This is a genomic window from Sphingomonas aerophila, assembly GCF_014199305.1.
GTDB lineage: Bacteria > Pseudomonadota > Alphaproteobacteria > Sphingomonadales > Sphingomonadaceae > Sphingomonas > Sphingomonas aerophila.
Genome location: NZ_JACIJK010000006.1, coordinates 276,674 through 318,562 on the forward strand (window position 1 = coordinate 276,674; position 41,889 = coordinate 318,562).

Genomic DNA, 41,889 nt, shown 5'->3' on the forward strand with positions numbered 1-41,889 from the left:
CAGCGTTTCCGGATCGAGTTCGCCGTGGACGACGGCTACATGTTCACAGTCCGCCAGACGGTGCTGAACGCGGGCGCAGCCCCCGTGCCGGTGGCACCTTATGGCCTGGTCAGCCGCGTCGGTGAGTTCAAGGATCCGTCGACCTGGACGATCCACACGGGCCCGATGTCAGTACACAACGGCAAGTCCGATTACGCGGTCAAGTTCAAGGACGTCGACGCTGGTACACAGCGCTTCACCACCACCGGCGGCTGGCTCGGCTTCAGCGACAAATACTGGCTGACGGCGCTGATCCCCGATCAGGCGCGCGCCTTTGACGGCCAGTTCCGCGCGGGCGGCAACAAGGCTTACCAGGCCGACTATGCCCCGCCCCCGACCCTGCTGCCCCCCGGCCGCGCGCTGACCAGCACCACACGCTTCTTTGCGGGTGCGAAGGAAGTGAACCTGCTGCAATCCTATGAGAAGCAGGGTGTGCCGCAATTCGACAATGCGGTCGATTGGGGCTGGTTCTGGTTCTTCGAAAAGCCGATCTTCGCTTATCTCGACTGGCTGTTCAAACTGGTCGGCAATTTCGGCGTGGCGATCATTTTGCTGACGCTGACGATCAAGGCACTGACCTTCCCCATCGCCCAGCGGCAGTTCGCGTCGATGGCGGCGATGCGCGCGATCCAGCCGAAGATGAAGGCGCTGCAAGAGCGCTTCAAGGACGACAAGGCGCGCCAGCAGCAGGAGATCATGGCCCTGTACAAGCAGGAAAAGGTCAATCCGGTCGCGGGCTGCCTGCCGACGCTGATCCAGATCCCGATCTTTTATGCGCTCTACAAGGTGCTGCTGGTTACCATCGAAATGCGCCATCAGCCGCTGGCGCTGTGGATCAAGGACCTCTCCGCGCCCGACCCCCTAACGCCGGTGAACCTGTTCGGCCTGCTCGCCTTTACCCCGCCCCATTGGTTGGCGATCGGCGTTGTGCCGATCCTGCTCGGCGTATCCATGTACTTTCAGTTCAAGCTGAACCCGCAGCCGATGGATGACGCGCAAAAGCAGGTCTTCGCCCTGATGCCATGGGTGATGATGGTGATCATGGCGCCATTCGCGGTCGGTTTGCAGATCTACTGGATCACCAACAACTGCCTGACGATCCTGCAGCAGAAGATCCTGTATTCACGGCACCCACAATTGAAGACGGCGCCCGCGAAATGAGCTTTGAGCCAGAAGCGATCGAGGCAGCGCGCAAGCTGTTCGCGGGGCCAGTGGACTTCCTGAAGTCCGCACCCGAGCTGCGCTTCCTGCCCGACCCGGTCGTGCCGGAAGTGGCCTTTGCCGGCCGGTCGAACGTCGGCAAGTCCACCTTGCTCAATGCGTTGACGGGCCGAAACTCGCTGGCGCGGACGTCGAACACGCCCGGGCGGACGCAGGAGCTGAACTTCTTCGACGTCGGCCGTCCGCTCGCCTTTCGTCTGGTGGACATGCCGGGCTACGGCTTTGCCAAGGCGCCCAAAGACATGGTGCGCCAGTGGCGATACCTGGTGAACGACTTCCTGCGCGGGCGCCAGGCGCTGAAGCGCGCACTGGTGCTGATCGACTCGCGCCATGGCATCAAGGACGTGGATCGCGAGATCCTGGAGATGCTCGACAAGGCGGCCGTCAGCTATCGCGTCGTGCTGACCAAGGCAGACAAAGTAAAGGCTACCGAGCTGGCCGAGGTGACCGAGCGTACGGCAACCGAAGTGCGCAAACGCCCTGCCGCGCATCCTGATATCCTGGCAACCTCTTCGGAAGGCGGCATGGGCATCCCGGAACTGCGCGCCGCAGTGGTCGAAGCGATCAGCTGAACGCCATCAAGAGGCGCTGACGGCCCTGGTGACGGGCCGGCCTCGTGGTCGTTCGCCATAGGCGATCCAGCGTAGCACCTGCTCGGCCGGCCCCATGGCATACCGGCCGAACCACCATCGGCAGAACAACGCCGTCACGATCCAGATGCCCACCGCTACCAGCCAGAGCTGGGGCAGCGACAACTGGCCAACCAGCCCGACCGCATAGAACAAAAACGACCCGATGGCCGACTGGAGGCAATAGACGGTCAGCGCCATGCGGCCGAGCGCCTGCAACGTGGGCGCGGCGCCGAGCGCACCGGACCGGAACAGCATCAGCACCAGCCCGACATGGCCCAGCGTCACCAACAGGCGCGCGGGCTCAAACATCGCCTGGCTTAGCGTCCAGGCGAGCGGGTCGATGCCGGGCGCTCCCATATCAAGGTTGGATCGCACGTTTAGCCACACCACGAACCCGCGCCAGGCGAGCCCGCCGCCGTAACCGACCAGAACCATGACACGGTAAGTCGCGGCTGGCGCCTCTCCCGTCAGGATGCCGGCCCGGAACAAGGCCATGCCGACCAGCATGAAGGCGACGCTTTCGGCAACGTCGATCCAGCCGGTGAAGGTCAGGTTCTGTTCGGTCCAATAGCCGGCGCTCCAGCGCAACAGAGAGCCGACATGAGTGCGGCGGCTGATCTCGCGTTCAACTACCTGCTCGCTCGGATGTACCGCGGCCAGGTTTGCCCGCTCGGCCGCCAGCGCGGCACGCTGATCAGGCGTTATGGCTTGGCCTAACGCAACGGCTCGCGCCGCGGCGCCCCCTTCGCGCAGTTGCTGTACCTCCTGCCCGGTCCAATGTGCCGCGTTCAGCGAAAGGCCACCGATCAACAACGCGGCCCCCAGCAACAGCGTGCGCGGCCGCGCGGTGCGGAAGGCGAGCAGAAAGAGCCCGCTGACCCCATAGTTCCACAGGATCTCGCCCGGCCAGATCAGCACCGCGAACTGCAGCACGCCGAAGCCCATCAGCGCTATGCTGCGGCGCGCCCAGGCGTCGATCGGGGCGACATGGCCGTCCTCTGCCCGCCGCAGCATCAGCAGCATGCTGGCGCCAAACAGGAGCGTGAACAGCCCTCGCATCGCACCCTGGACGAACAGCGACTGAATACCCCAGCTGACCCATTCGGGGTCTGCGCGCGGCGGAAAGCTGGTCAACGGTTACTCGCGCGCACCCCCCGTCGAATAGATGTTCATCAGCAGGATGCCGCAGATCGCAACACCGCGCAGCACGTCGAGCGCAGCGATGCGCTGGGCGACAGGAACGGTGTTGGCGGCGGCGATCGACATGGATTCTTCTTTCAGTCCCGGCCCGACTACGTTTCCGCCCTTTCCGCCCGGTTACCACGCCATCATTTCGCGCGATCGTTGCCGCCCTGCCCCAACGCCGCTACGTCCGGGCCCATGAAGCTCGTCATCGGCAACAAGGCCTATTCTTCCTGGTCGCTTCGCGGCTGGCTTGCCTGCAAGCAGTCGGGCATCCCGTTCGACGAGGTGGTCGTGCCCTTGTACGACGCCGACTGGGACCGCCGACGCGAAGGTGCGGAGTTCGCGCCCTCGTCGGGCAAGGTGCCGATCCTGTGGGACGGCGACGACACGGTTGTCTGGGATAGCCTGGCCATTATCGAATACCTGGCCGACAAGGTCGGGCGGGATCGGTTCTGGCCGGAAAGCGATTCGGCCCGCGCCATGGCGCGGTCAATGGCGGCGGAAATGCATTCGAGCTTCACCGCGCTTCGCCGCAAGCACCCGATGAACTGCCGCCAGCAGTTCGCGGCGACCATCCCCGACAATGACGTTCTTTCAGAGCTCGCGCGGATCATGGAGCTATGGGCACAGGCCCGCGCACGCTTCGGCGGCGAGGGCGCGTATCTGTTCGGTGATTTCAGCGCGGCTGACATCATGTACGCGCCAGTGGTGACGCGCATCTTCACCTACCAATTGCCGATCGCCCGCTTCGCAGGGCCTTATCTGGACGCGGTGGTGCAGCATCCCTGGATGCAGGAATGGATCGCCGGGGCCCAGGAAGAAGATTGGGTGCTGGAGCAGTTCGAGCAGCCGGCCGCCTGACCGAATCTAAACGCGACGGGCCTCATAGGGTGTCCCATCCTGACGTTCGTAACGGCCGTCAGCCGTAAACCGCATGTCGATGTCCGGATACTCGCCACCCAGCGCTGTGCCGGCGCCGACGACCACGAAAACGCAATCGGCGTCTGAACGGTTTTGAAGATGATGGCCGTTGCCGTCGTTCTTGGGGAACGCTGCGCAATCGCCGGGACGGAGCGGTGTCTCGCTCAGGTCATCGACCAGAACCGCTTCGCCCGCCACGATCACCAAGAACTCGTCTTCGCCGCGATGCCAGTGCCGCTGGGATGACCAGGCGCCCGGCTTTAACGTGACATGGCTGACGCCGAAGTCGGTAAGCCCCGTCGCAGGAGCAAGCCGCCGGTACCAACGCCCGCTGACGGCCGCGTCGTACGGTGCCGGGTAGCCGGTCCGATTGACAGGCTCGATCGCCTGAAGGTCGATCTTGGGCACTTTCTCCGCCTCCCCTTCCCCGCTAGCGCTGGCGCACATGGATGTGGTCGAGCTTACCCGTGCGCTTCTGCGCTGCAATAGTGTCACGCCAGCGCGCGGCGCAGTGTTCGATGTTCTGGAGAGCGCGCTGTCGCCGCTCGGCTTCGCGGTCGATCGCTTCGTGGTCGGTGAGGCGCCGGACGGCCCGGTCGAGAACATACTTGCTGTCCGTGACGGGGGTGGCCGGCACCTTTCCTTTGCCGGTCACGTCGACGTGGTCCCGCCGGGAGAAGGCTGGGCCGCCTCGCCCTGGAGCGGCGAGGAGCGCGGGGGGCTGCTATACGGTCGTGGTGCCGTGGACATGAAAGGCGCGGTGGCGGCCTTCGTCGCCGCCTGCGCCCGGGCGCAAGCGTCCGGCACGCTCAGCTTGCTGATCACCGGCGATGAGGAAGGTCCCGCAACCTATGGCACGCGCGCGCTGATCGATCGCATGGCAGCGACCGGCGTGCACCCTGACCTGTGTCTGGTGGGAGAGCCGACGTCGGTCGACCGGCTAGGCGACACGATCAAGATCGGGCGGCGCGGATCGGTCAACATCTGGGTCGAAGTGCCGGGCGGACAGGGCCATGTCGCCTACCCTCATCTGGCCGACAATCCGATCACACGGCTGGTGGCGATCCTCGCCGAACTGGACGCGATCGAATTGGACCGCGGCAATGACTGGTTTCAGCCGTCAAATCTGGAGGTGACCGACCTTCATGTCGGCAATGGTGCGCACAACGTCATCCCGGGCCAGGCGAGTGCGCGGCTGTCGATCCGCTTCAACGACGAACAACGCGGCGACGCGCTGATCGAGCGGGTACGCGCGGTAGCGCTGGCCCATGCACCCGACGCACATGTGAGGGGCCGAGTATCGGGTGAGGCCTTTCTCACGCAGCCGGGCAGGCTGTCCTCCCTTGTGGCTCAGGCTGTCACCGAGCGAACCGGTCTGGTGCCCGAACTATCCACCACGGGCGGAACGTCGGACGCGCGATTCCTGTCGCGGCTGTGCCCGACGGTGGAGTTGGGGCTGGTAAACGCGACCATGCACCAGGTGGATGAAGCCGTGGCCGTGGAGGATCTCTATGTGCTCACCGACATCTATGCCGGCGTGATCAGCCGCGCGCTCGCCGAAGAATGATGTAAAGAGCGCCCTGCCCGCCATGACGCGGGTGCGCGCCGCGCACGGCAGCAATCCGATCTGCATGGCGCGATGCGCCCAGCCAATCCGCGATCGCCGCCCGGATCGCCCCGCGTGCGTGCGGGCGCTGGCTTTCGGCCCGCGGCGGGCGTCCCGTCACGAGCAGGATGACGCGACATCCTCCCCTGAGCGCGCGGTCGATACCCTGGTCGAGCATTTGATGCGCGGATGCCAAGGTGTGGCCGTGAAGGTCGATGGTCATGTCCGGGATGACCACCCCCCGCGCGAGCCGCTTGTCCCAGCCGCCGTCCAGCGTTTCGCCCGGACCGTTACGCGGCCGCTCCGCCGGCTTGGGCGGAACCGGAGCCGGCGCGGGCTGATCAACCTTCACCTTACGCTGGAACTGAGGTGCCGGGCCGGTGGTGATGGGAGCCACGGCGCGCATCGGTCGCACCGACGCCATCACACGGCCCCAGAGTTGCGCCTCCTCAGGGCTGAGGCGACGCGATGTCATCATTCGGGTCGACATCAGGCGGTGGCAGGGTCGCCCGTGGTACGGCAGGCATTGCCGGCTGCACCGGCACGGCTGGGGGCGAATAGCTGGGTGCCGGGGCCGCGAAGCTGCCCCCGGTCAGCCGCGCCAGGGTGCCGCGCGGCAGCAACAGCCACGCCGTGCCCCGCGCCGCCATGCCGCCCGCGGTCTTGGTCGCCTCAGCGCCAGCACCCCAATAAGTGTCGAACCGGTTGGCGCCCTTAATCGCGCCGCCAGTGTCCTGCGCTATCCAAAGGCCAGTTGCGTCCTGCCGATCGGCGGACAGGTAAATTGGGGCACCCAGCGGCACGAACTTGGGGTCCGCCGCCGCGCTGACACCGCCGCTGACGACATAGCCCATCGCCCCCACCGGCGGGGTGTCGAGTTCCCGGAAGAACACAAAGCTGCGGTTCTCCCGCATGATCGCTTCACCCTCGACCGGGTGGTCGTGGATCCATTGCACGATGCCCTGCATGCTGGTCTGGCCGGGGCCGAGCAGGCCGCGCGCCTTCATCAGGGCTCCGATGCCGGTATAGTCGCGCCCGTTCTGCGTGTCGTATCCGACGCGCATGAAGCTGCCGTCCGGCAGCCGCAGCCGCCCCGATCCCTGAACCTGAAGGAAGAACACCGCCGCCGCATCGGCGCCCCAAGCGAGCACCGGCGCGTTATTCGCGATCGCGCCCGTCTCGATCTGCGTACGGTCGAAATAGGGCACGAAGTTCTTGCCGTCGACTCGGCCACGGATCTTGCGCCCCTTTAGGCTCGTCGAAAACAGCCCAAGGTCTACATCGATGAGATCATTGGGTCGGGCGTAGATCGGAACCTCGTAACCCGAGCGGCGCTCCCGCGAGGCAGCGATCTCGGGCTCGTAATAGCCGGTTGCAAAGGCGCGCCCGTCGCCCACCTGCACCGCTTCGAAATAGCGCTGGAGGAAATCGCGGGCGCCTCCCCGCCCTGCCGAGGCGGCGGCGGAACAGGCAGCCGCCCAGTCTGCGCCTCGCGTCAGGCCACTGGTATCGGTGCGGCGCATCAGCCCGGGGCAGGACTGCCGGAATGCGGCCCGTGCCGCCTCCGCCTGGCGCTCGTCGATCGGCAACCTTGAAAGGTCCGGTCCTGGTGTCAGGCCGGCAGTGACCGCGGTTGTGGCCCCGGCAGTCGGGGCCGCGGGCGCCGCCGCCATCGGGGTGGACCCGACGATCCGGCCATCGAACGACCTGCCGCTGGGCACCGCAAAGCCCGCGGCGGGCTTACCAGCCGAAGGCGTGCGCGCTGGGGTCGGCCGTGAAGGCCCGGGCCGCGTCGCCACGGCCCCGGCGCTTGACGGTGGGACCACGCGTCCGCCGCACGCTGCCAACAACAATCCAGCGGCGACCGCCGCCCAACCCTTCCCCCCGATCACGACGTTCAGGCCTCGTCGGTGTCGGCAAGCTTCCAATTGGGGTCGGCGCTCTTCAGCGTCCGCGCGAAGGTCCAGACATCGTGGGTCTCGACAGCGTCGGTCAGCGACCCTGCGATCACCTGCCCATCAGCGTCACGCGTCACCGCGGCAATGTCTGCATCGAAGCGGACCGCGATCCGCGCCTCTCGCCCGTCCACGCTGGCGTCGATGATGCGGACCCGCTCAATCGACACAAGCCGATTGTCCAGCGTTTCGCCCGCCCCTTCGCGTGCGTCGATCGCGTCCACAAAGGCATCGCGGACGCTTGGCACCGCTAGGTCGTTCAGGACGTTGCGATCACCCTTCCAGAACGCCTCCAGCGTCATACGATAGGCCGACTGCGCACCTTCGACGAAACGCGCGACGTCGAACCCCGGCTCGCCTGCGATAATGGCGCGGATGCCCGCCTCTGCCTTGGGCTCGATCGGACGAGTGGCCTCGTCACGCGGTTCGGGCTTGGCATCCACGACCCGAGGCACCGACAGGGCACCAGCACGCTCCTCGACCGGGCGGGCGATCGGCTGCTCATGCCCCGTCCGCTTTCCCAGGACGCTATACAAACGGAGAGCGAGAAAACCCGCCACCATCGCCAGTAAGACTATATACAACACGACGCCTCCGCTACTGCGCACCAACATAGGCTCAAGCGGTCGACCTTTCAAATGCGGAGCCGTTGAAACCTGGGCGGCCCGCTGCTAGTCGCGCCGTCACTCGACAGCGCCAACGCACAGGTGCGCTGCTTCGCTCCCCTTTCTTGCAAGGACCCGTCATGGCAGACCAGGATTTCAACATGCAGCCGCTGCCGAACGGCGCCGACACTGCGCCAGCGGTCGGGCTGATTTCGCAGTACATCAAGGACCTGTCGTTCGAGAATCCGAACGCACCGGCGATCTACCAGAACCAGAACGCTCCAACGGTGGACGTTCAGTTCAACATCGGTGGAGCCCAGGTCGGCGACGAAGTACACGAGGTCGTGCTGAAGATCGAGGTTCGCGCCGAGAACGAAGGCCAGGTCGCCTTCATCGTGGACCTCAGCTACGCCGGCCTGTTCGGTTTCCGCAACGTCCCCGCCGACCAGATCCAGCCTTACCTGCTGGGTGAAGGGCCGCGCTTGATCTTCCCGTTCGCTCGCCGTGTGCTGGCGGATGCGGTGCGCGACGGCGGCTTCCCGCCGCTGCTGCTGGAGCCGATCGACTTCAACACCCTGTACCTCCAGTCGCAGGAGTCACAGGGTCAGCAGGGCGTGGCGGGTCAGGCCTAAGCCCGTCGTCGCGGAACGGCGTTCGTGAACCTTACCAAGTCGCTGGGATCGGTTGGCGGGCTGACGCTCGCCAGCCGTGTCCTCGGGCTCGTACGGGATTCGTTGTTCGCGCGCTTTGCCGGGGCAGGCTTCGCGTCCGACGCCTTCCTGGTCGCGTTCCGCCTGCCCAACATGTTTCGCGCCCTGTTCGCGGAAGGCGCCTTTGCCTCTGCGTTCATTCCCATGTTCAACCGCAAAGTCGCCGACCCGAACGGGCGCGGCCTGGAAGACGGGTTGTTGTTCGCGGAAAAGGCTCAGGCGGTCCTATTCCCCGTCCTGATCCTCATGACGGTGGTCATGGAGCTTGCCGCGTGGCCAGTCGTGTGGCTGCTGTGGGGCGGGTCGGGCGGAGTCAACGACCAGCAGTTCGCGTTCGTCGTAGCGCTTAGCCGATACACCTTTCCATACCTGTTGCTGATCAGCCTGGTGTCGCTGCTTGGTGGCATCCTCAATTCACTTGGCCGTTTCTGGGTCAACGCGGCGGCGCCGATCCTGCTCAACCTGACGCTGATCGGGGCGTTGCTGCTGTTCCACCAGACCGACCCGCTGCTGACCGCGCGTAATCAGGCGATCGCAGTGACGGTGTCGGGCGCGCTTCAGCTTGCCTGGTTGTGGCAGAACTGCCGAGCGAACGGCGTCCACCTGCGCCTGCGGCTGCCCCGGCTGGACCCGGAGGTGAAGCGCCTGCTGAAGCTGATCTGGCCTGCCGCGGCTGGCACGGGCGCGGTGCAGATCAACCTTGTCATCTCCACCGCCCTCGCCCGCAGCATGCTGCCTTCGGGGTCGGTCAGCTATATCTACTTCGCCGACCGGGTGAACCAGCTGCCGCTCGGCCTGATCGGCATCGGCCTGGGCACGATCCTGTTGCCCACCATCTCGCACCAGCTTGGGCGGGGAGCCGAGGGGGAGGCGATGGAAACGCAGAACCGCGGCATGGAGCTGGCGCTGCTGCTGACGCTTCCCGCCACGGTCGCGCTGATCGCGTGCGGCACCCCGATCGTGGCCGCCCTTTTCGAGCATGGCCGCTTCGACCCGACGGACGCGGCCTTCACGGTTCAGGCGCTTGCCGCCTTCTCGATCGGGTTACCGAGCTACATTCTCGTAAAGGTGCTGACGCCCGGTTACTACGCCCGCGGCGACACCAAGACGCCGGTGCGCTACGCCATGGTGTCGATGGTGGTGAACCTGGTGCTCAACCTGCTGCTGATCCGGCCATTGCAGCACATGGGCCCGCCGCTCGCCACCGCGTTGGCGTCCACGGTCAACGTCGGGCTTCTCTACCGGACGCTGTCGCGGCGCGGTCACTTCACCGCAGACGCACAATTGCGCCGGCGGGCGCCGCGGGTGGCGTTGGCGGCGCTGCTGATGGGCGGAGTGCTGTGGTACCTGGCCGATCGCTTCCAGCCATTTGTCACCGCGCCCGGCATCGCGCGATGGGTCGCGCTGTGCGTCTTGGTCGCGACCGGGATGACCGTCTATGGCCTTGCGACGTTCCTGTTCGGGGCATTCCACCGCCGCGCCCTGACCCGCCTGATCCGCCGCCGTCGTACTGAGGCAGCGGAAGCCGCTCCCACAGCCTCTCCTGCCCTTCCGCCCGAGTAGACATTTCATGCGCGTTGTTTCCGGCATCCAACCCACCGGCAATCTTCACCTCGGCAACTATCTCGGCGCCATTCGTCAGTGGATCGCGATGCAGGATGCGATGGGGACGGAGGATACGTGCCTGTTCTTCCTCGCCGACCTGCATGCGTTGACGCAGCCGGTGGTTGCCGCTGAGCTTGCGGCCAACACGATCGAGATGGCGGCGACGCTGCTTGCCTGCGGTATCGACCCCGATCGTTCCATCCTGTTTAACCAGGCCCGCGTGCCTGCCCATGCGGAGCTTGCATGGTTGCTCGGCGGCACCGCGCGGATTGGCTGGCTGAACCGCATGACGCAATGGAAGGACAAGGCAGGCAAGAACCGCGAAGGTCAGTCAGTCGGCTTGTTCACCTATCCGGTTCTCCAGGCCGCGGATGTCCTGGCGTATCAGGCGACCCATGTGCCCGTCGGCGACGACCAGAAACAGCACCTGGAACTGGCGCGAGACATCGCCGCGAAGTTCAACACCGACTTCGGCGTAGAGCTGTTCACCCAGCCCGAACCCTTCATCTCCGCTGCCGCGCCGCGCATCATGTCGTTACGTGACGGCACGGCCAAGATGTCGAAGTCCGATCCGTCGGACGCGTCGCGGATCAACCTGATCGATGACGACGACCTCATCGCGCAAAAGCTGCGCAAAGCGCGAACCGACTCCGACCCGTTGCCGGAAACGATGAAGGAGCTGGAGGGCCGCCCCGAAGCAACCAACCTCGTCACCATCTACGCGGCGCTTGCCGGCCGTGCACCGGCCGATGTGCTGGTTGAATTCGCGGGCCAGGGCTTCGGCCAGTTCAAACCGGTGCTCGCGGATATGGCGGTGTCGGTGCTTTGCCCGATCCGGACACGCCTGACCGAGTTGCTTGGGGACCGGGGCGCGGTAGCGGCTACGCTGGAATCGGGGGCGAACCGCGCGCGCGCGCTCGCCGCCCCGACCCTGCTTGCCGCCCAGCAGGCGATCGGATTGCAGGTTTAGCGCGCGGCGTAGCGCCGCTCGCCTCCGTCTCGACCATAAAAGTCGGGGCGCGACACAAGTCGCCCGTTCTCCACCGCGATCGTGCGATAGACGATATAGACCGGCACCGGCTGTGGCAGATCGAGCCGCTGTTCCGGCCGCGCGCGCGCGATCGGCAGCACCCGCCCGGTAAGCCACCGGCCCAGCCGCGGCGCATCCTCCAGCCGGACGCACCCGGCACTGAACTGGCGGTCATCTTCCTTCAGCAGCTTTTTGTCGGGCGTGTCGTGCAGGTACACGCCCTTGTCGTTGGGGAACATGAACTTGACCCGCCCCATCGCGTTTCCGGGGCCGGGCAGCTGCCGCACCCGCGCCTCGATTCGACCATCGGCGACGGCCTGCCAGTCCACCGTTGACGGGTCGACGGGGCGGGCGTCGTCGGACCAGTCCGACAACACCTGATAGCGCTTGGCCGTCAGGAAACCCGGCCCTTGCGACAGCGCGCCGGCCGCGATGCGCGATCGCGCCAAGTCAGGCGGCAGGTTCCAATATGGATTGAGGCTGGCGTATTTAATCAGAGCCGCCATCAAGGGCGTGGGCTCGGCAGTTTTGCCAACGACGACCCGCATCGTGCCCTGTGCACGCCCATCCGCGACCATCCACAGTCGGGCGGAGGCGGCATCGACAAGCACGTAACGACGGCCAAGATCGGCGGGAAGTGCGCGAAGCCGATCAAGGTTGGCCCGGAGAGCCTCTCGATCGGTCAACTCCTCTCCCACTCCGCCGGGACCCGGTGCGCCATTCGCCAACGCGGCGAGGCGAAGCTCGGCATAAAGCGGGTTCATCCAGCCGATCCGCTCTAGGTAGTCGGCCATCGACGGCGCGGACGCCGCCTCCATCAGCAACTCGCGAACGCCCGGCACACGCGGGCGCAAGACGGCGTCGGGATAGACAACCCCGACATCGCGTGGACGGCGCATATCGCGGGCGAGCGCGACAAAGCTGACGGTCAGCGCGGCTTCCGCCCTGGCGAGCGCCCTGGGACTGCCCGACGCTGCACCTTCGAGCGCTGATACCAGTGCGCGCGGGCGGTAATCGTCGGGATCGAGCCCGTCGAGCCGGGCACTTGCGATCAGGTCGAGCAGTTTGTCTGCCGCCGGGGATACATGCCCACCCACGATCCACAAGGGCTGGTTCGGCCGTGCCGCGTAGAAGGAGCGCACCTCGCGCGGACCGCCACGATCCGCGATAGCAACGCGCAAAGCTTGGTCGCCCGCCTGTGCTGCCCCGACGCCGGGCACTGCCGCCCAGAGTGCCGTCAGCAGGAGCGCGCACCGGATCGACCGGCGCGCGCCTTTTGTGATGATCATGCCTGAGTCGGCCGTGTCAGCCGCGCTCCCCGGCGCGAACCGGCGCGGGAGGCGGCGGGGACGCATAGTCAGGAAGCGACTGTGCCTGACGCAGGTGATCCTCGATAATCGGGACGGTTCGCGTCGCCAGCGCGCGGAAGCGCGGTTCGTCGCCAGACGCCGCATAGTTCCGGTGCAGGTCGAGCGCCTGCTGATGGCCGGAGACTTGCTCCGCCTTGTACACCGAGTCGAAGTCAGGGCCGGCCGCACTGACGCGTTCAAAGGCGTCGCGCTGTGGCGGCAACATGCCCGGGGGTGGCGGCGCGATGCCGACCGCCTGCGCCGTCGACATCAGGTCAGCCGAGGTACGCTGGTGATGGTCGATCATCATCTGGGCGAAGCGCAGCACCTGCGGATTGCGCGAGCGGGTGAGCGCGAGCCGGCTCGACTCGATCTCGAACTGGTCGCTCGACGCCGCCATCCGGGTGTAACCGGGCGCGGACAAAGGCGACATCGGGTCTGCGGCTATGGTTGCGGGCGGTCCCATGTCGTCGCGCTGGGACGCGCAGCCCGCCAGCAACATGTCCGCTCCCATGGAAGCGAGAACAAGCTTCATCAGACCTCTCCCGAACTAAACCTACCCACGCCCTACGCGCGCAGGCGTTGCCCGGTTCCGTTTCGGGTCCGAATCAGCTTTCGAGCTCGCGAAGCAGCACGCGAACCGCGCTGTCGATCTCGCGATCGGTGTCGCGCAGTTCCTCGATCTTGCGCACGGCATGGATCACCGTCGAGTGATCACGGCCGCCGAACTTGCGGCCAATCTCCGGAAGTGAGCGGGTGGTCAGGCGCTTAGACAGGTACATCGCGATCTGGCGCGGCCGGGCGACGCAGCGCGACCGGCGCGCGGAAACGAGGTCGAGCGGCTTCAGCGCGAAATGCTGGGTAACAAGCTTCTGAATTTCGTCGATCGTGACCCGACGCTGCGCCCCGCGGAACGCGTCACCCAGGGTTTGGGTCGCGAACTCCAGGTCGATGCGCTCGCCCGTCAGCTGGGCATAGGCCACAACCCGGTTGAGCGCGCCTTCAAGCTCGCGGATGTTGGTGTGGATGCGACCGGCGATCAGGTCCAGCACCTCTGCCGGCACCTTTGTATCGGGCAGGTCGTCGAGCTTGGCAGACAGGATCGCCCGGCGCAGGTCCAGACCCGGCGCCTTGATGTCGGCAACCAGCCCGCCGCCCAGGCGCGACAGGATGCGAGCTTCCACGCCGTCGAGCGCCTGGGGTGCACGATCGGCAGCGATCACCAGCCGCTTGTTGGCGCCCATGATCTCGTTGATCGTGTGGAAGAACTCCTCCTGCGTGCTGTCCTTGCCAGCGATGAACTGAAGATCGTCGATCAGCAGCAGATCGGCCGACCGCAGCCTAGCCTTGAACGCAAAAGTGTCGCGCGCTCGCATCGAAGCGACGAACTCGAACATGAAGCGCTCGGCCGACATGTAGAGAACGCGCGCCTCGGGCCGCACCGCCAGAAAGGCGTGGGCGATCGCGTGCATCAGGTGAGTCTTGCCCTGCCCGGTGCCCGCATGAAGGAACAAGGGGCTAAAGCGCGGGGGGCCATCCTCCGCCAGCAGCTTCGCTGCGTTGAGCGCGACTCGGTTGGACGCGTCCACGACGAAGCGGTCAAATGTGTTGCGCGGGTCGAGAGCCGGGCGCTCACCGGCTGGTGAAGCCAATGACGGGGCTGGAGCAGGTGTGCCGGCCTGCGCCGCCGCTGGGGCCGCCGGAGCTTCAGTCAGCAGGTCCGTTGCGTCCGGCTCGCTTGCAGCGGGAGCGACGGCTGCGGCCGCCTGCGTGGCGGGCGTGTCCGCAGTGACTACCGTGAGTACCGGCCCGGGCGCACGCGTCTCGATCGCGATGCTCCGCACCTCGGGCAGTGCCTGGCGGAACTCCAGCAGCAGCCGGTCCTGATAGTGGCTCCTCACCCAGTTGGTCATGAACGCCGATGGGAGCGCCAGACGAACCGCGTCCGGCTCATCCCCGTCGATCAGCTCCATGGGCTTCAGCCACTGGTCGAACAGCCGGGCACCGGCCGACTCGCGCAGCGACGACCGCACTCGGGCCCAAGCCCGCTGCAGCTCGCTTGCCGACGTCGTCACCGGACTGTTCATCACACATAGCTCTCCCGTTTCCGCGAAAGCAGCCTTTCGCGGACGATCCGTTTACAACGATCAAACATCCCCCATCCCGGCTCCACCCCCCTGGAGCCGACTGGCATGTTCTTCTGTGATCAAACGTGGTGCCGGTTGGCGACCTCGTTCAGCGATTATGAAGCGCTGGCTGAGTCGATCAAGGCCGGCTCGTGCCACAAATCCGAAATAAAGCGGGTTGACAGCCACGGGGCCCCCGAAAACCGTCAAACTATTTGATAAGTAACTGATATTGAGGGTTTTTGTAGTATTTCGAAGGGGCCCACTCTGCTCGAATCGCGGTCAGTCCTGCCTTTCGCTTTTCGTTCCAAACCCATCTGCTGAGCACGCGAAAAAGCCCGCCGGGACAAACCCGACGGGCTCAATACTGATCAACAATTCGGCCGCTTAGGCGAGCGCGGTAAGACGCTTCGTCAGGCGGGAGAACTTCCGCGACGCGGTGTTCTTGTGCAGCACACCCTTGGCAACGCCACGGGCGAGTTCGGGCTGCGCAGCCGCTAGGGCGGCGGTCGCTGCTTCCTTGTCGCCCGACGCCAGCGCAGCCTCCACCTTCTTGATGAAGGTGCGGATACGACCGACGCGCGCGCCGTTGATTTCGGCGCGGGCCTGGTTGCGACGGATGCGCTTCTTCGCTTGCGGCGTGTTCGCCATTCTTGCCTCTGGATCCCGATCAAAAGCGGGGCGCCGGGATGGCCCGGGCCCTCGTGAAGCCGTGCCCCCTAACGACCTTGCCGGACAAGGTCAACCGCGTGGCCATCGAAGAGCATCATCGCTGGCACCGCGGGCACCAGAAAGTGGACCGCCCCGCTTCCACCCGCCGGCGCACGGGGTCGCCACAGCCACAGGCGTCGCCCTCACGCCCATATACTCGCCATTGCTTCGAGAAATAGCCAAGCTCACCGTCCGGCCTCGCATAGTCGCGCAGCGTCGACCCTCCGGCTGCAATGGCGGCGACCAGCACCTCCTTCACCGCGACGACAAGGCGATCGAGTCGGGCGCGAGCGATCTGGCCCCCCGCTCGGGCAGGCGCGATCCCCGACAGGTGCAGCGCCTCGCACACATAGATGTTGCCGAGCCCCGCCACGATCCGCTGGTCGAGCAGCATCGCCTTGATCGGCGCCTGCCGACCGTCAAGCATCCGGTCGAGGTATGCGCCGTCGAAAGCATCGGACAGCGGCTCCGGCCCCATCGCAACAAAGGGAGGATAGCTGGCCAGCCTATCGGTCGCGATCAGGTCGAGAAAGCCGAACCGGCGTGGGTCGTTCAGCGCCAGGCGTCGCCCATTGGCCGTGTCGATCAGCAGGTGGTCATGCGTCAGCACGTCGCTCGGATCGACTCGCCACCGACCCGACATGCCGAGGTGAAAGATCAGCGTGTCGCCGCGATCGGTATCGATCAGGCCATACTTCGCGCTCCGGCCAAGCGAGGTCACTGTGGCGCCGGTCAGCCGTTGCCGCAGATCGGGCGGGATCGCCTTGCGCAGGTCCGCTCGTCGTGGCTCCACCCCGACCATTCTTTGTCCGGCGAGCACGGGCGTCAGCCCGCGCACGGTGGTTTCTACCTCGGGAAGCTCTGGCATGGGGCGTGATATAGGTATGCGCGGCGGCAGGTCACGCTACCTCGCTTAACAACTCGCCCGAACGGGTTTGCCCCTGCCCTGCGCCCCGTCTAGGGCACTTGCATGAGCGATACCGTTTCCTTCGGCTACGAAGAGGTTGCCCCCGCAGAAAAGACCCGGCGGGTCGGTGGCGTGTTCACGTCCGTGGCCTCCCGCTACGACCTGATGAACGATGCCATGTCGGGCGGCATGCACCGGCTGTGGAAGGACCGCTTTGTGCGCCGGGTGAAGCCGCGTGCCGGCGAACAGATCCTCGACATGGCGGGCGGCACGGGCGACATCGCGTTCCGCCTGGCCCGTGCAGGGGCCAGCGTGACGGTGGCGGACATCAACCCGGCCATGCTGGAGGTGGGGATGACCCGTGCCCAGCAGCGCGGCATCGACGGGCTTGTCTGGTCGGAGGCGAACGCGGAAACGCTCAGTTACCCGGACCGCTTCTTTGACGCCTACACCATTGCCTTCGGCATCCGGAACGTGACCGATATCCCGGCCGCGCTGCGTGAAGCCAACCGCGTGCTGCGCCGCGGCGGCCGGTTCTTTTGCCTGGAATTCTCGACCACCCAGTGGCCGGGCTTTGCCGAAGCCTATGACGCGTACAGCCACCGGCTGGTCCCGCGGCTGGGGCAGATGCTGGCCGGCGACGCGGAGAGCTATCGCTACCTGATCGAGTCGATCCGCCGCTTTCCCGACATGCCGAAATTCGAGGGCATGATTCGCGATGCCGGCTTCGTGAATACGCGGGTTGAGCCGATCATGGGCGGGCTGGTCGCCATTCATTCCGGCTGGAAGATCTGATCCAACCGTGACTTCTCCGATCGTTCATACGTGGCGGCTGCTCCGCTGGGGGCGCACCCTTGCCCGGCATGGTGCGCTCAAGGGGATCGAGAACGACCCCAACACGCCAGCGCCCGTCCGACGGCTCGCCCGCATTGCGCGGTTTGGCGCCAGGGTGCCGGCCGTGCCCCGCTATGCAGACGCGCTTCAGGCGATCGGACCCGCCGCGATCAAGCTTGGCCAGACAATGGCGACCCGGCCCGACCTGGTCGGCGAGGAAGCCGCTCGCGACCTGTTGCGGCTCCAGGACCAGTTGCCGGCCGTGCCCTTCGACACCTTGCGTGGGGGCATGGAGGCGAGTCTCGGCCGTCCGCTGGAGGATTTGTTCAGCCGCATCGAGGAAGTGCCAGTCGGCGCCGCGTCGATCGCGCAAGTTCACCGTGCGGTGACCACCGACGGGCGCCAGGTCGCGGTGAAGGTGCTGCGTCCCGGCGTCGAGGAGGAGTTCAGGCGCGCAATCGACACCTATCAGTGGGCGGCCGCGCACCTGGAGGCGATGGGCGGTGAGGCACGGCGCCTGCGCCCACGGCTGACCGTGGAGAACTTCCGCCGCTGGACGCTGCGGGAACTTAACTTCATGCGCGAGGCAGCGTCGGCGTCCGAGCTTGCGGAGGCGATGACGGCCGAGCCCGATTTCGTGGTGCCCACGATCGACTGGCGCCGGACCACGGGCAAGGTGCTGACCGTTGAATGGATCGACGGGCACAAGCTGGGCGATCGCCAGGCGCTGATCGATGCTGGGTATGACCTGCCGAAGCTTGCGCGGACGCTTGTTCACGCCTTTCTGCGCCAGGCGATCGCAGAGGGCTTCTTCCACGCCGACATGCACCAGGGAAACCTGTTCGCTATTCCTGGCGACAGGATCGCGGCGATCGACTTCGGCATCATGGGCCGAATCGATCGGCGCGCGCGGGTGTGGCTGGCGGAGATCCTATATGGCCTGATCACCGGCAACTATAAACGAGTGGCCGAAATCCATTTCGAGGCAGGGTACGTCCCCTCCCACCACAACGTCGCCGAGTTCGCGACCGCCCTGCGCGCGGTGGGCGAGCCGATGCGCGGCCTTTCGGTGAAGGAAATGTCGATCGGCATGATGCTGGACGGCCTTTTCGCGATCACCCGCGACTTCGACATGGTCACCCAGCCGCATCTGCTGCTGCTGCAGAAGACCATGGTGATGGTGGAAGGTGTTGCGACCAGCCTGGATCCCGACATCAACCTGTGGGACGCGGCAGCGCCGTTCGTAAGCGAATGGATCCGATCGGAACTGGGGCCCGAAGCCGCTTTTGCCGATCGCTTGGTCGCCGACGTGCGGACGATAGCCCGTCTGCCCGAACTGATCCGCCGGATTGAGGCACGTTACCCGGCTCCGGGTGGTGAGCCCCCCGCCCCGCCGTTGCAGGAGGTAGAGATTGTCGGAACCGGAGGCGCCTGGCGATATGTGGTTGTCTCCGCGGTGACGGCATTGGTCAGCATCGCGGCGACCTGGGCCATATTGGGCTAGGGTCCGCAGGTTCGCCATGCGCCGTCCGCTGCCCCCTCTCTGGCTCGCCGAGCCGAGCCGCTTCGCCGCGCTTCCCCTTGGCGCCGCTCGCCTTTCGCTGGGGCTCGCTGTCCTGCTCCTGATGGCCAGCTTCAGTGCCTTGTGGCTTCCCGTTGGCGGCACAGCGGGCGACGGGCCCGGGGATGTCGTGCTCTATGGGGCAATCGTCGACGGCGTACGCCATGGCGGCAATTACTACGACGTCACCGCCGATGCGCTGCGAGCGGGGGACTATCCGCTGCGCCCCTTTGTCACCTTTCGCCTGCCGACCCTGGCGGTGATTGAGGCGCACTTGCCCGACTGGCTGGTCGCGGGCGTTCTTGGCGCGCTTGCGACCGGGGTGCTGATCGCGTGGTTCGGGCGATTGTCGGCCGCGCTGCGTCGTCCGGCGTTGCGCATTGCCCTGCCATTGCTGATCGCAGGCGGATTGATCGCGCAGGTACAGCCAGCACTCGCCACCTTTCATGAGGTCTGGGCAGGATTGCTGATCGCGCTGTCGCTCGCGCTGCGTCGACCGGGGCGATGGATCGAGCCTGTCGCCCTGGGTCTTGCGGCTATGCTGATCCGCGAAACATCGGCCCTTTACGTTTTGGTCATGGCGGCGCTGGCGATCACGGACGGTGAGCGGCGGGAGGCCGTTGGCTGGCTCGGAGCGCTTGCAGTGCTGGCGGCTGTTGTCGCGGTCCACGCGCATGCGGTCGCACAGGTCGTTCGCCCGCTTGATGCACTATCGCCTGGCTGGGCGGGAATGCTGGGCGTCGGCTTTTTCGTGCGGACCATGGCCGCATCGACGGTGCTCAGCTTGTTGCCGATACTAGTTTCAGCACCGCTGGTCGCGCTTGCCCTGATCGGCTGGGCGGGGTGGCGGTCGCCGACTGGCTTGCGGGTGACTGCGACGCTTGCCGCTTACGCGACGCTGTTGGTGTTGTTCGCGCGGGCCGATACCTTCTATTGGGGCCTGCTGGTCGCGCCACTGATACTGCCGGGCCTGGCGCTTGCCCCCGACGCGGTACGCGACCTTGTTGCCGGGGCGCTCGACAGCCGCCGCATCACCGTGCGACGAGTGGTTCGATGAGCCGGATACTCCTGATCGTCGGCGGCGGCATCGCAGCCTACAAGGCATGCGAGCTGATCCGGCTGCTGCGGCGGCGCGGTCACGCGGTCCGCTGTGTGCTGACCGAAGGAGGCAGCCACTTCGTCACCCCCATGAGCCTCGCCGCGCTGAGTGAAGACAAGGTTTATACCAGCCTGTGGGACCTGAAGGACGAGGCGGAGATGGGGCACATCCAGCTCAGCCGGGAGGCTGACCTGCTGGTCGTCGCGCCCGCGAGCGCCGATCTCCTCGCTCGCATGGCAGGGGGACAGGCAGGCGATCTCGCCACCACGGTGCTGCTCGCGACCGACAAGCCGGTGCTGGTCGCCCCCGCGATGAACGTGCGCATGTGGCAACACGCCGCCACGGTGCGCAACGTCGCTACGCTGCGCAGCGACGGCGTTAAGGTCATGGAGCCCGACGAGGGCGCGATGGCTTGCGGCGAATTTGGCCCGGGCCGCCTGCCCGAGCCGCTGGCCATCGCCGACGCGATCGAGGCAGCGTTGAAGCCGCAGGCACAGCTCCCGACCCGACCGCTGGCGGGTCGCCACGTGCTCGTCACCGCCGGCCCGACTCACGAGCCGATCGACCCCGTTCGCTACATCGCGAATCGCTCATCGGGGCGCCAGGGCTTTGCCATCGCAGGCGCGCTTGCCCGATTGGGGGCTCGCGTGACGCTGGTGGCCGGGCCGGTCGACCTCCCGACCCCCGTCGGAGTGACGCGCGTGGACGTCGAAACGGGAGGGCAGATGGCAGAGGCGGTCGACACTGCCCTTCCCGCGGACGTCGCGGTCATGGTCGCCGCGGTAGCTGACTGGCGTGTCGATCCGGCGGCACAAAAGATCAAGAAGGGTGCTGGCGAGCCGGCCTTGCGCCTGCTTCCCAATCCCGACATCCTGGCCGGGCTCGCCGCAGGTCCGCGGCGGCCACGCCTGTTGATCGGCTTCGCCGCAGAGACGGAGCGGGTGGTTGAGCATGCCACGGCCAAGCGCGTTCGCAAGGGAGTCGACTGGATCGTGGCCAATGACGTATCGGGGGACGTGATGGGCGGCGGGGCGAACACGGTGCATATTCTCACGGCGGACGGTGTCGAGGACTGGCCGCGCCTGCCCAAGGATGAGGTAGCAGCGCGTTTGGCGCAGCGTATCGCGGAGGCGCTGACATGAGTGCGATCGCGCTGCGTCTGAAGCGGCTACCCCATGGCGCGGGCCTGCCCCTTCCCGCTTATGCGACGGAAGGCGCGGCCGGGATGGATATCGTCGCGGCAGAAGACGTGGTGCTGCAACCCGGTGACCGGCATGCGGTCGCCACCGGCTTTGCTATCGCGATACCGCATGGGTTCGAAGTGCAGGTGCGCCCTCGGTCCGGCCTGGCGCTCCGTTACGGCATTACGTGCCTCAACACGCCGGGCACGATCGACTCCGATTATCGCGGGGAGATTAAGGTGATCCTGGCCAATCTCGGCAGTGAGGCCTTTGCCGTCGGACGTGGTGAGCGCATCGCGCAACTGGTCCCGGCCGCCGTCCAGGCCGCCATGGTCGTGGAAACCGACTCGCTCGACGATACCGCGCGCGGGGTTGGCGGCTTTGGATCGACCGGGCGGTGATCGCCGCGCTGGCCCTGCTGTTTCAGGCCACCTCGGCTCCGGGCCTCCCGGCCGACTGGTCGACCCTGCCGGCGGTGCGCTGGCGAACGCCACCCCAATACAACGCCGAGATGGCGCGCTTCGTGGTGGAGGAGGCACGCGCGGGCCGGTGCAACGCCGCCCAGCGGGATGAAGCGGGCTACCGCCTTCAGGTGAATGTGGCGGTGCTGGTAGCGGCCGACGGTGACCCAAAGACCATCGTGCCGCGCGCGATCGGCTGTCCTACCATCGAACAATATGTCTCCGGCCTGGTATCTCGCCTGGCGCGCGACAATCTTGATGCCACCCCTGGTGACCCAGACAGCTGGTACCGGGCGAGCATCACCTTTTCATGGACGCCGTGACCCTTTCTGACGACGAACTCGACCGGTATGCTCGTCATATAGTGCTGCGCGAAGTGGGCGGCGCGGGTCAGCTCAGGCTGCGTGGCGCTCGGGTCGTGGTGGTCGGCGCGGGCGGGATCGGGTCGCCGGCGATCCAGTACCTGGCCGCAGCCGGGATCGGCCGGATCGACATCGTCGACGACGATCGCGTTGAGCCATCCAACCTGCAACGCCAGACGATCTTCGCGACGACGGACCGGGGTGAGCCAAAGGCGCAGGCAGCGGCCGATCGCGCCCGTGCCATCAACCCCCATGTGGACGCTCGCGCACACATGGTCCGCCTTGATGATGCGACCGCACCGACTCTGATCGCAGGTGCCGATGTCATACTCGACGGCACAGACAATTTTGGCACAAGGCTGATCGTTGCCGATGCCGCCCTCGCCGCGCACGTGCCGCTGGTGTCGGCCGCTGTCGGGCCGTGGGAGGGGCAACTCGCAGTGTTCCGCGGCTGGGAGGCGGACAAGCCCTGCTATCGCTGTTTGGTCGGTCAGCCTGCAGACGAGGCGGGCGACACCTGCGCCGACCAGGGCGTGTTGGGACCGGTGCCGGGCGTGCTTGGCAGCCTTGCGGCGCTGGAAGTGTTGCGAGCGATCGTTGGTTTTGGCGACGACCCGGCAGGACGGCTGTTGCTGGTCGACGCCTTATCCTGGCGTTTCCGGACGCTGATCGTGCCGAAAGACCCGGGGTGCCCCGCCTGCTCGGCCCTATACCGGCCGCCCGTCCACGCCTAAACGCCGCGGTAGCTGCGATACCAGCCGACGAAGCGCGGAATCCCGACCTCGATCGGGGTCGCCGGCGCATAACCGAGATCTCGGGCCGCGTCGGCGATGTCTGCAAAGGTGGCGGAGACATCGCCTGGCTGCATCGGGCGCATATCCCGCCGTGCCGGGCGGCCGCAAGCGCCCTCGATCATCACGATCAACCGGTCGAGCTCCTGCGGTCGCCCGTTGCCGAGGTTGTATATTGCGTGTGGCGACACGCTGCCTCCCGGTTTGACGGCGCGATCATCGGCCGGCGGGCGATCGAGAGCGGCAAGCACGCCCGCAACGACGTCGTCCACATAGGTGAAATCGCGACGCAGCGCCCCGCCGTTGAAAACAGCGATCGGGCGATCCTCCAGGATCGCGGCGGTGAACAGCCACGCCGCCATGTCGGGTCGACCCCAGGGGCCGTAGACGGTGAAGAAGCGCAATCCCGTGGCGGGTAGCCGGTACAGGTGCGCGTAGCTTTCCGTCATCAACTCGTCCGCGCGCTTGGTCGCCGCATAGAGCGACACCGGATGGTCGGTTCGCTGTGTCGTGCTCAGCGCCCCCTCGCCCGCCTGCCCGTAGACGGACGAGGACGAGGCATAGACGAAGTGCCCGACCCGTCGCGCCCTGCCCACTTCCAGCAGGTTTAGGTGACCGATCAGATTGGCGCGGGCATAGGCGCGAGGGTTCTCGATCGAATAGCGCACGCCAGCCTGCGCGCCGAGGTGAAGCACCGCGTCGAACTGATCCTCGCCCAGCGCGGCGTCCAGGGCCGCCTCGTCCGCGAAATCACAACGCTCTACCCTCAGGCGGCCCTCGGCGACCTTGGCCAGCTGGGTGAGCCGGTCCTCCTTCAGCGTCGGCGAGTAATAAGGATCGAGATTGTCGATCCCTATTACTTCGTCACCACGCGCCAGCAGTGCCTGCGCCGCATGGAAGCCGATAAAGCCTGCGACGCCTGTGATCAGGACCCGCACGGCGTCAGGTCAGCCGAGCCGGGCCTGCGCGAACTCGCGAACCGCCGGGCCAATATCCTCGCGTTCCAACGCCAGGGCGAGATTGGCCGTGACCCAGCCCGCCTTGTCGCCGCAATCGTAGCGCTCGCCATCGAAGGTGAACCCATGGAAGGGCTGCTTGCCAATCAGCTTCTCCATGGCATCCGTCAGCTGGATCTCGCCGCCGGCACCTTTTTCCCCGCTTTCCAGCACCTGCATGACCTCGGGCTGGAGAATGTAGCGGCCAGGGATCATCAGGTTGGACGGAGCCTTGCCCTTGGGCTTCTCGACCAGCGCCTTCACCTCGGTCAGCCGGCCCTCGACCTTGCCGGGCGAGATAATGCCGTACTTGTCCGTTTCGCTGTCGGGCACTTCGAGCGCGCCGATCACGTTACCGCCGACCTGATTATAGGCTTCCACCATCTGGCGCATGAACCCGCCAACCATCAGCTCATCGGGCAGCAGCACCGCAAAGGGCTCGTCGCCGACGATTTCCCGCGCACACCAGACTGCGTGGCCCAGACCCAAGGGCTCCTGCTGGCGAACGTAAACCGGGCTGCCCGGCTTCTGACGAATATTCTCGATTGCCGACAAGCTCTTGCCGCGCGCCTTCATGGTCGCTTCGAGCTCGTAGGAGATGTCGAAGTGATCTTCCAAAGCGCCCTTGCCGCGCCCCGTCACGAAGATGATCTGCTCGATGCCGGCTTCCAGTGCCTCTTCAACGGCATATTGGATCAACGGCTTGTCGACGACGGTCAACATCTCCTTTGGCATTGCTTTGGTCGCCGGCAGGAACCGAGTTCCGAGCCCGGCCACAGGGAAAACTGCCTTGCGCACTGGCTTGATCGTCATGCTCGTTGTTCCCCCTAGGTATGCCAGCCGCATAACCGCGCACCCGGCAGGTCGCAATCATTCCGACTTAGACATCAATTAAGTCATCCTGTGTACGCGGCAGTTCATGGCAACACAGCGCGTCCTCGTGATCTTTGGCACCCGCCCCGAAGCGATCAAGCTTTTCCCGGTCGTCCGCGCGTTGCAGGCGACTGCAGACATCGCCGTGCGCACCTGCGTAACCGCCCAGCATCGCGGGCTGCTCGATCAGGTGCTCGGCATTGCTCAGTTGCGGCCCGACATCGACCTTGACCTGATGGAGCCCGGCCAGTCGCTCGATCGGCTGACGGCGCGACTGCTGACCGGCCTGGGCGAGGTGCTGGACGCCGAGCGCCCGGATTTGGTCATGGTGCAGGGCGACACGGCGACCGCGATGGCTGGCGCGCTTGCCGCCTATTATCGTCGCATTCCGGTGGCGCATGTGGAGGCGGGGCTGCGCTCTGGCGATATCTATCACCCCTGGCCCGAAGAGGTGAACCGCCGCATCGTCGCTCCGATCGCGCGCGATCACTTTGCGCCGACTGAAACGGCCGCCGCCGCGCTGCGCCGCGAGAACATCGATCCCGCGACAATTCACGTGACCGGCAACACGGTCATCGACGCGCTGCACTGGACGCGTGAACGGATCAAGGATGAGCCTGGGCTGGCGGCAGGCCTCGGTCCTCTGGCTGAACGGTTCACGGGCAAGCAGATCGTGCTGGTCACAACCCACCGCCGTGAAAACTTCGGCGGCGGCATGGCCGCGATCGCGCGCTCGATCCGGCGTATCGCAGACCGGGACGATGTCGCCGTGCTGTTCCCCATGCACCCCAATCCAGCCGTAGCCGCGGTTATGGATGAGGTGCTCAACGACCACCCGCACGTCGCCCGGATCGAGCCGCTCGACTACCCACATTTCATTGCCGCGCTCGATCTGTCCGACCTTGTGCTGACCGATTCGGGCGGAGTGCAGGAAGAAGCCCCAGCACTCGGCAAGCCGGTGCTGGTGATGCGCGAAACCACCGAGCGGCCAGAAGGCGTCGAGGCCGGCACCGCGCGCCTTGTCGGCACCGACGAAGAGCGCATCGTTTCCGAAATCTTCACGCTGCTGGACGACAAGGCCGCTTATGCCGCCATGGCCCGTGCCCATAATCCGTTCGGCGACGGCCATGCCAGCGCGCGCATAGCAGGGGTGGTCGCGAATGCCGGGCGAAGCTGAACTGAACGTCGTCGTGCTGGGGTTGGGCTATATCGGCCTGCCCACCGCCGCGGTGATCGCCCGCACGGGCGCGCGGGTGCTCGGCGTCGATGTCAGCGCGGACGTGGTCGACACCGTCAACTCGGGCCGTGTCCATATTGAGGAAGTCGATCTCGACGGCCTCGTCTCGGGCGTGGTGGCACGCGGGACGCTGCGCGCGTCAACACAGATTGAGACCGCGGACGTCTTCGTGATCGCGGTGCCCACCCCCTTCGCTGACGATCATGCGCCCGATATCGGCTATGTGCTCCGGGCCGCGACGACGATCGCGACGGTGCTGAAGGCCGGCGATACGGTAATCCTGGAATCGACCTCGCCCGTCGGCACCACCGAACAGGTCCGGGACTTGCTCGCGGGGCTTCGCCCGGATCTGAAGGTACCCGGTCGGACGGGCGAACAGGCAGACATTGCCATCGCCTATTGCCCGGAGCGGGTGTTGCCGGGCCGAATTCTGGTCGAGCTGATCGACAATGACCGCGTGATTGGAGGCGTGACGCCGCGCTGCGCGCGCAAGGCGCTGTCCTTCTACCGGCGGTTCGTCCGCGGCGCCTGCGTCACCACCACCTCGCGCGCGGCGGAAATGACCAAGCTGACCGAGAATGCGTTCCGGGACGTCAACATCGCCTTCGCCAACGAGCTGAGCCTCGTCGCCGACCGCATGGGAGTGGACGTGTGGGAGGTGATTCGCCTGGCCAACCGTCATCCGCGCGTGAACATCCTTCAACCCGGACCCGGGGTGGGCGGCCATTGCATCGCGGTCGACCCATGGTTCCTGGTCAGCGCAGCGCCGGACGTCACCCCGCTGATCCGTAGCGCGCGCGAGGTCAATGACGGCAAGACGGACCATGTGATCGCGCAGGCAGCGGCCCTGATCGAGCAATGGCCCGGCGCCCCGGTCGCGTGCCTCGGCCTGGCCTTCAAGGCCAACATCGACGATTTTCGCGAGAGCCCGGCGCTGCGTGTCGCGGCGGCGCTGGCCGCGCGCTTCGGGCGACAGATCCGCGTCGTCGAGCCCTATGCCACAGCCTTGCCCGCCGCATTCGATGGCACCGGCGCGACGCTGACGGACATCGACACCGCGCTGGATAGCTGCCCGGTGATGATCGTGCTGGTCGATCATGACGTGTTCCGCTCGGTTCCGCTGGACGAGCGCGCCCATAAGGCTGTGCTCGACACCCGCGGCATCTGGCCCGACCAGCCCCGCATGATTTCGCCGGTCAGGATGCAACTCGCGAGTTAATCCGGGGCGACCTTAGAACCGACGTAGTTGCGGTGCAGCATGGCGAGGCCTATCTCCCGGCAACAACCACGTCAGGTCCCATGATCGCGAAATTGCTTCGATCGCGCCGCGCCGCTGCGGCTCCGTCCAGTCCGGCCGTGCCCGAGGGGGAGCGGGTCTACGCCGTGGGCGACGTCCATGGCCGCCTGGACCTGCTTGATGAGTTGGTCGCGAAAATCGACGGGGACGACGGCGCGCGCGGTCCGTCGCGAACGACGCTCATCTTTCTGGGTGACCTGGTTGATCGTGGTCCCGAGTCGGCCGGCGTGGTCGCGCGACTGCGGGAGCTCGCCGACACAAGCACGGTTGCCCGTCGCATCCGCTTCATTCACGGCAACCATGAAGAGATCTTCCTGTCGGCCCTTGAGGGCGACGGCAGCGCATTGCGCATGTTCTGCCGGGTCGGCGGTCGCGAGACTGCCTTGAGCTATGGCGTCTCCGACCCGGTTTATGAGCGGTCAGACTATGCGGAACTGGCCGAACTGCTGGCCCAGCATGTTCCGGCCGCAGATCGAGAGTTCATGGCCGGGTTCGAGGACATGATCACGATCGGCGACTATGCGTTCGTGCATGCCGGGGTCGAGCCGAACACACCTTTCGACGCCCAGTCACGTCGGCATCTGCGCTGGATCCGCGACAGCTTCCTCGATCATCGCGGCGGCATGCTGGAGAAGATGGTCGTCCATGGCCACACGCCGACTGACCAGGTCGAATTCCGGCCGCACCGGATCGGCATCGACACTGGCGCCTATGCCAGCGGCCGGCTTACGGCGCTTGGCCTGGAAGGCACGGAGCAGTGGTTGCTCCAGACCGGCTGATTAGAACAACGGCGCGGCGCTCTCATAGCCGGCCACGAAAGAGCCGCCCGTGCGGGCACGGACGGCTCGATAATCTCAAGTCTTTCTCAGCTTAGCGCGGCGGCGCGCTAGCGGGACCGCCAGGGACCCCGCCCGGAGCGCCGGGCATCCCGCCTGGGCCACCCGGCATACCGGCTGCGCCACCTGGGCCACCTGGCATACCGCCACTCATCATACCCTGCTGCGCCTGCATCTGGCGGATCACCGCCTCTGGCAGAAAGTCGATCAGCTCGACGTCGAAAACCAGGGTCGAATTGGCCGGGATCGGGCCATTAGCACGTTCACCATAGCCCAGCGCCGAAGGCAGCCAGAAGCGGGCCTTTTCGCCCTTGCTCATCGACTTCAAGGCTTCGCCAAAGCCCGGCACGACACCCGCGATTGGCATCGGGGTCGGCTGCTGCGACTTATCGAACGTGGAGCCGTCGAGCAGCTTCCCCTCGTACATCACCAGCGCGACATCGGTGTCGGTCGGGTGGGCACCGCCGCGGCCGGCCGTCAGCACCTTTTTCTGCAAGCCGGTGGGGCTGGTCACGACACCGCCAGCGCGGCCGTTTCGCACCAGGAAGTCGTCACCCTGCCGGGCCAGCGCCACCGCACCGACAAGCGCCAGGGCGATACCAAGCCACAGCCAGATCAGATAGCCGCGCTTGACCGGCTGGAGCGGAACGGCGGTCACGGTCGACATGGGCTGGCCCCTGAACGGCACGGCCGGCACTCAACGCGCGCCGGCCAGACAATCACATAAAACTATAACGAAACGCCGGTCTGCCCGGCGTTCCCGGCATCCTACCGTGCGCCGTCCCGCTCGGCCCGCTTGCGCTCCAGCTTGCGAGCGCGGCGTACAGCTGCGGCACGCTCACGCGCGCGCTTCTCCGAGGGCTTCTCGTAATGCCGGCGCAGCTTCATTTCGCGATACACGCCTTCACGCTGCAGCTTCTTCTTGAGCGCGCGGAGGGCCTGGTCGACATTGTTGTCGCGAACGATGATCTGCATGGGAAAAACCGAACTCCGGATCAATGGCTATCGCGGCCGCAAGCCGGAGCTCGCGCCGTGTGAAGGCGGCGCCTAGCAGGCTGGCGCTCGCGAGGCAACCCGCAAGCGACCGCGCCTGCCGCTTCCAGCCTACTTTGCGAGGCAGGCAGGGTGACGTAAGGCCCAGCCATGCAAGGCGCGCCCCTCACCCTTTATAACTCGCTAACCCGCTCCACCGAGTCGTTCCGGCCGATCGATCCTGCCAATGTGCGCGTCTACACCTGCGGACCCACCGTTTATAACTACCAGCACATCGGCAACATGCGTGCTTTCCTGTTCGCGGACACGCTCGGGCGTGTGTTGCGGTGGAAAGGCTGGCCGGTGACCCACATCATCAACATCACCGATGTCGGCCACCTGACCTCGGACGCGGATGCGGGCGACGACAAGATGGAACGCGCCGCGGCGACCACCGGGCGATCGATCTGGGAGATTGCGGCCCATTTCACAGAGGTGTTCAAGGAGGATGTCGCAGCTCTCGGCATCCTGCCACCCAGCCGCTGGGCAGTGGCGACGGACCATATCGCCGAAATGATCGCCTTTGCCGAGGCGATCGCGCCTCGGCACTGCTACTCGCTGCCGGGCGGCCTCTACTTCGACGTGTCCACCGTGCCCGACTACGGCCGCCTTGCCCGTGCCCATACCGGAGAGGACCCGGCGGAAGGGCGGATCGCCGAGGTGGAGGGCAAGCGAAACGCGGCCGATTTCGCGATCTGGCGCACCACCCCGCCCGGCGAGTCGCGACAGATGGAATGGGACAGCCCATGGGGTCGCGGCGCACCGGGCTGGCACCTCGAATGCTCGGTTATGAGCCAGAAGTATCTGGGCGCGGCATTCGACATCCATACCGGCGGCATCGATCACCGCGAGATCCACCATCCCAACGAGATCGCGCAAAACCAGGCGCATTGCGGCTGTGCCGACACTGGCGCGACATTCTGGATGCACAACAATTTCCTGGTCGAGCGCGGCGGGAAGATGTCGAAATCGACCGGCGAGTTCCTGCGCCTGAAGGTGCTGGTTGACCGGGGTTATCACCCCCTCACCTATCGGCTGCTCTGCCTTCAGGCGCACTACCGGTCGGAGCTGGAGTTCAGCTGGGACAACCTGGCCGCGGTCTCGACCAGGCTGAAACGGCTGGTGCAGGCCATCGAAACGCTCCGGACCCGCCCCGCGACGCCGACCACCGGATCGACGGCGGCTTATCGGGAGGCGCTGGACGCGGCCGTGTCGGACGACCTCAACACCGCACGGGCGCTGCCCGTGCTGGAGGCCATGGTCGCCGACAAACGGATCGCGCCGCAGGATCGGCTGGCAGCGCTGGGCGATTTCGATGCGGTGCTGGGTCTGGGCCTGGTAACGCTGACCCGGGCAGATCTGCGCGTGCGCCCCGCGACGGCGCTGCTCGACGAGGAATCGGTGCAGGCGCGACTGGACGACCGCCGCGATGCCCGTGCCGCGAAGGACTTCCCACGCAGCGATGCGATCCGTGACCAACTCGCCGCTGCTGGGGTCGAGGTGATGGACGGTGATCCGCTCGGCTGGGATTGGAAGGTAAACCCATGAAGGCGGTGCTCCCCGCCCTCGCCCGCCCGCTTCTCGAACCTCACCTTCCAGCCGATCTGGACGTCGCCTGGTTCGCGTCGCCGGACGAGGCCAAGGTAGGGATCAAGGACGCGGAGATCGCATGGGTGGACATGCAGCCAACAGCGCTTGTTGCTGAGGCGATCCGTGCCGCCGGGCCACGCCTGCGCTGGATAACGACGATCTATGCCGGCCTGGACGCTTTTCCCCTCGGCCTGCTGCGTGAGAAGAACGTCACGCTGACCAACGGTGCCGGCATCAACGCGGCAGCCGTAGCAGACTGGGCGGTGATGGGCGTGCTCACCGCGGCCAAGCGGCTGGACGACGTCGTCCGGGCCCATGACCGGCGTGAGTGGCTGGCCGGTCCGCCGGGCACGGGAGAACTGGAGAACACGCGCGCGCTGGTGATCGGCTATGGCGCGATCGGCCGGCGCATCGGGGATCGACTGGCCGCATTCGGGGTCGAGGTGGTCGGGGTGACGCGATCCGGCCGCGACGGAACGCTGGGCGCGGACGCCTGGCGCGACCGGTTGGGCGATTTCGATTGGGTGGTGCTCGCCGCGCCCTCAACCAACGTCACTCGCGCGATGATCGGGGCTGCCGAGCTGGCGGCGATGCGGCCTGGCGCCTGGCTGGTCAACATCGCCCGCGGCGACATGATCGATCAGGATGCGTTGGTCGCGGTCCTGAAGGGGCGCAAGATCGGCGGTGCCATCCTGGATACGACTGAGCCAGAGCCGCTTCCTTCGGACCACCCGCTCTGGGCCGCGCCAAACTGCCTGGTGACGATGCACATGTCGGGGCGGAGCCAGACCAGCATGTTTCGCAAGGCAGCCGCCCTCTTTCTCGAGAACCTCGCTGCTTACCGGGACGGACGACCAATGACGAACGTTGCGAACTTGTCCGCAGGCTACTGAAGCGGCGTGCTGCGCGTATCGATCAAGGCGGGGCGGTAAGGGCGCGGCGAGCCGGGCGGGATCGCTGCAATCTCCTGCTCCAGCGCCGCCGCCCGCGCTTTGGACGACGGATGAGTACGGCTGCGGAACAGGCCGCCATCGATCTGCCCGCCATGGTTGCGCCATAGCCTCACCGCCGCAGAGGGGTCGAACCCCGCATTATAGAGCAATGCCACGCTGAGGCGGTCGGCCTCGTCCTCCACCCGGCGGTGGATTCGGCCAGCACGTCCCAGCTCCGCGAGCATCCCTGATGTGATCCCCGCCGCCTCCAATCGAGAACGGTGCCGCAGCACGAGGTGCGCCATTTCGTGGGCCACCACGGCGGCGACTTCATCCTCCGGCCAGCGCGCGAAAAAGGCGCTGCCGATCTGGACACCTTGACCGTCCGACGCTGCGGTCAGCCCGGGCCCAACCTTCAGCTCGAATGATGCCTGGCAGCCGGGAGAAGCCGCTATCGTGACTTGCCGGCGACGCCCGTTGCGCAACAGGTCGAGGCTAAGGGGCGCAGCGGCCGGTTGGGAAGCGATCAGCGCGAGCGCCGCATCACGCTCGGCCACACCAGCCTTGCCGGTCGGTGCCGCGGCGGACACCGCCGTCCCGTTGACAGCCAGAACGGAGTCTCCGGCCTGGACCCCCGCCGTGGCTGCTGCACTGCCCGGCACCACGGTCTCGACCGCCACCGGCGCCTCGAACCCGAACCTGGCGGTTGCGGCGCTGCGTAGGGACGAATCATATTGCGCGAGAGCATGGATGACCCAACCCGGACTGGGAGCAACACGGTCGCACAGGGCGAGATTGGTCGTGACCAGCCGATACCCGATCGCGGCTAGTTGGCCATCGACCTGTTGCAAGGCGGATAGCGTGTCGTCGCCGCCGGTTGGCTCGGCAAGGAGCTGGAACGGCTGCGCCAGCGACAGAACAGCGGAAAGACGGACGAGAATGGACCAACGCACTTGGCAGCGCTTACTGAACCTGACGCCAGCTAGCCAGCGCGACAAGATCCGGGGGAGGTCAGACCAACTAACCCGACCGAATGTCAGGAATATTCACTCGGGTTGCGCGGCTGACACTTGGCAGTAAAAGCGCCACTTCTTCAAAGGAGTTGTCGTTGGAGACCCGTCTCGTCCTGGCCTATGCGCTGATTGCCGCCCTGGTGATCGGACTTTCCATCTCGGGGCTCGTGCTGGGCCGCCGCCGCAAATTGCGCGCACGGCGCTTGCGGGGCATCAAGGATCACGAAATCGCACGGGATGCCCAGCGTCGTACAGCAGGGCGGTAAGCTGTCCGCGTTCGTCGCCGATTGCCTCGCGCGGCAATCGGGCGCATGGTCGCGCTTTGTTTTGCAACCGGACGACCTGTCATGGCTGCCCATTGGGCCCCCGACAGCTGGACCCGGGCCGAGGCCCGCCAGCTACCCGACTATCCTGACGCCGCCGCCCTTACCGCGGCGACCGATACGCTGCGCTCCTTCCCGCCGCTGGTCTTTGCAGGCGAAGCCCGCAATCTGACAACCGCGTTGGGCGACGTTGCTGCGGGCCGCGGATTCCTGTTGCAGGGTGGCGACTGCGCCGAAAGCTTTGCGGAGTTCCACCCGAACAACATTCGTGACACGTTCCGCGTGATCCTGCAGATGGCGGTGGTCCTGACCTTCGCGTCCAAGCTGCCTGTGGTGAAGCTCGGCCGCATGGCGGGTCAGTTCGCCAAGCCGCGTTCCGCCCCGACCGAGATGATCGGCGGCGAGGAGCTACCCTCCTATCGCGGCGACAACGTCAACGATATCGCGCCCAATGCGGCGGCCCGCGCGCCTGACCCGCAGCGGATGATCAGGGCATACAGCCAGTCGGCGGCGACGCTGAACCTGCTGCGCGCCTTTGCGCAGGGCGGCTATGCCAATTTGCACCAGGTGCATCGCTGGACTCATGACTTCCTGGGATCGAGCCCGTGGTCGAAGCGGTATCGCGAAACGGCCGACCGAATCGGTGAGGCGCTGGAGTTCATGGCGGCGTGCGGCATCGACCCGCAAACCGTGCCGCAGTTGAACGAAACGCACTTCTACACCAGCCACGAAGCGCTGCTGCTGCCGTTCGAGCAGGCGATGACGCGACAGGACTCGCTGACGGGCGACTGGTACGACACATCCGCCCACTTCCTCTGGCTGGGCGACCGCACCCGCTTTGAAGGGTCGGCGCACATCGAGTATCTTCGCGGCATCGGCAATCCGATCGGGATCAAGTGTGGCCCGACACTGGAGCCGGACGCGCTGCTGCGCTTCTGCGAAACCCTGAACCCGGCTCGCGTGCCAGGACGGCTGACGCTGATCACCCGTTTTGGCCACGACAAGATCGAGGCAGGGCTGCCCAAGCTGGTGCGGGCGGTAAAGCGCGAGGGGCACCCCGTCGTGTGGTCGTGCGACCCAATGCACGGCAACACGGTAAAGGCCGCGACCGGCTACAAGACACGGCCCTTCGACCGCATTCTGGCCGAAGTGCGCGGCTTTTTCGCGGTCCACCGGGCTGAGGGCACCCATGCGGGTGGCATCCACGCCGAGATGACCGGCCAGAATGTCACCGAATGCACCGGCGGCGCGGTAGACGTGACCGAACAGAGCCTGGCAGATCGCTATCACACTCACTGCGATCCCCGGTTGAACGCCAGCCAGAGCCTGGAACTTGCATTTCTGCTCGCCGAAATGCTGAACGAGGAGATGGCGGAGCGGCGCAAGGACGCGGCCTGACCTTAATTGTCAGGCGCGACGCACCGTCCGCCGGACGGTGCGCGTCGGCTCCGCACCCCAACCATATTTGTAAGCCTCCTCCCCTCGCAGGAAGTGAAACTCGCGCGCCCCGCTCTCATGCCCGGCGACGATCAGCCGTTCGAAGGCGAGCGTACCAAAGCTTTGCCCCGGCACCGAAAAGTCCACGCCGTTGATATAACTATGGCCGCGCGGACCATCGACGAAGCCGAGCAGCGAGGCCACGATACGCCCCTGATAGCGCACGGTTGCCAAGCGTAGCAGGCCCTCTTCCAGCAACCCCGCTGCCGCGTCTCGGAGGAACGCCTGCACCCGTGGGTCGGCCAGGACGCCGTCCTGTCCTTCGCGTGCCCATCGCTCTGCGTGCAGGCGGAACAGGGCGTCGAGCGCCTCGTCCACGACGGCAGGCGTATCGGCAAAGCCATCGATTACCCCGCTCAGCGCCTCGGCGCGATTGCGATCATGGACGACCTTGCGGCGGCGCGACTTGCTCATCGCTGCGAGTACGGTGCCCTCTTCTGGTAGCGAGAGGACGGGGCAGACCTCTCCCTCTTCGTCCATCGCGATCCAGCCCGCGGGCGGTGCGGTGAGCAGCGGCGATCCTGGCCGAAGGTCGGGCAGCAGCACCTCATCGCAGCCGTCAGAGTGATTGAGCAGCGCCGTCCAAAGCGCGGCTGTGTCGCCATCAGGCGCCATCAGCGCATCCGAATAGTCGGATTGCCCCGCTGCAACCGGGATCAGCCGATTGACCGGGCCGTCCTGCCAGATGGTCAGCGGAAGAAAGGCGGCCAGCCGACCACTCGCGTCACGCACGGCCGCATCGCGCCGCTCACCCCCGCCCATGTGGCGCCAATAGGCGTCGACCCAGGCAGGTGACTGGAACGGAGTCGCGCGCCGGTCGCGCCGCCACAGGTCCCACCAATCGGCGTTGCTCATGCCGATGCCCGGTTAAGCCGGAAGCCGGTACCATCCCAGATCCGGAACGGCCTTTCGCCGGCGCGGTCGAGCGTCAAACCATGCGCCTCGGCCAGCGCCCGCGCTTCAGCGACATCCGCTGCCACGTCACCTCGGTAAGACCAGTTGAAGACGAGCATGACCCCAGCCGGTCGCAACACGCGGGCTGCTTCAGCCACATAGGCGCCCGCCAGCCCGGCCCCGACCACGTACGGAAAGCTGTCCGCGGCGATCAGCAGGTCGATGCTTGCATCCCCTACTCCCGCCAGGTCGCGTCCGTTACCGACCGCAAACCGCACGTTTGTATGACCAGCGCCACGTCGCGCCGCTTCTGCGACCATGCCTGCTGAAACGTCGAGGCCCAGAACGGAATTGGCTTCGTCCGCGAGGGCCAGCGTCACTCGCCCGATCCCGCAGCCGAGATCCAGGACGTCGGCGCCCGGCACCGTCGCCCAGGACCGAATTACCGAAACCAATTCCGCCGTCGCCCGATCAAGCAGCGTGGGGTCGCCCAGCGAGTAAAAGGCCACAGCAGCTTCCGGCGCGACCGCGACCAGCCGATCATACAAAGCCGCCGTCGCGGCCACCGGATCATCCCCGACCGGATCGATGCCGGACGCAGCCACATCCTGCAGCACGCGAAGCTGGTCACGGTGCGTCGTTGCGAGGTCTGCGAGCGCCCGCACCGGCGAGTCCGGCAGTTCATGTCTGGCCAATCGAGCCAACACCTCGCCATCCGGCATCACGCCGCCGATCACCATCTGCGCGAGCGCGATCTGGGGTGAGATCTGCCCCTGTCGGCACCGGTCGAGCAAGGCGTCTCTCATGCGGCCAACCGGCGGTAGAGGTTGAGATAAGCGCCGCTTGTCCGGGCCACGGAGAAGCGCTCGCACGCCACTTGCCGGCAGGTTGCGGGGTCGATCGCATCGATCCGCGCGATGGCGTCGGCCATGCCCTCCATGTCGTCGACCAGGAACCCCGTCACGCCATCCTCCACGATCTCAGGCAGCGCGCCTGAGCGAAATGCAATTACCGGGGTTCCCGACGCCAGAGCCTCCATTGACACCAGCGACGATGTTTCCGGCGCGGTAGAGGGCACGAGCAAACAGCGCGCCTGCCCCAGCAATCGCCGCTTGGCGACGCCTGCTATCGGCCCGACCCAACGCCTCTTGCTGTCCAGCCGCGGTACGACATCCTCGTCAAAGTAACGCTGATGCGCCGCATAAGGGTAAACCTGCCCGGCCACGACGAGCGCAGAGCCTGCGCGCGTCGCCGCGTCGATGGCGGTTGCAAAGCCCTTCTCGGGCGCAACCCGGCCGAGCATGAGCGCGAAGCTTCCCTTGCGTGTGGCGGGACCATAGCTGTCCACATCAACGCCGTTGCCTATCGGATCTAGCAAGCGGGCACCCACGGGAGCTCCGCGCGCCTGCGACGAGGAGACCGGAAGCAGATACGTATCGGGCCGCGTCGGCGAGAGCACGGCGGGCGGGTACCAATCAAGCGGCAGATGCAACGTGACAAGCACCCGCAAGCCGGGATCAGGCAGGTACGCGTCGAAATCGATGCCATGAAAATGGACTAGATCGACCCGCTCGCGCTCGATCACCTGCGCCAGTTCGGCCCGCACGCGAGCATGTACCACGGCGCGCATGGCGTCGGTGATCTCCCCCTCTTCCGCCGCGACAGGCACGAGATCCCCGGCGCAGGAAGAGCCCTCCGCCGCGATGACGATCGAGCGGTGCCCGTCAGCGACCAACCGCCGGTCGAGTTGGGCCAGAACCTGCTCGGCGCCACCCGCCGGGTCCGCGCTGACGGGAGCGAATGGGTAGGCAACACTGACCACCGTCAGCGGACGTGTCACGCCCATGCCCGCTCGGCCACGATCGCTTCTGATGCGAGTATTCGCCAGCGCGAGCCCGTCATGACCCAGCCGAAGCGGTCGTACAGAGCCTCGCCGGGCGGTGGCGGCTCGGTGAACAGATAGTTTGGCGCCGCTCGCCAGCGCTCCGAGTCGGGTCGCCAGTTGCCGATCACCTGCGCCTGGGTCGCATGGGCTTCGATCGCGGCATCCACGCGCGCCCGGTCGGTATCATCCAGCCAGCGCACCTGTTCCGGACGGTCCAGGTTGGGCCAGAACGCGCCAAAGCGCCGCTGCCCGTTGACGCGATGGTAGCAGGCGAACTCGACGAGTGCCGGAGATTTACCGTGGCGGCGTTGGAGCCTGTCGATCGCCAGCCCTACGGCCAGGGCCGCGCTGTCGTGATCGGGATGGCCACCCTCATAGGGATGGGTCACGACGACCAGCCGGTCGGCAAGGTCCCGCTCCAGCCGATCGACCAGCGCTGGCAGCACAAGCGCCGCTTCTTGATCCACGATGTTATAGGCCAGTCGCTCAGGGCCTGCGCCAAGCAGGGACAAGGCGCGGTCAAGCTCCGCCGCGCGCGCTGCCGAATAGCCCTGCCGGTCCGTGAAGCCGAGCCGCGCAGCGTCCGCCATGTCGCGCGGCGCTCCATCCGTGACATGGATCAGCCGGCAATCGCCCAAACGAGAGAGCGCCGAGCCGGCCCACAGCGTTTCATCATCAGCATGCGCCACCACCACGGCAACGGGCACGTCGATCCGGCCGCCCTCCGCCAGTCGCTGCGCCCAGCGTCCGGGCTCGCCGTCGCCCCTCTCGTCCCCTGCCCCATTCACGCCCGCTCAACGCCGCCGGGCCTGCGCCGTTCCGATCACCCTTGACGCGTGCTCCCACCTCCCCTAATCGCCCGCCTCCACCGCGCGGCCCCTTCGTCTAGCGGTCTAGGACGTCGCCCTCTCACGGCGAAAACACGGGTTCGAGTCCCGTAGGGGTCACCAGATCTGCTCAGATGGCGGAGAGGGCGGTTTTCTTCACGTTTGCTTATCGGCGGGTACATGTGATGTGTACACGATGTCGGCGCACGAGTGGTCGAGCTACCAAAAGCGGTTCGCTGGCAGCGACGATGGCGACGAGATTAGCAAAGATCCCTCGCGCGGCCCACCCCCGATCCAATAGCGACAGGGCGCGTGGCGCCTTACTGAGGCCGCGCGTCGCCGCAGCCAGGTTCGATGTGACAAAGTTTGCATTGCATTCGCGGTGGGTGGAGCAAATCAAAGATTTGACGGCACCCGGCGCCAATATCTTCAAGATGCCTAAGCAGAGCCGGCACAAGTCGCTGGCGGTGCTGTACGATGATGTGCGCAACCACGATTCTTTCGTCGACCACGCAGGTCAGCGATTCCCTTACGCGGCGACGGGAACCGAGAATAGCGCGCCAGGAGCGGGCGGACTGGCCCACTAGCGGACATTCACGCCCGCCTGGGATTGCAACGCGCGGGAGATCGCCGACATTCGCAGGCCAGGCGAAGAAGGAGTCCGCCCTTGTCCACCAAGCTGATCGGAATCCTTGGCGGCACTAGCTGGCCTTCCACCGGCCTGTTCTATCGGATGGTCAATCAGGAGGTGCACCGACGCCTTGGCGGAAATCACTCGGCACGCATCGTCCTGTACAGCATCGGCTATCACCAGATCAAAAGTCGCTACTTGGATCGGTGGGCGGAGATTCCCGGCTTGCTCAGGCCGGAGATTGATCGCCTGCTGTCGTTCGGGCCCGACTGCTGGATGCTCGCGAACAACACACTTCACAAGGCATACGACCAGATCGCCCAGCACATCGCTCCGATCCCGTTCTTTCACGCCGTTACACTGACTCGCGATCACCTGATCCGAAAACGCGTGCGCTCGGCGCTGCTCCTGGGCACGAAGTTCACGATGGAGGACGACTTCTTCGCCGGCCCGCTCAACGCCGCCGGCATTCGGGTCGTGGTCCCTGCGGCGCAGGAACGCGACGAGATTGAGGCTGTTCAGTCGCAACTCGCACAGGGCGAGATGACGTCTTCGTTCCGGGATTACTTCGACAAGCTACTTGCGCGCTATGAGGGCCAGGACTGCGACGCGGTCGTGACTGCCTGTACCGAGCTACCGCTCGTTGTGGATCAGGGCTTGACCTCCATGGCGGTGGTAGATCCGCTTGAGCTTCAGTGCGGGGCATGCGTCGACTTCGCGCTGAGCTGACCGGTGACGTGCAGAAGCTGGTCGGTCCCGTGGTGCATGGTTTGCCGGCTATAGGGATCCGAGAACAAGACCGGTCGGCGGCACCGCTGATCGCGCTCTGAACCAGGCTGGCTGGCCTGTATCGATCCTTGCGGCGATACCGCAAGGCTATTCAATAACCATCGTCACGGGGCTGAACCCGAAACAGGGGTGACATCCCGCGCTCGCTGTTCCATGTTGTGGGACGTCGTCCCAAATGAGGAAGGCTGTAGTTGCAGGAGCTTCGGAGCGAGCCCGCGTGGCCATCCATTCTGTCATGACCGACACGTTGACCCATCCCAATCCGGCAGACTTGCCCGCCCTGCGGGTTCATCACCAGGATCATGTCGCAACCGCTCTTCGCGACCTGTTTGCCGGTGAGCGGATCGCCATCGGCGGCGAATCCATCTCACTTCGGGAGCCCGTCGCGCGCGGGCACAAGCTCGCCCTGCGAACTGCGGCGCCGGGCGATGCAATCCTGAAGTACGGCTTCCCAATCGGGCGTGCAACGCGCCACATCGCTGTCGGCGAGCATGTCCATAGCCACAACATGCACACGGCACTGCTGGGGCAGGGCCGTTACGACTACCATCCTGAGATGGCGCCCCCCGCACCCGTTGCAGGCCATGAGCGCAGCTTCCGCGGCTATGTTCGCGCGGATGGACGTGTGGGCACGCGTAATGAGGTCTGGGTCCTGCCCACTGTTGGATGCGTCGCGCGCACCGCGCAACGCATCGCGGCGGCAGCTGGTGAGCGCCACTCAGGCCGGATCGACGGCATACATGCCTTCAGCCACCCCTTCGGGTGTTCGCAACTGGGCGACGATCTGGACGGCACGCGATCACTGCTCGCCTCGCTTGCCGCGCATCCCAATGCCGCCGGTGTGCTGCTGGTCGGCCTGGGATGCGAGGAAAATCAGCTCGACGCACTGTTGGCAGAGCTCCCCCCTGAGCGCCGATCCCTTGTGCGTAGCGTGTCGGCGCAACTGGCGGCGGACGAACTGGCGGAGGGCCTGATCGCGGTCGACGATCTGGTCGATCAAGCCGCAACTGCACGGCGCGAGGACGTATCGCTCTCAAGACTGGCCTTGGGCGTGAAATGTGGCGGATCGGACGGCCTGTCCGGCCTCACGGCTAACCCGCTGGTGGGCCGCGTTGCCGATACGGTAGCGGGCGCGGGCGGACGCGTCCTGCTGACCGAAATTCCGGAGATCTTCGGGGCGGAACAATTGCTGATGAACCGCGCCACGTCCGAAAGAGTTTTCGAGGATGTCGTCGGCCTGGTCGACCGGTTCAAGCGGTACTTCCTGGACCAGGGCCAGCCAGTGTCGGAGAACCCATCGCCCGGCAACGTCGCCGGGGGCATCACCACTCTCGAGGAGAAATCCCTGGGTGCCGTTCAGAAAGGTGGACGAGCTCGGGTGACCGACGTGCTGCGCTATGGCGAACGCCTGCGCCGGGACGGCCTCACCTTGTTGGAGGCCCCGGGCAACGACGCCGTGTCCTCCACGGCGCTGTCGGCTGCAGGTGCAACGATGATCCTGTTCACGACGGGCCGGGGCACGCCAATGGGCTTCCCGGTGCCCACCATCAAGATCGCCTCCAACTCCGCCCTGGCGCATCGCAAGCCGGGCTGGATCGACTTCGATGCGGGTCAGGCGCTGGAGGACGGGCTGGACCAGACAACCGATGCGCTGATCGAACGTGTCTGCGCGGTCGCATCCGGCGCGGAAACGGCGGCCGAGCGGAACGGGGAGCGGGAGATCGCGATCTGGAAACGCGGGGTGACGCTGTGACCCGCTTGTCTGTCGCTTCCTTACCGGGCGTGCCGGCCTTGGTTGCTCGCCCCGCCTACGATCCGGCTGCTGTTTCGGTCGGGATCGTGCATTTCGGCCCGGGCGCGTTCCACCGGGCGCATGGCGCGTGGTATGTTGACCGGCTGCTGGCGAATGACCCGCGCTGGGGCATCGCGGCGGTGTCGCTGCGGTCAGCTGGCACGGTGGAGGCGTTGCGCGCGCAGGACGGGCTGTACAGCGTATCCGTGCTCGACCGGGAGCCGTCCGTACAGGTCATCGGCGCCCATCGCGCCTATGTGGGACCCGGTGACGAGGCGCGTCTGCGCGACCTGCTTGCCGACCCGGCGGTCCGGATCGTCACCAGCACGGTGACGGAAAAGGGCTATTGCCTGCGCGGCGATGGCACGCTCGACGTCGACCACCCGGACATCGTTCACGACCAGGGAAGCCCGGCTCACCCGCGCAGCCTGGTCGGCTGGCTGGTGGAAGGGCTGGCAGCGCGGGCGTCGGCGGGCACGGCGCCCTTTGCGGTGCTGTGCTGCGACAACATGGCCGGCAACGGTGCGAAGCTGCGGGCGGCGACCGTCGCCCTGG

Annotated in this window: 45 protein-coding genes and 1 tRNA gene (1 of these 46 running past the window's edge); 26 read left to right on the plus strand and 20 right to left on the minus strand. The window is 66.2% G+C overall.

The genetic code is table 11. The features are described 5' to 3' along the window. Positions 1-1,200 carry the 3' portion of a membrane protein insertase YidC gene (gene yidC / locus FHS94_RS11435; protein WP_184057871.1) on the plus strand. The gene continues 501 nt to the left of window position 1, outside the view, so only the last 1,200 of its 1,701 coding nucleotides appear in the window; the start codon falls outside the window, past its left edge; its stop codon occupies positions 1,198-1,200. Further along, positions 1,197-1,832, plus strand: a complete 636-nt coding sequence (yihA, locus tag FHS94_RS11440; protein WP_184057873.1) for a ribosome biogenesis GTP-binding protein YihA/YsxC — start codon at positions 1,197-1,199, stop codon at positions 1,830-1,832. The genes yidC and yihA overlap by 4 nt, the downstream gene beginning before the upstream one ends. Positions 1,833-1,838: 6 nt before the next feature. Here yihA and FHS94_RS11445 read toward each other — a convergent pair whose 3' ends face one another. Continuing rightward, a complete protein-coding gene (locus tag FHS94_RS11445; RefSeq protein ID WP_184057875.1) occupies positions 1,839-3,026 on the minus strand; it encodes a DUF418 domain-containing protein in 1,188 nt (395 codons plus the stop codon). 3 nt (positions 3,027-3,029) lie between these two features. Beyond that, on the minus strand, positions 3,030-3,158 hold the full coding sequence (locus FHS94_RS19675; RefSeq protein ID WP_281396892.1) for a hypothetical protein: 129 nt from the start codon (positions 3,156-3,158) through the stop codon (positions 3,030-3,032). A gap of 114 nt (positions 3,159-3,272) precedes the next feature. Between FHS94_RS19675 and FHS94_RS11450 the strand changes: the two genes are divergently transcribed. Then, a complete protein-coding gene (locus FHS94_RS11450) occupies positions 3,273-3,938 on the plus strand; it encodes a glutathione S-transferase family protein (protein WP_184057877.1) in 666 nt (221 codons plus the stop codon). Positions 3,939-3,944: 6 nt separating this feature from the next. On the opposite strand, the gene FHS94_RS11455 is transcribed toward FHS94_RS11450, so the two are convergent. After that, positions 3,945-4,406 (minus strand): cupin domain-containing protein, encoded by a 462-nt coding sequence (locus tag FHS94_RS11455; RefSeq protein WP_184057879.1) that lies wholly within the window; start codon positions 4,404-4,406, stop codon positions 3,945-3,947. A gap of 37 nt (positions 4,407-4,443) precedes the next feature. Here FHS94_RS11455 and dapE point away from each other — a divergent pair, with 37 nt between their 5' ends. Further along, positions 4,444-5,565 (plus strand): succinyl-diaminopimelate desuccinylase, encoded by a 1,122-nt coding sequence (dapE, locus tag FHS94_RS11460; protein ID WP_184057881.1) that lies wholly within the window; start codon positions 4,444-4,446, stop codon positions 5,563-5,565. Here dapE and FHS94_RS11465 read toward each other — a convergent pair. The 3 genes from FHS94_RS11465 to FHS94_RS11475 all read right to left on the minus strand — a co-directional run bounded on the left by FHS94_RS11465 (position 5,540) and on the right by FHS94_RS11475 (position 8,122). Continuing rightward, positions 5,540-6,079, minus strand: coding sequence for a Smr/MutS family protein (locus FHS94_RS11465; protein WP_246348560.1), 540 nt, complete (start codon positions 6,077-6,079; stop codon positions 5,540-5,542). The genes dapE and FHS94_RS11465 overlap by 26 nt on opposite strands. Continuing rightward, the gene (mltA, locus tag FHS94_RS11470; protein ID WP_425506181.1) at positions 6,054-7,325 is read right to left on the minus strand and encodes a murein transglycosylase A; all 1,272 of its coding nucleotides are present in this window, start codon (positions 7,323-7,325) and stop codon (positions 6,054-6,056) included. The genes FHS94_RS11465 and mltA overlap by 26 nt, the downstream gene beginning before the upstream one ends. Positions 7,326-7,501: 176 nt before the next feature. After that, positions 7,502-8,122: a Tim44/TimA family putative adaptor protein gene (locus FHS94_RS11475; RefSeq protein WP_425506182.1), complete on the minus strand. Its 621-nt coding sequence runs from the start codon at positions 8,120-8,122 to the stop codon at positions 7,502-7,504. A 182-nt stretch (positions 8,123-8,304) separates the two neighbouring features. Here FHS94_RS11475 and secB point away from each other — a divergent pair, with 182 nt between their 5' ends. From secB to trpS, 3 genes are read left to right on the plus strand one after another with little or no spacing between them, the layout of a single operon-like run. Then, positions 8,305-8,796 (plus strand): protein-export chaperone SecB, encoded by a 492-nt coding sequence (gene secB, locus FHS94_RS11480; RefSeq protein WP_184057885.1) that lies wholly within the window; start codon positions 8,305-8,307, stop codon positions 8,794-8,796. A 24-nt stretch (positions 8,797-8,820) separates the two neighbouring features. Further along, positions 8,821-10,437, plus strand: coding sequence for a murein biosynthesis integral membrane protein MurJ (murJ, locus tag FHS94_RS11485; RefSeq protein WP_184057887.1), 1,617 nt, complete (start codon positions 8,821-8,823; stop codon positions 10,435-10,437). 7 nt (positions 10,438-10,444) lie between these two features. Continuing rightward, positions 10,445-11,449: a tryptophan--tRNA ligase gene (gene trpS / locus FHS94_RS11490; protein ID WP_184057889.1), complete on the plus strand. Its 1,005-nt coding sequence runs from the start codon at positions 10,445-10,447 to the stop codon at positions 11,447-11,449. Here the strand turns inward: trpS and FHS94_RS11495 are convergent. The 5 genes from FHS94_RS11495 to mutM form a co-directional block, all read right to left on the minus strand. Then, positions 11,446-12,798, minus strand: a complete 1,353-nt coding sequence (locus tag FHS94_RS11495; RefSeq protein ID WP_184057891.1) for a L,D-transpeptidase scaffold domain-containing protein — start codon at positions 12,796-12,798, stop codon at positions 11,446-11,448. The genes trpS and FHS94_RS11495 overlap by 4 nt on opposite strands. Before the next feature lie 16 nt (positions 12,799-12,814). Continuing rightward, on the minus strand, positions 12,815-13,393 hold the full coding sequence (locus tag FHS94_RS11500) for a DUF4142 domain-containing protein (protein WP_184057893.1): 579 nt from the start codon (positions 13,391-13,393) through the stop codon (positions 12,815-12,817). A gap of 73 nt (positions 13,394-13,466) precedes the next feature. Further along, positions 13,467-14,945 (minus strand): chromosomal replication initiator protein DnaA, encoded by a 1,479-nt coding sequence (gene dnaA, locus FHS94_RS11505; RefSeq protein ID WP_184057895.1) that lies wholly within the window; start codon positions 14,943-14,945, stop codon positions 13,467-13,469. A gap of 426 nt (positions 14,946-15,371) precedes the next feature. Beyond that, on the minus strand, positions 15,372-15,635 hold the full coding sequence (gene rpsT, locus FHS94_RS11510) for a 30S ribosomal protein S20 (RefSeq protein WP_184057897.1): 264 nt from the start codon (positions 15,633-15,635) through the stop codon (positions 15,372-15,374). A gap of 115 nt (positions 15,636-15,750) precedes the next feature. Beyond that, positions 15,751-16,563, minus strand: coding sequence for a bifunctional DNA-formamidopyrimidine glycosylase/DNA-(apurinic or apyrimidinic site) lyase (mutM, locus tag FHS94_RS11515; protein ID WP_184057899.1), 813 nt, complete (start codon positions 16,561-16,563; stop codon positions 15,751-15,753). Between the two features lie 102 nt (positions 16,564-16,665). On the opposite strand from mutM, the gene FHS94_RS11520 reads away from it, so the two are divergent. The 7 genes from FHS94_RS11520 to FHS94_RS11550 are packed head-to-tail and all read left to right on the plus strand — an operon-like array spanning position 16,666 to position 22,834. Continuing rightward, entirely contained in the window at positions 16,666-17,397 is a 732-nt protein-coding gene (locus FHS94_RS11520) for a class I SAM-dependent methyltransferase (RefSeq protein ID WP_184057901.1), read from the plus strand. A 7-nt stretch (positions 17,398-17,404) separates the two neighbouring features. Continuing rightward, complete coding sequence (gene ubiB, locus FHS94_RS11525; protein WP_184057903.1) at positions 17,405-18,940, plus strand: 2-polyprenylphenol 6-hydroxylase; 1,536 nt, start codon at positions 17,405-17,407, stop codon at positions 18,938-18,940. 16 nt (positions 18,941-18,956) lie between these two features. After that, on the plus strand, positions 18,957-20,054 hold the full coding sequence (locus FHS94_RS11530; protein ID WP_184057904.1) for a hypothetical protein: 1,098 nt from the start codon (positions 18,957-18,959) through the stop codon (positions 20,052-20,054). After that, positions 20,051-21,238, plus strand: a complete 1,188-nt coding sequence (gene coaBC, locus FHS94_RS11535) for a bifunctional phosphopantothenoylcysteine decarboxylase/phosphopantothenate--cysteine ligase CoaBC (RefSeq protein ID WP_184057906.1) — start codon at positions 20,051-20,053, stop codon at positions 21,236-21,238. Before FHS94_RS11530 ends, coaBC begins: the two co-directional genes overlap by 4 nt. Next, positions 21,235-21,678, plus strand: a complete 444-nt coding sequence (dut, locus tag FHS94_RS11540; RefSeq protein ID WP_184057908.1) for a dUTP diphosphatase — start codon at positions 21,235-21,237, stop codon at positions 21,676-21,678. The genes coaBC and dut overlap by 4 nt, the downstream gene beginning before the upstream one ends. Next, the gene (locus FHS94_RS11545) at positions 21,675-22,061 is read left to right on the plus strand and encodes a hypothetical protein (RefSeq protein WP_184057910.1); all 387 of its coding nucleotides are present in this window, start codon (positions 21,675-21,677) and stop codon (positions 22,059-22,061) included. Before dut ends, FHS94_RS11545 begins: the two co-directional genes overlap by 4 nt. After that, on the plus strand, positions 22,058-22,834 hold the full coding sequence (locus FHS94_RS11550; protein ID WP_184058016.1) for a molybdopterin-synthase adenylyltransferase MoeB: 777 nt from the start codon (positions 22,058-22,060) through the stop codon (positions 22,832-22,834). The genes FHS94_RS11545 and FHS94_RS11550 overlap by 4 nt, the downstream gene beginning before the upstream one ends. Here FHS94_RS11550 and FHS94_RS11555 read toward each other — a convergent pair. Both FHS94_RS11555 and galU read right to left on the minus strand, forming a co-directional pair. Continuing rightward, on the minus strand, positions 22,831-23,829 hold the full coding sequence (locus FHS94_RS11555) for an NAD-dependent epimerase/dehydratase family protein (RefSeq protein ID WP_184057912.1): 999 nt from the start codon (positions 23,827-23,829) through the stop codon (positions 22,831-22,833). The two genes, FHS94_RS11550 and FHS94_RS11555, sit on opposite strands and share 4 nt — an antisense overlap. A 9-nt stretch (positions 23,830-23,838) precedes the next feature. Next, positions 23,839-24,699, minus strand: coding sequence for a UTP--glucose-1-phosphate uridylyltransferase GalU (gene galU, locus FHS94_RS11560; RefSeq protein ID WP_184057914.1), 861 nt, complete (start codon positions 24,697-24,699; stop codon positions 23,839-23,841). A 106-nt stretch (positions 24,700-24,805) separates the two neighbouring features. On the opposite strand from galU, the gene wecB reads away from it, so the two are divergent. The 3 genes from wecB to FHS94_RS11575 all read left to right on the plus strand — a co-directional run bounded on the left by wecB (position 24,806) and on the right by FHS94_RS11575 (position 28,072). Next, positions 24,806-25,936, plus strand: a complete 1,131-nt coding sequence (gene wecB / locus FHS94_RS11565) for a non-hydrolyzing UDP-N-acetylglucosamine 2-epimerase (RefSeq protein ID WP_184057916.1) — start codon at positions 24,806-24,808, stop codon at positions 25,934-25,936. Continuing rightward, positions 25,920-27,215 (plus strand): UDP-N-acetyl-D-mannosamine dehydrogenase, encoded by a 1,296-nt coding sequence (gene wecC, locus FHS94_RS11570; RefSeq protein ID WP_184057917.1) that lies wholly within the window; start codon positions 25,920-25,922, stop codon positions 27,213-27,215. Before wecB ends, wecC begins: the two co-directional genes overlap by 17 nt. An 80-nt stretch (positions 27,216-27,295) precedes the next feature. Continuing rightward, positions 27,296-28,072, plus strand: a complete 777-nt coding sequence (locus tag FHS94_RS11575; RefSeq protein WP_184057919.1) for a metallophosphoesterase family protein — start codon at positions 27,296-27,298, stop codon at positions 28,070-28,072. Between the two features lie 91 nt (positions 28,073-28,163). Here FHS94_RS11575 and FHS94_RS11580 read toward each other — a convergent pair whose 3' ends face one another. Together FHS94_RS11580 and rpsU are read right to left on the minus strand one after the other, a co-directional pair. Beyond that, complete coding sequence (locus FHS94_RS11580; RefSeq protein ID WP_184057921.1) at positions 28,164-28,796, minus strand: FKBP-type peptidyl-prolyl cis-trans isomerase; 633 nt, start codon at positions 28,794-28,796, stop codon at positions 28,164-28,166. Positions 28,797-28,897: 101 nt separating this feature from the next. Next, positions 28,898-29,104 (minus strand): 30S ribosomal protein S21, encoded by a 207-nt coding sequence (gene rpsU / locus FHS94_RS11585; protein WP_007404630.1) that lies wholly within the window; start codon positions 29,102-29,104, stop codon positions 28,898-28,900. Between the two features lie 168 nt (positions 29,105-29,272). On the opposite strand from rpsU, the gene cysS reads away from it, so the two are divergent. Both cysS and FHS94_RS11595 read left to right on the plus strand, forming a co-directional pair. Continuing rightward, a complete protein-coding gene (gene cysS / locus FHS94_RS11590; protein ID WP_184057923.1) occupies positions 29,273-30,709 on the plus strand; it encodes a cysteine--tRNA ligase in 1,437 nt (478 codons plus the stop codon). Then, positions 30,706-31,644 (plus strand): D-2-hydroxyacid dehydrogenase, encoded by a 939-nt coding sequence (locus FHS94_RS11595; RefSeq protein ID WP_184057925.1) that lies wholly within the window; start codon positions 30,706-30,708, stop codon positions 31,642-31,644. The genes cysS and FHS94_RS11595 overlap by 4 nt, the downstream gene beginning before the upstream one ends. Here the strand turns inward: FHS94_RS11595 and FHS94_RS11600 are convergent. Continuing rightward, positions 31,638-32,636 carry a M48 family metalloprotease gene (locus FHS94_RS11600; RefSeq protein ID WP_184057927.1) on the minus strand — a complete coding sequence of 333 codons (999 nt, stop codon included), beginning with the start codon at positions 32,634-32,636 and terminating at the stop codon, positions 31,638-31,640. The two genes, FHS94_RS11595 and FHS94_RS11600, sit on opposite strands and share 7 nt — an antisense overlap. A gap of 155 nt (positions 32,637-32,791) precedes the next feature. Between FHS94_RS11600 and FHS94_RS11605 the strand changes: the two genes are divergently transcribed. Together FHS94_RS11605 and FHS94_RS11610 are read left to right on the plus strand one after the other, a co-directional pair. Further along, on the plus strand, positions 32,792-32,962 hold the full coding sequence (locus tag FHS94_RS11605) for a hypothetical protein (RefSeq protein ID WP_184057929.1): 171 nt from the start codon (positions 32,792-32,794) through the stop codon (positions 32,960-32,962). A gap of 81 nt (positions 32,963-33,043) precedes the next feature. Next, complete coding sequence (locus FHS94_RS11610; RefSeq protein WP_184057932.1) at positions 33,044-34,417, plus strand: class II 3-deoxy-7-phosphoheptulonate synthase; 1,374 nt, start codon at positions 33,044-33,046, stop codon at positions 34,415-34,417. 9 nt (positions 34,418-34,426) lie between these two features. On the opposite strand, the gene FHS94_RS11615 is transcribed toward FHS94_RS11610, so the two are convergent. The 4 genes from FHS94_RS11615 to FHS94_RS11630 are packed head-to-tail and all read right to left on the minus strand — an operon-like array spanning position 34,427 to position 38,083. Next, the gene (locus FHS94_RS11615; RefSeq protein WP_184057934.1) at positions 34,427-35,371 is read right to left on the minus strand and encodes a GNAT family N-acetyltransferase; all 945 of its coding nucleotides are present in this window, start codon (positions 35,369-35,371) and stop codon (positions 34,427-34,429) included. After that, positions 35,368-36,216, minus strand: coding sequence for a class I SAM-dependent methyltransferase (locus tag FHS94_RS11620; protein WP_184057936.1), 849 nt, complete (start codon positions 36,214-36,216; stop codon positions 35,368-35,370). The genes FHS94_RS11615 and FHS94_RS11620 overlap by 4 nt, the downstream gene beginning before the upstream one ends. Further along, positions 36,213-37,250: a glycosyltransferase family 4 protein gene (locus FHS94_RS11625; protein WP_221234713.1), complete on the minus strand. Its 1,038-nt coding sequence runs from the start codon at positions 37,248-37,250 to the stop codon at positions 36,213-36,215. Before FHS94_RS11625 ends, FHS94_RS11620 begins: the two co-directional genes overlap by 4 nt. Further along, positions 37,247-38,083, minus strand: coding sequence for a PIG-L family deacetylase (locus FHS94_RS11630; RefSeq protein WP_184057940.1), 837 nt, complete (start codon positions 38,081-38,083; stop codon positions 37,247-37,249). The genes FHS94_RS11625 and FHS94_RS11630 overlap by 4 nt, the downstream gene beginning before the upstream one ends. 86 nt (positions 38,084-38,169) lie before the next feature. Here FHS94_RS11630 and FHS94_RS11635 point away from each other — a divergent pair. From FHS94_RS11635 to FHS94_RS11650, 5 genes are all read left to right on the plus strand, one after another. Next, a tRNA-Glu gene (locus FHS94_RS11635) sits at positions 38,170-38,245 on the plus strand. Positions 38,246-38,508: 263 nt separating this feature from the next. After that, positions 38,509-38,709 (plus strand): hypothetical protein, encoded by a 201-nt coding sequence (locus FHS94_RS19170; RefSeq protein ID WP_221234714.1) that lies wholly within the window; start codon positions 38,509-38,511, stop codon positions 38,707-38,709. Positions 38,710-38,789: 80 nt separating this feature from the next. Continuing rightward, complete coding sequence (locus FHS94_RS11640) at positions 38,790-39,482, plus strand: aspartate/glutamate racemase family protein (protein ID WP_184057942.1); 693 nt, start codon at positions 38,790-38,792, stop codon at positions 39,480-39,482. Between the two features lie 295 nt (positions 39,483-39,777). After that, positions 39,778-41,295, plus strand: a complete 1,518-nt coding sequence (locus FHS94_RS11645; protein ID WP_184058019.1) for a UxaA family hydrolase — start codon at positions 39,778-39,780, stop codon at positions 41,293-41,295. After that, positions 41,292-41,889: mannitol dehydrogenase family protein (locus FHS94_RS11650; RefSeq protein ID WP_484592895.1), on the plus strand; the 598-nt coding region annotated here is incomplete at its 3' end. The genes FHS94_RS11645 and FHS94_RS11650, both read left to right, overlap by 4 nt.

Excerpts from the sequence above, each read along its gene's own strand:
- yihA (WP_184057873.1), top strand. The coding sequence starts at position 1,197 with ATGAGCTTTGAGCCAGAAGCGATCGAGGCAGCGCGCAAGCTGTTCGCG.
- FHS94_RS19675 (WP_281396892.1), bottom strand. The coding sequence starts at position 3,158 with ATGTCGATCGCCGCCGCCAACACCGTTCCTGTCGCCCAGCGCATCGCT.
- FHS94_RS11450 (WP_184057877.1), top strand. The coding sequence starts at position 3,273 with ATGAAGCTCGTCATCGGCAACAAGGCCTATTCTTCCTGGTCGCTTCGC.
- dapE (WP_184057881.1), top strand. The coding sequence starts at position 4,444 with ATGGATGTGGTCGAGCTTACCCGTGCGCTTCTGCGCTGCAATAGTGTC.
- FHS94_RS11465 (WP_246348560.1), bottom strand. The coding sequence starts at position 6,079 with ATGACATCGCGTCGCCTCAGCCCTGAGGAGGCGCAACTCTGGGGCCGT.
- FHS94_RS11475 (WP_425506182.1), bottom strand. The coding sequence starts at position 8,122 with ATGGTGGCGGGTTTTCTCGCTCTCCGTTTGTATAGCGTCCTGGGAAAG.
- secB (WP_184057885.1), top strand. The coding sequence starts at position 8,305 with ATGGCAGACCAGGATTTCAACATGCAGCCGCTGCCGAACGGCGCCGAC.
- trpS (WP_184057889.1), top strand. The coding sequence starts at position 10,445 with ATGCGCGTTGTTTCCGGCATCCAACCCACCGGCAATCTTCACCTCGGC.
- FHS94_RS11495 (WP_184057891.1), bottom strand. The coding sequence starts at position 12,798 with ATGATCATCACAAAAGGCGCGCGCCGGTCGATCCGGTGCGCGCTCCTG.
- FHS94_RS11500 (WP_184057893.1), bottom strand. The coding sequence starts at position 13,393 with ATGAAGCTTGTTCTCGCTTCCATGGGAGCGGACATGTTGCTGGCGGGC.
- dnaA (WP_184057895.1), bottom strand. The coding sequence starts at position 14,945 with ATGAACAGTCCGGTGACGACGTCGGCAAGCGAGCTGCAGCGGGCTTGG.
- rpsT (WP_184057897.1), bottom strand. The coding sequence starts at position 15,635 with ATGGCGAACACGCCGCAAGCGAAGAAGCGCATCCGTCGCAACCAGGCC.
- mutM (WP_184057899.1), bottom strand. The coding sequence starts at position 16,563 with ATGCCAGAGCTTCCCGAGGTAGAAACCACCGTGCGCGGGCTGACGCCC.
- FHS94_RS11520 (WP_184057901.1), top strand. The coding sequence starts at position 16,666 with ATGAGCGATACCGTTTCCTTCGGCTACGAAGAGGTTGCCCCCGCAGAA.
- FHS94_RS11530 (WP_184057904.1), top strand. The coding sequence starts at position 18,957 with ATGCGCCGTCCGCTGCCCCCTCTCTGGCTCGCCGAGCCGAGCCGCTTC.
- coaBC (WP_184057906.1), top strand. The coding sequence starts at position 20,051 with ATGAGCCGGATACTCCTGATCGTCGGCGGCGGCATCGCAGCCTACAAG.
- dut (WP_184057908.1), top strand. The coding sequence starts at position 21,235 with ATGAGTGCGATCGCGCTGCGTCTGAAGCGGCTACCCCATGGCGCGGGC.
- galU (WP_184057914.1), bottom strand. The coding sequence starts at position 24,699 with ATGACGATCAAGCCAGTGCGCAAGGCAGTTTTCCCTGTGGCCGGGCTC.
- wecB (WP_184057916.1), top strand. The coding sequence starts at position 24,806 with ATGGCAACACAGCGCGTCCTCGTGATCTTTGGCACCCGCCCCGAAGCG.
- wecC (WP_184057917.1), top strand. The coding sequence starts at position 25,920 with ATGCCGGGCGAAGCTGAACTGAACGTCGTCGTGCTGGGGTTGGGCTAT.
- FHS94_RS11575 (WP_184057919.1), top strand. The coding sequence starts at position 27,296 with ATGATCGCGAAATTGCTTCGATCGCGCCGCGCCGCTGCGGCTCCGTCC.
- FHS94_RS11580 (WP_184057921.1), bottom strand. The coding sequence starts at position 28,796 with ATGTCGACCGTGACCGCCGTTCCGCTCCAGCCGGTCAAGCGCGGCTAT.
- rpsU (WP_007404630.1), bottom strand. The coding sequence starts at position 29,104 with ATGCAGATCATCGTTCGCGACAACAATGTCGACCAGGCCCTCCGCGCG.
- cysS (WP_184057923.1), top strand. The coding sequence starts at position 29,273 with ATGCAAGGCGCGCCCCTCACCCTTTATAACTCGCTAACCCGCTCCACC.
- FHS94_RS11595 (WP_184057925.1), top strand. The coding sequence starts at position 30,706 with ATGAAGGCGGTGCTCCCCGCCCTCGCCCGCCCGCTTCTCGAACCTCAC.
- FHS94_RS11610 (WP_184057932.1), top strand. The coding sequence starts at position 33,044 with ATGGCTGCCCATTGGGCCCCCGACAGCTGGACCCGGGCCGAGGCCCGC.
- FHS94_RS11615 (WP_184057934.1), bottom strand. The coding sequence starts at position 35,371 with ATGAGCAACGCCGATTGGTGGGACCTGTGGCGGCGCGACCGGCGCGCG.
- FHS94_RS11620 (WP_184057936.1), bottom strand. The coding sequence starts at position 36,216 with ATGAGAGACGCCTTGCTCGACCGGTGCCGACAGGGGCAGATCTCACCC.
- FHS94_RS11645 (WP_184058019.1), top strand. The coding sequence starts at position 39,778 with ATGACCGACACGTTGACCCATCCCAATCCGGCAGACTTGCCCGCCCTG.